Raw genomic sequence first — 50774 nt, forward strand, 5'->3', positions numbered from 1 at the left:
ACGAAGTTGGATGTCGCCCTCGGCAACCGGGACTCCGTCGCGAGCTAGTCCTGGACAGGTCACCCGGGATGGCGGTAATGCGTGCGGGCGATGGTCGGCATCGCCGGTGAAATGTCGGCCGCGGTTCGGCCTTGCTCCGACCGGAGTGCAGACACCGACGAGCCGCTGCGGCTCGATTTGGTCTCCATCGGACGCGAGGCCACGGTATCGACCGTGGCCGTACCAGCAGCGCCATCTAATGGCTACCCCGCAGACGAATTCACCGCCGCGGTCCGCGCTGTCTCGAAAGCGACGCGGGCGCGCGACGGTGAAAGGTTCGTCCGAAACTGGATCAGATCGGACGGAATCCGGCGCCGACGCCGCCGATGGCGTTGACGGCGCCGAGGATCAAGTCGATCGGCGCGAAGAACGCCGGCGAGTGGATCGGGTTGGCCGCGGTGGTGCACGGCACGTCGAAGCCGATGCCCGCCAGACCGGTCAGCCTGCCCTGGTTCATGCCGACCAGGCGGTCGCCGACGGTCACCGGGCCGCCGGAGTCGCCGGGCTTCGAGCATGCCTGGTTCAGGGTGATGGTCTCGTCCAGGTTGCCCCAGACGACGCCGCAGCCGGGGCCGCTGGTGCGGCCGTTGGAGCACACCGTGGTGCCGGGGCCCGGCGTCGGGCCGATCCCGTTTATGGTGGTGGCGCCGACCGTGCGGACCGGCGTGACCTTCGCCGGATCGAACTGCAGCACCGCGAAATCCAGCCCCTCCCCGTTGTCGGAGTAGGCCACCACACCCACCGCGCCAGCGTCCAGCGCGGTCTCCGACGCCAGCCGCGCACCGGCGGGCGCGCAGTGGCCCGCGGTCAGACCCACCAGACGATTGGCGTTGTCGTAGCCGATCGCGGTGAGCGAGCACGCGGAGTTGTTCTCGAAGACGAGGCCGGAGCTGCCACCCAGCACCACATTCCCCGGAGCGGCCTGCGCGGCACCCGCGACAGCTGCGCCCACACCCGCGATGACGGCCGTCGCGGCCGCCATCCACCTGAATCTCACAGCAGTAACTCTCCTTCTCGAAAGACACTGGCCGACACTCGTTTTCGACCGAGGAATCGACCCACCCCACACATCGTGCGGCACCGCACCGACAGAAACGCCGCCGATGCTCGTTCCGGCCTTTCCCCACCGAGGCGGAGCGAACCGAGTACGCAGCCTCGGTCGGCTGTCGGCTACCTCGACGCTGGGGTAGCGGCCGGTGCACGCGATGCGACGTGTGTCGCGCCACAGTACCCGGAGAAGGGCGCCCGGTCGTGGCGAGGGTCGGCAGCCCGGCGGCCGACCGCGGAGCGGCCACGGCGGTCGGGCGAAGCCCCGCTCAGGAGAGGTAGGAGGTGTCGTTGACCAGCCGAACGGAGGAACCGCCGTCCGGGTAGAACTCCGCGATGCACAGCGACGCCAGATCCAGATGCAGGCGGTACAGCAGCGACGGCCCCACCCCGAGCGCGAGCTGCACCAGCGTCTTGATCGGCGTCACGTGGCTGACCACCAGCACGTTCTGGCCCGGATACAGCGCGACAAGGTCGCGGCGCACCGCTTCGATGCGTTCGCGCACCTCGTCGAAGCTCTCGCCGCCCGGCGCGGCCACCGACGGGTCGCCGAGCCAGCGCGCGTGCAACTCCGGATCGCGTTGCGCCGCTTCGAGAAACGTCAGTCCCTCCCAGGCGCCGAAATCGGTCTCGATGAGTCCGTCGTGGGTGCGCACCGGGAGGTTCAGCGCGGCGCCCGCCGCTTCGGCCGTCTCCCGCGCCCGCCCCAGCGGCGAGCTCGAGATGGCGGCGATATCGCCTTTGGCCGCAAGCATTTTCGCGGCACGCGCGGCCTGTTCGCGGCCCAGCCGAGTCAGCGGGGGATTGCCGCGGCCCGAATAGCGCCGCTCCAGCGAGAGCTCGGTCTGGCCGTGGCGCAGCAGCAGCAAGCGGGTCGGGCGGCCCAGCGCACCGGTCCAACCCGGACCGGCGGAGACGGCCTCGGTGTTCGCGGGATCGACCTGGGCGGCGCGCGCCTCATCGATCCAGCTCGGCGCGGCGCTCCGGGTGGACTGCTCTTCGACGGTCGCCGTTTCCGCCTCCCGGGCCGCGCGCACCTCGCCGACCAGCGCGGCATCGTCCATCGCCTCGTTGGCCAGGCGATCGGCGTGCGAATTCTGGGCGCGTGGAATCCAGGTGAAGCTCACCCGGTCGAAGTCGGCGACCAAGCGCCTGGCCCGGTCGGCCAGCGGGATCATCGCCGCGTGCTTGACCTTCCACCGGCCCGACATCTGCTCGATGACCAGCTTGGAGTCCATCCGCACGTCCACCGTGCGCGCGCCGAGCTCGGCGGCGGCCTCGAGGCCCGCGATCAGCCCGCGGTACTCGGCGACATTGTTGGTGGCGATGCCAAGGCTCTCGCGCCGTTCGGCCAGCACCGCGACGTGGCCCGCGTCGAAGACCACCGCGCCGAACCCGGCCGGGCCGGGATTGCCCCGCGAACCGCCGTCCGCTTCGACGATCACATGCTCGTAACTCACCGGACCTCCCCGGCATCCGGCCGATCGAACCCGCAGGTCACAGACCGGATTCCTTGGTGCGCACCAGAACAGCGCCGCATTCCGGGCAGCGCACGACCACGTCGGGCGCCGTCTTCGCGATGCGCGCGATCTCGCCGCGGTCCAGTTCGATGCGGCACGCGCCGCACTTGCGAGCCTGGAGCAGCGCAGCGCCGACGCCGCGCTCGGCGCGCTGCTTGTCGTAGACGCCGAGCAGCTCCGCGGGGAACAACCCGAGCAGCTTGGACCGATCGTCGGCGCAGCGGCCCTGGGCCACATCCAGATCCGCCAACGCCTCGTCGCGCACCCGCTGCGCGTCGGCCAGCTCCTCTTCGGTCTTGCTCAGGCGCGCGCCGGCGTGATCGTGGTCGGCGGCGGACGCCTCGCGGCGCTCCATCACCTCGAGCAATTCGTCCTCCAGCACGCCGCGCCGCCGCTCCAGGCTGCCCAGCTCGTGCTGTATCTCCGAAAGCTGCTTGGCGCCAACGGAACCAGCCGTCAGCATGCCGCGGTCGCGCTCCTCACGCTTGCGGACCGCGTCGATCTCGCCCTCCAGCTTGCGGATGTCGCGATCCAGATCGTCCAGCACGATCTCCACCGCGACCGCGGCGTCCTTGTGCTTGTTGCGCTCCCCCTCCAGCCGCGCCACTTCCTGCTGCTCGGGCAGCACGGTGCGCCGGTGCGCGATCCGCGTCAGTTCGGCGTCGACAGCCGCGAGCTGGAGCAGCTTGGCCTGGATCGATGGTTCGACATTCAACGCGGACAAACTCCTGAACACTGTGGACGACGGGTCGGGGTATCCGCCGGACGGCGAACGCCAGTGTTCAACCGTACCCCGGCTACGAGCCGGTTGGTTCCGAGACCGGGCCGAGGGGCGAGTCGGCCCGGCGGCGGATCAGCTACCGGGTGCGCGGGCCTTGATCGCGTCTCGGGAAATGTAGACGTCGTATTCACCGGGGGTGCCGATGACGGCGTTGCCGTAGGCCGAGCGGACGAAGGGGCTGGTCCACCAGGCGCCATCGCTCATGTCGGCGAAGAAATCGGCGTCGTCGCCGTTCAGGAAGATCTGGTTCTGCGTGGTGGCGACACCATCGAGGCGCTGACCGTACAGGCGGGTGACCTTGTAGCCGGAGTGGAAGCCGAGAGCGTTCACCCACGGCTCCAGTTCGACGATATTGGCCTGCAACACCCACAGATCGCCCTGGACGTGGAACTTCTCGCGGCGCTCGGAGTGGTCGTCGTCCCCGTAGAGCGTGAGGTCGACCTCGAGCTGATGATCGTGGCCCGCGACCTCGCGCACCACCACGTGCGCGGCCTTGATCTCGCCGCTGAGTCCCAGATACGTCTGCATGAGGGTCGCCACCCACAGCAGTAGCACCGCGACGGCGAGCAGCGCGACCCCGCCCGCGCCCCGGCCGAGCAGCACCCGCGGCCCGACCCTGCGCACCTTCACCAGCGCCGAAACGAGCAGCGCGACCGCGATCAGGATCAGCAGGATCAAACCGATCTGCAAGATCCCGAAATCCACCGGGAAACTCATGCGCTAGTTGTACCCGGTTGCGGCCCTTCGATTCCGCCGAACGCCGGGGAACCTCGCCGGACGGCAACCCATTTCGGCGGTGGAAGGTCCGCGTGCCGGTGTCAGTCCACCGCGCCCACGGTCCACGGATCGGTGCGCAGCGTCGAGACGCGGGTCTCCAGTTCGGGCAGCGCCGCGGCGACGATGCCTTCCGCCTGCGCGCACCAAGGGAATTCGGTGGCCCAGTGGGCGGCGTCGATCAGGGCCGGGCCGCCGGTGCGCAGGTGTTCGTCGACGGGATGGTGGCGCAGATCCGAGGTGAGATAGGCGTCGACGCCGAGCCGGGCCGCGGTGGACAGGTAGGAGTCGCCCGCGCCGCCGCACACCGCGACGCGCTCGATCACCCGATCCGGATCGCCTGCGGCACGGACGCCCCACACGGTTGTGGGCAGTGCGGCGGTGACGCGAGCGGTGAAGTCGCGCAAAGGTTCCGGTTCCGGGAGGACGCCGACGCGGCCGATGCCGAGGCCGGAGGGCAGGGCGGCCCGTTCGGTGACGTGATAGGCCGGGTCCTCGTACGGGTGGGCGGCGCGCAGCGCGGCCAGCACGGCGGCGCGGGCCGCGGGCGGCGCGATGACCTCGATGCGATCCTCTTCGACACGCTGCAATTCGCCGATGGCGCCGATCGCCGGATCAGCGCCCGGCATAGGCCGGAACTGGCCGACGCCGGGCACTCGCAGCGCGCACTCGTGGTAGCTGCCGGCGCCGCCGGCACCCGCGGCGAACAGCGCGCCGAGCACGGCGTCGGAGTGAGTGCGCGGCACCTGGACGACCCAGTTGTCCACGGCCGCGGTCGGTTTCGGGTCCAGCGGGCCGGTCACCGTCAGGCCGATGGCCGCGGCGAGCGCGTCGGAGACGCCGGGATCGGCGGAATCGGCGTTGGTGTGGGCGGTGAACAAGGCGCATCCGGAGCGGATGAGGCGATGCAGGAGCGCGCCTTTCGCGGTGTCGGCGGCGACGGTGTCGACGCCGCGCAGCAGCAGCGGATGGTGCACGACCAAGGCCTGGGCGCGCCAGTCGATGGCTTCCTCGACGACGGCGGCGGTCGCGTCCACCGCGAACAACACCCTGGTGACCTCGTCGTCCGGATCACCGCACACCAGCCCGACCGAGTCCCACGACTCCGCCAGCTTCGGCGGATACGCCGCGTCGAGCACCCCGATCAGATCCGCCAGCGTCGTCACCATCCGCCTACCTCGCTCCTCCCGCACTCCCTGTCCCGGCGCATACCGGCCGCCCCATCATCCCGCCCTGACTATTGGCGCCCGACATTGCCCGGTCGAGTAGGGCACAAGACGGCGCCGCCGAGATTGGCGAACGACCCACCGCCGCCATCGGCACCCGACATCACACCCAGTCGAGTCGCTCGACGTTGGTCACAGCGCGTCGATCGGCGCCGTGCGTCAGCCGCGACCGGGCGCGGTGGGGATCGCGGCGCACAAACGGTCCACCGCGTCCTCGTCCCGCACAGCGACACGTAGGTGATCGGGCCCGAGCCCGGGGAACGTGTCCGCACGGCGCACCGCGATACCTTCTTCGGCCAAGTGCTTGCGCAGCAGCTCGCCGCCAGAGACGTGCAGAAGCAGGAAAGGCCCGCTGGCCGGTGTGTGCACGTGCAGACCGAGGGCGGTGAGGCGCTCGATCATCGCGGCGCGGGCCGCGGCGAGCGCGGTCGCGTTGCGCTGGGATTCCGCGACCGCGGCGGGTTCCGCGGTGGCGGCGATCGCCTCGAGCTGGAGCGCGCCTAGCGGCCAGTGCGGGCGGCCGTGGTCGAGGCGGGCGAGCAGGCCGGGTGCGCCGAGGAGGTAGCCGCAGCGCAGACCGGCCAAGGCCCAGGTCTTGGTAAGACTCCGCAGGACGAGGATGTCGGGCGTGGCGACGGTCGCCAAGGATTCCGGTTCGCCGGGGACGGCGTCGGCGAAGGCCTCGTCGACGACTATCACCCGGCCGGGGCGGCGCAGCGCGCGGATCGCGTCGGCGGGGTGCAGGACCGACGTCGGGTTGGTGGGATTGCCGAGGACGACGAGATCGGCCGCGTCGGGCACGGCGGACGGGTCGAGGGCGTAGGGCGGTTCGAGCAGTACCCGGGCGACCGGCACGCCGGCTTGGCGCAGCGCCAGTTCCGGTTCGGTGAACGACGGGTGCAACACCGCCGCGAGGCGCGAGGCGAGCTTCGGCAGCATCGCGAATCCCTCGGCCGCGCCCGCGAGCAGCAGCACCTCGTCCGGGCTGCGGCCGTGCCGTGCGGCGACAGCGGCGCGGGCGGCCAGGTCATCGGCGGCGCTGGGATAGCGGCCGAGGTCGGTGAGCCGGGCGGCCAGGCGTTCGCGCAGCCACGGCGGCGGCGCGCTGCCCTGCACATTGACCGCGAAATCGAGCATGCCCGGGCGCGCGTCGACGTCGCCGTGGTGGCGAAGCAGCGCGTGATCGACTGTGTCCGAGGGCACGGGATCACACCCTACGTGGCGGGCGAGCAGGGCGACCGGCCAGAATGGCTGTCGTGGGTGACCTGCACGTCTCGTTCGTCTGTACCGGCAATATCTGCCGATCGCCGATGGCGGAGAAGATGTTCGCGCACCACTTGCGCCTGGCGGGGCTGGCCGACCGGGTGCGGGTGACCAGCGCGGGCACCGGCTCCTGGCACATCGGCGACGACGCCGACCCGCGCACCACCGAGACGCTGCGCAAGCACGGCTACCCCACGGGGCATGTGGCCGCGGTCGTCGGCGACGACCACCGCGAAGCCGATCTGCTCGTCGCCCTCGATACCGGGCACGAGCGCGCGCTGGCGCGGCTCGGCGTCCCGTCCGATCGCCGCAGGCTGCTGCGCAGTTTCGATCCCGACGCCGACGGCCCGGACGTGCCGGACCCGTACTACGGCGACGACGCGGGCTTCGAACTCGTCCGCGCGCAGATCGAGGCGGCGATCCCCGGCCTGCTCGACTGGGTCCGCGCGGCGCTCGCCGTGTCGCCGATCGCCGACGGACTGCCGTGATGCGCCGCCTGACGTTTCTGCTTCGCCCCAGCTGGCTGATCCTCGCCGCGCTGGTGGCCTCCTTCGCCTACCTGTGCTTCACCGTGCTCGCTCCGTGGCAGCTCGGCAAGAACACCGCCACCGAGCACCGCAACCAGTTGATCGCCGATTCGGTGCGCGCCGACCCGGTGGACGTGGCCACCGTGCTCGACGACACCGCGAGCGGCGACCACAGCGAATGGCGGCGGGTCACCGCCACCGGCAGCTACCTGCCCGATTCGACCGTGCTGGTGCGCCTGCGCCACCTGGACGGCGCGCCCGGCTACGCGGTGCTCGCCGCCTTCCGGCTGACGGACGGACGCACGCTGCTCGTCGATCGCGGTCTCGTCGCGGGCGTCGACGGCACGTCGCGGCCGCCGCAGATCCAGCGAGCACCCGAGGGCGAGCAGCGCCTCGAGGGCCGAATTCGCATGTCGGAGGGCGTGAGTGCGGACAAGACGCCGCTCACCCAGGACGGCTACCGCCAGGTGTATTCGATCGACACCGCGCAGGAATCCGAGGTGCTCGGCCACCCGCTGACCCCGATTCCCGCCGGTGAGCGCGGCGGCTATCTCGAGCTCTCGGAGAATCAGCCGGGCGCGTTCACGCCGAGCCCGCTCCCGCAGCTCGACGCGGGACCGTACCTCTCCTACGGGCTGCAATGGCTGGCCTTCGGTGTCATGGCGCCGTTGGGCCTCGGCTACTTCGTCTACGCCGAACTGCGGGAACGCCGCAAGGAGAAAACCGCCGCTCAGCCCGCGCCGGCGGAGCCGACACCGACCGAACCCGCTGCGCCCCGATCCGCCACGACTCCGCCGACGACCGAGGCCAAGCTCGCCGACCGCTACGGACGCGGACGCTCCTGACCGGCGTTCGCCACGCGAGCGCGGGTCAGCCGGAGACCGGCAGCCTTCGACGCAGCGACGGCAGAGCCAAGGCCGCACTCGCGGCGAGAACCGCCGCCCCGAGCTGAACCGCCTCCGACATCCGCACGGCCCGCCGCAGGTCGGGCACCGTCGGCGCGGGCCCATCGCCGAGTGTGGGACGCAGTTCCGTCCCGTACCGGTACTGCGTCCGGCCGCCAAGCCGAACTCCGAGCGCGCCCGCCATCGACGCCTCGGCGACCCCGGCGTTCGGGCTGGGATGTTTGGCCGCGTCGCGCCGCCAAGCGCGCAAGACCGCAGCGGGTCGCCCACCGACCAGCGGCGCGAAGGCCGCGGTGAGCAGTCCGGTGACGCGGGCGGGCGCCAGATTCGCGACGTCGTCGAGCCGGGCGGCCGCCCAGCCGAAGCGGTGGTAGCGGTCGTTCCGATAACCGACCATCGCGTCGAGAGTGTTGATCGCGCGATAACCGAGCAGACCGGGGACGCCGGCCGCCGCACCCCAGAACAGCGGCGCGACGGTGGCGTCGGAGGTGTTCTCGGCGATGGATTCCAGTGCGGCGCGGGCCAATCCGTCGGCGTCGAGCACCGAGGGATCCCGCCCGCACAGCGAGGGAAGCAGCGCACGGGCCCCGGCCAGATCGCCCGACTCCAGGTGATCGGCCATCGCCCGACCTGCGCGAGCCAGGCTGCGCCCGCCGAGCACGGTCCAGGTGGCCAGCGCCGTGACCGCCATACCGCCGCGGCGCGCCGCGAGGCCGAGACCGAGCACGGCGCCGACCGCGACCGCCTCGTGCACGACTCCAGCCACCCGCCGGTCGGCGTAGGTCAACGACTCGAGCACGCTTGCCGCCGAACCGAATCCGGCCACCGGATGCCACCGGCGCGGATCGCCGAACGCGCGATCCAGCGCGAAACCGAGCAGCAGTCCGCCGCCCGTCGAGATCCCCGTGTGCACCGGGCGAGAGTATCGGGCGCCCGGCCGCCGTGGACGCCCGGATGTCACACTCTGTGGTCCTGGATCGTCATACCGGCGACACCCACTTCGCCCCGTACCGGGGGCCCGCACGACCGAACGGGGTTTCAGTGACATCCGAGAAGTCAGGACACGCGCCGCTGGACGCCGCCGAGCTCGCGCGCCGTTTCGAGGAGCACCGGCCGTACCTGCGCAGGCTCGCCTACAGCACGCTGGGCAGCCTCGCCGACGCGGACGACGTGGTGCAGGAGGCCTGGCTGCGGTTGCAGCGGCAGCACGAGGCGGGCGCCGCGGGCGAGATCGAGAACCTGCGCGCCTGGCTGACCACCGTCACCGGCAGGTTGGCGCTCGACCAGCTCGGCTCGGCCCGCGCCCGCCGCGAACAGTACGTCGGCGACTGGCTACCCGAACCGGAGGTCACAACAGTGGACGATCCAGCCGACCGCATCACTCAGGACGAGCGGGTCACCACCGCGCTGCTGATCGTGCTCGAATCCCTCTCCCCCGCCGAGCGCACCGCGTTCGTGCTGCAAGACGTGTTCGGCATGAGCGGACCCGAAGTCGCCGAGGTGGTCGGACGGACGCCCGCGGCGGTCCGCCAGCTCGCCTCGCGCGCCCGCAAACGGGTCGAGGACGGCACGCCTCGGTTCCCCGCGTCGCCCGCCGAGCAGGAGAAGGTGGTGTCGGCGTTCGCGGTGGCGTGGCGCTCGGGGGATCTCAGCGCGCTGCTCGGCGTGCTCGACGCGAACGTCAGCCTGACCGCCGACGGCGGCGGCAAGGTGCCCGCCATCCGCCAGAGCGTCAGCGGCGCCGAGCTGGTGGCGAAGCTGCTGCTCGGTTGGTACAACGCGCCCTCGTCGCGCGGAGCGTGGGGCCGCTCGGTGCTGGTCAACGGACAGCCGGGCCTGGTCGTCTTCGACGGCAACCACACCGGCGTCTTCTCCTTCACCGTCGACGCGGGCCGCATCGTCGCGATGCACATCGTCCGCAACCCGGACAAGCTGCGCGAGCTGCCGGAAACCGATGCACCGGACTGGTTCCTGAACGAGCCACACCCCGAGGGGTAGTCCGGCCGACGCGTCGGTCCGCACGCTGCGCAGAGACGTCGTCGCTGTGCAGCGTGTGAAACGGCCCACCGCACCGATCAGCCCGCGAGCCCGACCGACTCGGCAAGCGGATAACCGTGAGCGGCGGCGACTTCGGCGGAGAGCAGCCGTCCGCCGTCCGCGGTGAGCCCGTGCGCGAGATCAGGATGCGTGAGGCACGCGTCGCGCCACCCGTGGTCGGCGATGGCGCGCACGTACGGGAGGGTGGCGTTGGTGAGCGCGACGGTGGCGGTGTGCGGTACCGCGCCCGGCATGTTCGCCACGCAGTAGTACAGCGAATTCGCCACGCGGAAGGTCGGATTCGCGTGCGTGGTCGGACGCGAACCGGCGAAACAGCCGCCCTGGTCGATGGCGATGTCGACCAGCACCGAGCCGGGACGCATCGCCGCGACCATCTCCTCGGTGACCAGTTTCGGCGCCCGCGCGCCAGGCACGAGCACCGATCCGATGACCAGGTCGGCCGCGAGCACCGCGCGCTCGACCTCGGCGGCATTGGACGCCACCGTGGTGACGCGCCCCTGGAACAGCGCGTCCAGTTCGCGCAGCCTCGCGAGATTGGTGTCGAGCACGCTGACCCGCGCGCCCATGCCCGCCGCCATGGTCGCGGCATTCGTTCCCGCCACGCCGCCGCCGAGCACCACCACGTCGGCGGGTCGCACGCCGGGCACCCCGCCGAGGAGCACGCCGCACCCGCCGAGCGGCGCCATCAGGTGGTACGCGCCGACCTGCGGGCCGAGCCTGCCCGCGACTTCGCTCATCGGCGCGAGCAACGGCAGCGAACCGTCGGCCGCGCGCACCGTCTCGTAGGCCAGCGCGGTGATGCCGGACTTCAGGACCGCCTCGGTGCACTCCCGCGAGGCGGCCAGGTGCAGGTAGGTGAACAACACCTGGTCGCGGCGCATTCGCGGGTATTCCTGCGCGATCGGCTCTTTCACTTTCAGAATCAGCTCGGCGTCCGCCCACACGCCGTCGGGGCCGTCCACCAGGGTGACCCCCGCGTCGGCGTAGTGACGATCGGCGAAGCCCGACCCGCCGCCCGCGCCCGACTCGACCAGCACCCGGTGCCCTTGCCGCACCAGTTCCCCGGCGCCGGCGGGGGTCAGCGCGACGCGATATTCCTGCTCCTTGACCTCCCGTGGTACTCCGATCCTCATATCGCCATCGTGGACCACCCGCCGACTGTTCGCCACGACGGCGCGCATACCCCGGGCGAACTTCAGACGGCGACGACCTGCCCCGCGGGCGGAATGCGCAGCCGATCGGCCAGCCCCGCGTAGTCGAAAACGCGGACCAGGTGATCCAGCGTCTCGGTGAAGTGCGCCCATCCCTCCGCGTGCACCGGCACGATGATCGCCTCGCCGAGCGACTCGGCGGCCTGCACCGCGGTCCTGGCGTTCAGCGTCACGTCGACGTCCCCGAACCGTCCCACGTTCCCCGCGCCGACGTTCAGCAACGCGATATCGATCCGCTCGAACCGCCCGGCGATCTCACCGACCAGCTCGACCGAGGCGTTGTCACCGGAGACGTACACCGTGGGCTCCCCCGCGGCCTCCAGCACGAAACCCGTGACCGCACCGCTGAACGGCTCGCATCCCTCCGGCCCGTGCAGCGCGGGCACCGCGGTGACGGTGACCGCGCCGACCTGAACGCGCTCCCACGCGGGCAGCCCCCGCACGCCGCTCAACCGCTCGGCGGCCTCGGGCGTGGACAACACCGTGTCGACGGTGGCGAGCAGGGCGCGGCCCTTGGTGTCCAGGTTGTCGGCGTGCTGATCGTGCGAGAGCAGCACCACGTCGATCGCGCCGATCTCCTCGACCGGCACCGCGGGGCCGGTCAGCTTGTGCAGGGTGATCGGGCCCGGGTAATCGCCGGGTTCGTCGAAGGTGGGATCGGTCAGCCAGGTGCTGCCGCCGTAACGGAAGCGGACGGTGGGGCCGCCGATGTGCAGGACTTCCAGGGCGGTGCGTTCGATCATTTCGCTCATGACGTCGATCGTCGCCGTTGCGCGACCGTGCGAATAGTGGCCCGAGAGCCGCGTATCGCTAATATCGGGCCATGCATACGGTGACAGTGCTCGCCTACGACGGGATCAGCCCGTTCCACCTCTCCGTCCCCGGCCTGGTCTTCGGCCGTGTCGGCGCGGGCGGGAACGCGCCGTACAGGGTGCGGGTCTGCGCGGAACATCCCGGAACCCTGCGCACCCCAGCCGGTTTCGACATTCACGTCGCCGACGATCTCGCCTCCTTCGACAGCGCCGACACCGTCGTGGTGCCCAGCTGGACGCGCGGCGCCGGGATCTCCGACGACCTGCGCGACGCGCTCAGACACGCGCACGCGCGCGGCGCGCGGATCGTCGGCCTGTGCCTGGGCGCCTGGGCCATCGCGGCCAGCGGTCTCGTCGACGGCAGGGAGATCACCACGCACTGGTCGACGGCCGACGACCTGGCCCGCGCCTATCCGTCGGTGCGGGTGCGCGCCGACACGCTGTGGTCCGATCTCGGCGACGTCATCACCTCCGCGGGCGTCGCCGCGGCGCTGGACTGCTGCCTGCACCTGTTCCGTGAGGACCACGGCAGCCGCGCGGCGACCGAACTGGCCAGGGCGCTGGTCACCGCCCCGCACCGCAGCGGGTCGCAGGCGCAGTACATCCCGGTGGCCGTGCCCGACCACGCCGAGGACGATCCGATCGAGCGCGCGATGGTCTGGGCGCGTACGCATCTCGGCGATCCGATCGACCTGGACGCGTGGGCCGCGGTCGCGCTGATGGCGAGGCGGACGTTCACCCGCCGCTTCCGGGAGCGCACCGGAAGCAGTCCGCAGCAGTGGTTGCTGCACCAGCGCGCCGACCGGGCCCGGCTGCTGCTCGAGTCCACCGGCGACACCGTGGACCGGATTGCCGCCGAGACCGGTTTCGGCACCGCGGTGAGCCTGCGCCACCACTTCCGGCGGCTGCTCGGCACCAGTCCCGCCGCGCACCGCGCGCTCTTCCGCGCGGTGAGCTGACGCCCCCGCGCGCGCCGACCGGCGCAACGCCGCTACGTTGCCATCATGAGGATTGAGGTCGGCGGGTTCGCGCCGGAGATCGATGAGAGTGCGTGGCTCGCCCCGAACGCGACGGTGATCGGACGCGTGACGCTGAGCGCCGAGGTGAGCGTGTGGTACAGCGCGGTGCTGCGCGGCGACCTGGAACAGATCACCGTCGGCGCGCGCACCAACATCCAGGACGGCTGCGTGCTGCACGCCGACCCCGGTTTCCCGCTGACCGTCGGCAGCGGAGTGTCGGTGGGACACAACGCGATTCTGCACGGATGCAGCATCGGCGACGACGTGCTCGTCGGCATGGGCGCCACGGTGCTCAACGGCGCGGTGATCGGCGCGGGCAGCCTGATCGCGGCCAACGCCCTGATTCCCGAGGGCGCGCAGATCCCGCCCGGCTCATTGGTGGCCGGGGTCCCGGGCAAGGTCCGACGCGAATTGAGCGAGGCCGAGCAGGACGGCATCCGGCTCAACGGCGCGGTCTACTTACACAACATGGCCAATCACCGCAGCGCGAAAGTGGTGTGATCCGTAGCACACTGATCAAAGGTCCAGCACTAACCGCTGATAGCATTTTGCCTGCATGACCGGCGTCCGGCGGCTCGGAAAGAGCATCAGGGCGGCGAGCATGATGCGTCACAGGCAGGAGGTATCACGGTGTCGTACCGGGATTCGAGTATGCACCGGCCCAAGCGGCGGGTCAGCGTGGCCGACATCGCGGCCCAACCGGGCGGGATCGAGGCGCTCCAGCGTCGCGTTCACGAATTGCGCTCCCGCGGGGTCGATTTCGCCGCGAACGCGATCGAAAAGGAAATGGCGGATCTGGACCTGCCCCGGCAGTGATCGCGGCGCGTGATCGGTCTCAGCGCATGACGAGGTCGAGCACGCGTTCGTGATACGACCCGGCGTACCGGGTCACCAGATCGACCAGCAGCGCATCGAGTCCGACGAGCACCTTCGCGTCTCCGCGCGCCGCACCGCGCAGGATGGTGCGCGCCGCGGCCTCGGGGCTGGTGCGCGCGACCTGGTCCTCGAATCGCCTGGCCACCGCCGCGCCATCGATGCCGGGCGCGAACTGCGCCGTGCGCGCGATGGTGGTGAGAACGCCGCCGGGATAGACGCCGGTCACCCGAACCCGGCCGCCCGCGGCGCGCATGTCCTGACGCAGCGATTCGGTGAAGCCGCGCACCGCGAACTTGGCCGAGTTGTACGGTCCGTGCCCGGCCACCGCGACCAAGCCGAACGCCGAGGACACATTGACCACGTTGGCGCGCTCGGCCGCCCGCAGGTGCGGCAGAAAGGCTTTGGTGCCGTTGACGACTCCCCAGAAGTCGACGTCCATGACCTGCTCGAAGTGCTCGAACGGGGATTCCGCGACCCCGCCGACGTGCAGGATCCCCGCGTTGTTGAACAGCGCCTCCACCCGCCCGTAGCGCGCGGCGGTCCGTTCGGCATAGGCAAGCACCGCGTCCCGATCGGTGACGTCGAGGACGGTCACCGTCGGCGTGAAGCCGACCGCGGCACAGAGCTTTCCCGTCGTCGCCACGGCGTGGTCGGATTTGTCCGAGAGCGCGAGCCGCGCGCCGCGATGGGCCAGCGCCAGCGCCAGTTCTCGCCCGATCCCCGAACCAGCTCCGGTGACGACCACCACCCGATCGGCGAAATACCCCACGGTCCAACCCCTTTCACCCCAACGCCCGAGTCGGGCACCTGACCAGGTTAGCCACGACGGCGCCGCCCCGGAAAGATCGGTTACCGGTTCCGCTCCGCCCGCCGCACCTCGTCATCCGAGCCGGACCGCACCGCACGAGCGTGCCGACAGAGTGAGAGCTTTCATGCGGCGCTATCCCACAGCTTCCGAGATCTCCGACCGAATGCCCGCGCGCAGGTGAGATAATGAACGCCCATCACCCGCACCGTCGCGGTGCCGCTGCGCACCGGCTTCCGCGCCAACGACTGGAGATCCGATGCCCACCGTCCCGTCCATGCTCCAGCGCATTCTCGACAAGCCCGTCTCCGACGGCGAGAAACTCCTGGAGAGCGCCCTCTCGGCGTTCCTGGACTTCGGGATCAAGCGCACCAGCATGGGCGAGATCGCGCGGCGGGCAGGCATCAGTCCCGCGACGCTCTACCGGCGCTACGAATCCAAGAACGACCTGGTCGAGGCCGTGAGCGTGCGGGAGGCGCAGCGCTTCGTCGCCGAGATCGACAAGCGGGTGCAGACCGTCGATGGCACCGAGAACCAGCTGGTGGAGATCTTCGTCGCCTTCATCACGGCCATCGCGGGCAACGAACTGCTGCGCAGGCTGCTGCGCACCGAGCCCGATCTGATCCTGCCCCGGCTCACCACCGAGGGCGGTCCGGTCCTCGCGGTCGGCCGCGGCTACCTGGCGGACAAGCTGCGTGAACTACGAGCCGGGGACGCCGACTTCGACGCCGATCTGGTCGCCGAGATCATGGCCCGGCTCGCGCTCTCCCTCGCGCTCACCCCCGACGGGCTCATCCCGCTCGGCGACGCCGAGGCCGGTCGCGCGTTCGCCCGGCGCACCCTGCTGCCGATGGTCGGTGTCCGCGCTTCCGCGTGAGCCGAGCCCGAACGCCGCGTCCACCAGTTCGTCGAGCCGGTGCCGCGCGGCGTCGTCGGGCGCGCGGTCACCGTCGACCAGGTCGGCCACCAGCGCCGCGATCGCCGCGGAGGCCGGGCGATCCGGATCGGGCAGCGGCAGCCGGGACACGTACTGGGTGATCCACCGCCGCCGGCCCGAGTACAGGCGGTTGCCGCACACCGCGTCGTAATAGCGCAGACCGAGCGACGAATTGGCCACGCCCATCAGAAGATTCGCCAGCAGCGGCGCCCGCTCGGCGCCGCCGAGATCGTCCAGCGAGATCCAGTAGCAGTCGCCGTTCACCACCGCACCCGATCGGTCCAGCGCGAAACGCGGCCGTTCGCTGATATCGGGGAACACCAGTTTCGGCACCCGCCACAGATTCGGCCGCTGCGGCACCCAGATCTCGAACCACTCGCGTCCGCTCTCGGTGAGGTACTTACGCCCGGCGAGCGTCGTCCGGTGGCGGCGCAAATACGCTGCGGCGCGGGGGAATTCGCGCAGGTCCACCGGAACCCGGCGAGGCTCGGCGGTGTCGTAGGGGTAGAGCACCCTGGTGTCGGCGGCCCGCTCGATCCGCCACGGCGCCAGATCGTGGTGGGTGATCAGCTCCAACAGCAACTCCGGCTCCGGACGCGGGCGCACCTGGGCCCAGCGATCGGAGATGAACACCCGATCGGCGGTCGTCTTGATGCCCACCCTGATGCGAGCCACCTCACCGAAACTCCGCCAGGTCCTCGCGCCGACGCGATCGAGCCAGGCGTCCAGGCTCGGTCGCGACATCCGCCACGCGGGGTGCATACCCGCGCCAGCGCTCCGGTTGTGCGCGGGGCTGTCGTCGGGCTCCGCCGGGCTGTGTCGAGTCGAGGCACTGTCTGCCTCACTCCCGCCCTGCGCGTGGCCGTCGCTGGACTCCGCCGGGCTGTGTCCACTCGACGTACCGCCTGCCTCCCTCCCGCCACGCGCGTGGCCGTCGTCGGACTCTGCCGGGCTGTGTCCACTCCACGTACTGCCTGCCTCCCTCCCGCCACGCGCGTGGCCGTCGCTGGACTCCGCCCGACTGCGCTCACTCCAGGTACCGCCTGCCTCGCCCCCGCCAAGCTCATGGTCACCGCCCGACTCCGCTCGACCGCGCCCACTCGACAGACCGCCAACCTCGCTTCCGCCACGCGCGCGGCCGTCCCCGGACCCCACCGGGCTGCGCCCACTCGACGGACCAACAACCCCACTCCCGCCCTGCCCGTGACCGCCGACGGACTCCGCCCGGGTGCGCCCATCCGACGTACCACTAAGCCCGCTCCCGCCGTGCGTGTGACCGTCCACGGACTCCGCCCGGCTACGCCCAGTCGACGTACCGCCAGACTCACTTTCTCCAAGCTCATGGTCGCCGCCCGACTCCACTCCGCTGCGCCCACCCGACGTACCACCAACCCCGCTTTCGACGTGCGCGCGGCCGTCCCCGGACTCCGCCGGGCGGCGCCAACTCGACGTACCCCGCCCGCCATATCTGTGCCCGTCGCTGGAGTCGGCTCGGGTACGCCCACTCGACGTACCGCCGGTCTCGCTCCGGTCGGGGGCGGGCTCGGCGGCGCTCGCGGGCGGGCGGTTGGGGCTCGGCGGCACGCCCGTCGAGAGGGTGCCGACCTCGACGGCGAAGATCCGCCCGTTGTGCCGGACGAGGGAACCGGAATCCGCTAACAGCGCGTCGAAAAGATGTTCGGAGCAAGGTGATTCATCGATCCGCACCTCGTAGACCGAGACGTGGCGGCATCCCGCGCCGTGACCGCCTCGGGTGGCGATGGTGACCGCGGGCAGTACCGCGGCCGCGAACAGCTTGGTGTCGCCGAGGTCGTACAGCTCGACCGGAGTCAGTTCGCCGACCAGGATGGCGCGAATGTTCGCACCCGCCTTGGTCGTCAGGAAGCGGTTGGCGCACAACAGGCCGAGCGCGCCGCCCGGCGTCAGCAACCGCGGCGCCACCGCGACGAACGGGTGGGTGAGATCGATGCGGCCGCGCAGCCCGTACTGCCTGCTGAGCAGCCGTGCTGTGTCGCCGCCGAGCTGCTGGGTGCGCACGTAGGGCGGGTTGGTGATGATCGCGTCGAAGGAGCCGTCCTCGAGGTCCGCGGCGTCGGCGAGAAAGTCGCCCGCACGCCATTCGACGTCGACGTGCTCGGCCGCCGCCCGCCTCCGCGCCGCGGCGAGCCCGCACTCGTCGAGGTCGTACCCGGTCAGCCGGAGGCGAACGCCGGGCAGGAGGGCCGTGGCTTCCCGGTGCAGAGCGAGCAGAAGTTCTCCGTCGCCGCACGCGGGGTCGAGCACGCGCAGCTCACCGTTCGGCCCGGGACGCGGGGCGTGCGCGAGCAACCGTTGCGCGAGGAACCGTGCCAGCGCGGGCGGGGTGTAGTGCCGCCCATGGCGTTTGCGGTCCCCTGGGTGCGAGCCCATGAGTGGGATTGTGCCTCGTCAGGACGGCGCGGGCGTGCCGATGACGGGAACCGGTGCGCGCGTCGCCAGCGATCGTTCGCCCGCGTGTCGCCCAGCGAACCTGCGCATCAGCGGCGCGTCGACCCAGTGGTAGATGGCCGCTGCGGCCGCGGTCGAGAGCACCAGACACAGTGCGGCGAAGCCGAGCCAGCCGACCGGCCCGAACCGGTGTCCGCCGATGAGCAGCCTCGTCACCAGCACCATCACCGGGAACTGGATGAGATAGAAGGCGAAGGAGATATTGCCGAACCACACCATCCGCGGCGAGGCGTTGAGGCCGGGGATTCCGGCCAGATCCCGCGCGGCGAGCGTCGCCACCACCGCGGTCATCGGCGCCAGCAACAGCGCCGACATCTTGTAGTTCACCGGCACGATCCAGGTGGCCGCGTAGGCCACCGCGAGCGCGAGCAGCGGCGGCGTCAGCCGGGTATTACGCCACCGGCCCTCGAGCACCAACCGCGCCGCCAGCACACCGAGGAAGAATTCGGGCAGCCGCGAGAGCGGGAAGATGTAGCTGAGCCAATACGACTGTGCCACCGGGATATCCGGCTGCGCGAACCACGCGGGCGAGGCGTGCAACTCGAAGAAAGGGGACGCGTCGCCGGGCACCAGTCGCGGAGCGAACGCGTTCTCGATGCCTTTCGGGCCGGGCACGCAGAGGAAGTAGGCGGTGTGCAGCGCGACGATCGCCAGCAGCAGTCCGGCGATCACCCAGAGCACCCGCTCCGGACGCACCCGCCGCACCAGCGGCAACGCCAAGGGGAAGCACAGATAGAACAGCATTTCCGCGCCGAGCGACCAGGACGGCACGTTCAGTCCGCCCACCGTCGACCACTTGGGCACCCAGGTGTGCACCAGCGCCAGATTCGGGGCCCACACCACCGGCCGCGTCAGCGGCACGCCGGCCACCAGAACGAACGCGACCGCGGCCACCAAGTGCGTGGGATAGATCTTCAGCACCCGCCGCCAATAGAACCGGCGCACCGAGCTCCCTGGCCGGAACGACCAGTAGATGATGAACCCGGACAGCACGAAGAAGAAGGTCACGCCCGCCGCGCCGAGCTGCATGGGCATCACCTGATGCAGATGTCGGAACAGCTCCGATTTCTGGAACGGGTACACCGGCAGGAATACCAGGGCGTGCAGCAGGAACACCGCGAACGCCGCCCACCAGCGCGCGCCGGTCAGCGAGGGCAGGGCGGGGCGGGTGTGCGCCGCGTCGGCACCGCCCGAAATACCTGGGCGAGTGCGATTCCCGGCGGTATCGACCAGCGACTCCGGGCTCGAGGTCATCGGCCGAACCGTTCGTACAACGCGCGCGCGACCATCGCGTCACCGTGCGCCGACGGATGGAACGGCAATCCGATCGGATCGGCGCGCGGGTCGAGCGCACCGTTCACCCACGGATCGGCCGAGCACAGCCCGTGACCGGCGGTCAGCGCCCTGGTATCGAAGAATTCGATGCCCAGCAGCCCGGCCGCTTCGCGCTGCGCTGCGTCGAGGCGATCGAGGTATTCGACCACCGCCCGGCCCCGAGGCTGCACGTACTGGCCGATGCCGAGCACGTTCACGCACGCCGTGTCCTGGCCCGCGGGGAACAACTCCGGATAGCCGACCAGCACGACGCGCGCCCCCGGGGCGAAGTAGCGCAGATACTCGATCACCGCCCGCATCCGTTCGGCGTAGCGCGCAGCGGACACACCCCGGTAGTCGGTGATTCTGCCCTGCTCGGCGGCCTCCAACCCGCAGCCGTCGGCGAGGTTGAACACGCAGGGCAACAGCGAGGTCCACATGGTGGTCTCGGACGCACCCCACTCGTCGTTGAGCCCGAATTGCAGTGCGATCAACTCGGTCTCGGGCCCGAAAGCGCCCAGCTGGTCCGCCGCGATCGCCTCGTGCGAGAGCGTGTATCCAGGCCCGGTATCGATCGAAGCACCGGAACAGGAAACATCGAGGAACTCCCCTGTCCCCGCCACCCCCATCAGCCCGCTCAACTGAGTCGGCCACGCATTCGGCCCGCGCAGACACTCCTCGGATTTGGCGTCCCAGCGAAACCCGTTGGCGGTGAAGGAATCACCGAGAACCACCAGCGACTTGCCCGCGGTGTGGTCCCCGGCGACGGGATCGGCCACCATGCGAGCGGTTCCGGCGGACTCGACCACATCGGGAACCACCCCGCCAGGCGCACCTGCGCTGGTTCCGATCGAAGCCGTCCCTACGGAGCCTGGCGCAGCGGGTGCGGTCCCACCGCGCATCGCTGCGGCACCATCCAGTGCTGCGACACCACCGCTCCCGGCTGTGGTCTCACCATATGCGGTGGCGGATGACGCGACCGCGACCACAAGTGCGAGCAAGGTTGCGCCGAACAATCCACGGCGAAGGCCGTTTCGAGAAGTTGTCATCGGGGCCGCCGTCAGTAACCCGCCCGGGGTTCGAAGCCGGGCGCGGTGAGGGTCGGGGCGGATTGCGGCACGGGGGCGGGTTGCTGCACGGGGGCAGGCGCGAGGACCGGAGCCTGCTGCGGGAAGTGCGGAGCGGGCGCGGGTTCCGCGGCGGGCGCGGGTTCCGGTGCGGGGGCCTGCGTTTCGGGAGCAGGCGCTGCCGTCGGCGCGGGGGCCGGGGCGCTCTGCTGAACGGTGCTGGTCGCCGCCGGGGTGGTGGTCGCCGGGGCCTGGTCGACATGCGTCTCCGTCTCGCCGCCGCAGCCGGCCGCACCGAGTAGCACCACACCGCCGGCGAGGGCGGCAGCGAGACAACGCTTCATGGTCTTTTCCGTTCTCAAATCAGGAGCATGCATATTTCACTTCAGCCGGGAGACTACAAGTTCGCATGGACGAAACCGCCTGTTTCGGGCAAACTCTCGAGCCTCGGCCGCCCCCAATTTCGAGGTCTCGCCAACTCCAGGAACCTCGCCCGCACGGGTTTACCGGTTCCAAAACGAGACCGTAGCGGCTAGCATTCAGTCTCGAAATGGAACCAAATGAAGGAGGCCGGTCCATGAGCCCGACCGCTGCGCCCACCGAAGCGTTCGCGACCCTGACCCGAATCCTCGACGAGCGGTGGACCTGCAGGCAGTTCCGCTCCGACCAGGTGCCGCGACCGACCATCGAGGCGCTGCTGCGCGCGGCTCAGCGCACCCCCTCCTGGTGCAACACCCAACCGTGGCAGGTCGCCATCACCGAGGGGGCGGCCACCGATCGGTTCCGCAAGGAACTCCTCGAACACGTTCAAAGCGCGGCTCCCGCACCGGATTTCGAATTCCCCGCGCAGTACACCGGGGTCTACCGGGACCGCAGGCGCGAGTGCGGGCTGCAACTCTACGACAGCGTCGGCATCGTGAAGGGCGACCAGGCGGGCACCATGCGCCAAGCGCTGCGCAATTTCGAGCTCTTCGACGCACCGCACGTCGCGATCATCAGCACCGAGGCCGATCTCGGCGTCTACGGCGCCGTCGACTGCGGCCTCTACATCGGCGCGTTCCTGCTCGCCGCCCAGAGCCTCGGTCTCGGCGCAGCTCCGCAGGCGGCCCTCGCCTCCTACGCGCCTTTCCTGCGCGAATATTTCGGGCTCACCGAGAACCGCCGCGTGGTGGCGGCCATCTCCTTCGGCTACCCCGACACCGACCACCCGGTGAACGGCTTCCGCACCAGCCGCGAACAGACCGACCAGGTCGCCGCCTGGTTCACCGACTGATCACCGGAATCCGCGCGGCGACAACACTTCTCACGAACGAATCAGCCGACCTGACGGTCGATCCCTGTCAGCCCTCGACCCGGTTCGGGGCTGACATCGCGGGCGGTCAACTCGCTTCCACAGACGTCGCATTCGAGCCGGACGTGCGCCTCGCCGGTGCATTCGCGATGACGGTAGTGCACCGGCGGCCCGTCCGGCGCCATATACGCATCGCCCCAATCCCGGATCGCCATCAGGATCGGGTAGATGTCGTGCCCCTTCTGGGTGAGCCGATACTCCTCGTGCGCGCCGACCGCCGCCGGTCGCTTCACCAAGATGCCGTGCTCGATCAACCGGTCCAGCCGGTCCTGCAGCCTGCTGCGCGAAATGCCGAGCGCGCTCTGGAAGCCGTTGAACCGGCGAATCCCGGAGAACGCGTATTTGAGGATGACCAGCGTCCACCGGTCACCGAGAACCACCAGCGGCCGCGTGATGGAACACGGCTCGTCGGCAAGATCCTCGTAACGCACCCCTCGATGCTACTCAGCACCGCAATCCGCTCTCACCCGTCTTCGCGCCGATGGATGACGTACTCGAACTGCCCGTCCTCCGGATCGGCGCGCAACGGCCACGGCTCCGCCTCGACCACACGACGCCACTCCAGTGTCCGACGCGCGTCCTGTTCGGCGAGCGACCGCGCGTCAGCAACCTCGGCGCAGGAGCCGAGCATCTGCTCCTCGGTGCCGCAGAACTCGCAGCTGTGCACCTTGCTGACCTCGTAGCGTTGCGGCACGGCGGATCTCCTTCGGACGGAAATAGCATGGGCCCCGGGATGATTCCCGGGGCCCATGCGGAGTCCTCACATCACAGCGGGATGTTCTTGTGGTGACTCTTGCGCGCCGGCGCGGCGGCCAGCGCGGCGGCGATGATGCTGCGGGTCTTGGCCGGGTCGATGACCTCGTCCACCACGCCGATCGCGATGGCGCGCTCGACGCCGCCCGCGATCTTCTCGTGCTCGGCGGTGAGCCGCTCGTGCAGCGCCTCGCGCTCCTCCTCGGGCGCGGCGGCGAGTGCCTTCTTGTGCAGGATGCCGACCGCGGCCTTGGCGCCCATCACGGCCACCTCGGAACCCGGCCAGGCGTACACCGCGGTCGCGCCCAGCGAGCGGGCGTTCATGGCGATGTAGGCGCCGCCGTAGATCTTGCGGGTGACCAAGGTGACGCGCGGGACGCGGGCCTCGGCGAAGGCGTGCAGCAGCTTCGCGCCACGGCGCACAACGCCCTCCCACTCCTGGCCGACACCGGGCAGGTAGCCGGGCACGTCGGTGACGACGATCAGCGGAATGCCGAACGCGTCGCACAGCCGAACGAACCGGGCCGCCTTCTCGGCGCTCTCGGAGTTCAGGCAGCCACCGAGGCGCAGCGGGTTGTTGGCCAGCACACCGACGGTGCGTCCGCCGAGACGGCCGAGACCGACCACCATGCTGCGCGCGTAACCGGCCTGCAGTTCCTCGAACGAGGATTCGCCGTCGACGTTGTCGAGCAGTTCGTGCACGATCGGCTTGACGTCGTAGGCCCGCTTGGCCGACTCCGGCAGCATCGCCTTCAGGTCGACGTCGCCGTGCGCGGCGGCGCCGAGGTCGAACTCGCCCTGCTCGGCGAACATCGACACCAGGCGGCGGGCGCGGTGCATGGCATCGGCCTCGTCGTCGGCGACGATGTGGCACACGCCGGACTTCTTGCCGTGGGTCTCCGGGCCGCCGAGGGTGGCCATGTCGACCTGCTCGCCGGTCACGCTGCGCACCACGTCGGGGCCGGTGACGAAGACCCGGCCCTCGGGGGCCATGATCACGATGTCGGTGAGGGCGGGACCGTAGGCGGCGCCACCGGCGGCGAAGCCGAGCACCACCGAAATCTGCGGGACCAGGCCGGACGCGCGGACCATGGCCTCGAAGACCAGACCGACCGCGTGCAGCGCCTCGACGCCCTCGGCGAGCCGGGCGCCGCCGGAGTGCCAGAGGCCGACGACGGGAACACCGGAGTCGATGGCCGTGTCGATCGCGTCGACGATGTGCTTGCAGCCCTCGACGCCCATCGCGCCGCCCATGACGGTGGCGTCGGAGCAGTAGGCCACGGTGCGGACGCCGTCCACCTCGCCGATGGCGGCGAGAACTCCGGACTTGTCACGCGGATGTAGCGGAAGAACGGTGCCGGGATCGAAGAAACGCTGGAGCCGGCCCAGCGGGTCACGCGGATCGGTCGCAGTTTCTGGTTGAAACGCGGGTGCCATGATTGTCATCGCGTTTTCTCCTCAATCAAGAGAGTGCCGCTACCGCGGCTGCGTATGTCGAACTCCGGTGGGGTCGAGCCAGTTCACTGGCCCGACCCCACCGGGGCTCGTTGTTGCAGTCAGTCGTGCGGCTATGCGCGACCGAAGGCGAGCGCGACATTGTGCCCACCGAAACCGAACGAGTTGTTGATCGCGTACTCGATCTCCTGGCGGCGGGCTTCGCCCCGCACCACGTCCAGGTCGATCTCGGGGTCCTGGTTCTCCAGGTTCAGCGTCGGCGGGACGATGCCGTCCCGGATGCTGAGCACGGTCAGCACGGACTCGAGCGCGCCGACGGCGCCGATCGAGTGACCGAGCGCCGACTTGGGCGCGTACACCGACGGGTGGTTGCCGACGGCCTTGTTGATCGCGTTCGCTTCCGCGGTGTCGCCGATCGGCGTCGCGGTGGCGTGGGCGTTGATGTGGGTGATGTCCTGCTTGGACAGGCCAGCGGTCTGCATCGCGCGGGTCATCGCGCGGGCGGCGCCGGTGCCCTCGGGGTCGGGGGCGACCAGGTGGAAGCCGTCCGAGGTGATGCCTGCGCCGAGCAGGCGGGCGTGAATGGTGGCACCGCGCGCTTTGGCGTGCTCCTCGGTCTCGAGGGTCAGCAGCGCACCGGCCTCGCCGAAGACGAAGCCATCGCGGTCCTTGTCGAACGGACGCGACGCACCCTTGGGGTCGTCGTTGCGCGTGCTCATCGCACGCATCATGGAGAACGCCGCGATCGGCACCGAGTCGATGAAACCCTCGACGCCGCCGGTGACGACCATGTCGGCGTCACCCATCACGATCATCCGCCACGCGTTGGCGATGGCTTCCGAACCGGACGAGCACGCCGAGACCGGAGTGACCACTCCTGCCCGGGCCTTCAGCTCGAGTCCGACGCAGGCCGACGGGCCGTTCGGCATGACCATCTGAACAGCGAGCGGCGAAATCTTGCGATAGCCGCCGTTCTTCAGCTTGTCGACCGAGTCGATGAGCGCGTCGCCGCCACCGAGACCGGTGCCGATCGCCACACCCAGACGGTCGGGATCGACCTCCGGGCTGCCCGCGTTCTTCCACACCTCGCGACCGAGGACGGTCGCGAGGCGCTCGACATAAGCCATGCGACGGATCTCGACCCTGCTCAGCAGGGTGTCGGGGTTGACCTTCAGGTGGCCGCCGATGCGGACCGGGAGGTCGTATTCCTCGATGAAGGAATCCTCGAGAACGTCGATGCCGCTCTCGCCGTTGAGGAGTCCCTTCCACGTCGCATCGACGTCGCCAGCGATCGACGTGGTCGCCGCAAGGCTCGTTACGACGACGTTGGGGAAGTTCCCGTTCAAGGTGGAAGGAGTGGTCACTTTTTCGGCCCTACTCGGCGTCGAACTTGGCCTTGAGCTCCGCGGCCGCGTCAGCGTTCTCGGCCTCGAGCTTCTGGATGTAGGCGACAGCGTCGCCGACCGTCTTCAAGCTGGCCAGATCCTCGTCCGGGATCTTCACACCGTACTTGTCCTCGGTCTGCACAGCGATTTCGACCATGGACAGCGAGTCGATGTCCAGGTCATCGACGAAGGACTTCTCGATCGTCACCTCGGAGGGCTCGATACCCGTAACCTCTTCGATGATCTTGCCGAGTTCCTCGACGATTTGTTCCTGGGTCAGAGCGGCCACTTGGTGGCTCCCTTCTTCTACTTTGTAGGGCTTGTTCTTTTTGTTTTTCGGGCCGAGCACGCCGGTAGTTACCGTCGGTTCGGTCACGACCTCGCATTATTTCGATGCACGGTCGCGGAGAAAGCTAGCCGGAGGTCGTCAGTTCGGCCAACGCGGGGAGGTCTTCGGGCGTTTTCAGCGCCAGTGTCGGCGTGCCCTTCAGTTCTCGTTTCGCGATGCCGACCAACGTTCCGGCCGGTGGCAACTCCGCCACCGCCGAGACACCCGCCTGCCGGACGGTCTCGGTGCACAGATCCCAGCGCACGGGTCGGGTGACCTGCGCGGCGAGCTTGTCGATCGCGTCCTGACCCGAGGCCACCGGCTGCCCGTCGAAGTTCGACAGCAGCACCCGGGCCGGATCGTTCGGCGTGATCTTGGCGATGGCCTCCGCGACCGCGTCCTGGGCCGGAGCCATGAACGCGGTGTGGAAGGCGCCCGCCACGGGCAGCGCCCGAACCCGCGCCTTTTCCGGCGGGTTCGCGGCGAGCTCCGCGAGGGCGTCCAGCTTGCCCGCGGCCACGATCTGGCCCACCGCGTTGCGGTTGGCCGGAACGAGGTCCAGTTCCGCGAGTCGCTCGAGGACGGCGGCTTCGTCGCCGCCGAGTACCGCGGACATTCCGGTCGGCTCCAGCGCGCACGCCTTGGCCATCTCCGCACCGCGGATAGCGGCCAGGCTCACGGCCTCGTCCGGGCTGATCACGCCGGCCACAGCGGCTGCGGCGAACTCGCCGACCGAGTGTCCGGCGATGATCGTAGCGGCCGGCAGCGAATCCTCGTCGATTTCGGCATAGGCCAGCAGCGCTGCCGCGACCACCAGCGGTTGGGTCACCGCGGTGTCGACGATCTCCTCGGCCGTCGCGGTGGTGCCGAGACGAACCAAGTCCAGGCCGGAGGCCTTGGACCACTGGGCGAGGCGATCATTCGCGCCGGGAAGGTCGAGCCAAGGCGCGAGCATGCCGGGTGTCTGGGACCCCTGTCCAGGGGCGAACAACGCGATCACGTCTCTAAGAAAACACTGTGAGCCCCGCCGCACGAGATGTCGGCGCGAATGAAGCTTTCCGACGCCTTTTGTGGGGGTCCCACAAAATCCCACGTGGGCCGACCCGATCGACCGACTGCCCTCCGGCGTTACAGCCCTTCGTGACCGATCGGAATCGGAGTTGCCTCTGGGGTCGGTGTTGACGATTCGTTACGTGTTCGTGTCAAACGACCCACCGTTGCTGCGATACGAAGCACGTAAGCGTCCCTCGGATTCATGGGATCACGCCCGGTGACTTCAGCGATCCGTTTGAGTCGGTAGCGAACCGTATTTGGATGGACGTACAGCTGACGGGCACACGTCTCGACCGCTCCCCCGCAATCCAGATAGGCGTCGAGGGTGTCGGCAAGCGCCGATCCAGCGGCGGCCAACGGGAGGACAAGATACTCGTTCAGCGCGTCGATCGCACCTCGATCACCCAACAACGCGCGTTCGGGTAACAACTCGGCCGCGTGCACCGGCCGCGGCGCCCCCCGCCAGCCCACCACGGCCTCCATGCCCGCCAGCGCCTCGACGGCGCTCGCGTGCGCGGCGCCGAGCGTGCGGGTGGTCGGCCCGATGACCACGGGACCGTCGGAGAACACCTCGGCGAGCAGGTCGGCCAGGAATGGCGAGACGTACCCGGCGTCGCCGAGATGCCCGCTCACCACCATGACCAACCGGGTGCCCTGCACGACCGCGAGCGCCGCCCGCCCGTGCCGCGCCGCGATGGCGTGCACCGAACCGACGGACGAGACGCCCTGCTCCCCCGGCGGCGTGCCGACCAGGACGGTGGCGGGCGCGGTGGCGTCCCAGTTCAACGTGGCGGCCCTGGACAGCATGTCCGGGCCGGTATCGCCGCGCACCACCGCGTCCACCACGAGCGCCTCGAGGCGGGTGTCCCACGCGCCGCGCGATTCCGCGGCGCTGGCGTACACCGAGGCGGCCGCGAAACCGAGCTCGCGCCCGTATCGCAGCACCGCCTCGGTGAGCGCGACCAGCTGCCGGTCGTTGCGGGCGAGCGCGGGCAGCCACTGTTCGAAGAACTCCATGGCCACGCGGACCATGTCGACGGTCTGGCGCAGCGTCAGCCGCCGCGCCAGATCCTGCGGGATCACCTGGAAGGCGTCCAGGCTGAACCGGATGTCGCTGTCCGGATCCTGCAGCCATTCCAGGAAGTTCACCACCGCGGTCTGCACCAGCATCTGGACGCCCGCGCGCTGCGCGGCGTCCAGATCGGCGAAGAACGGCAACCGATCCTGCATCGACCCGACCGCCTCGGTGGACAGTCGTCCCGAGAACTGCTTCACCCGTTTGAGCAGTGTGTCCGGGAGCGGGTCGCGATTCTGCCGGTTCGGAGAGAGCGCGCCGGTAGGCAGATACACCTCGTGCTCGGAGGAGCCTTCGGAGATCCGACGGGGCCGCGGCGGTTTACGTTCCACGATCCAATATTCCGCTATGCCAGGTCTTCGTCCGAACCCACCGCCGCCTTCGGCGCGGCGTCCACGTCATCGATCCGATACTTCGCGGCGGCCTCGACCGCCTTGGCCGGGTCGATCTTGCCGGTTCGGCCGAGACCGGCCAGTGCCGCGACCGCGATCGACTGCGCGTCGACATTGAAGACACGCCGCGCGGCGGGGCGGGTGTCGGAGAAGCCGAACCCGTCCGTGCCGAGCGTGGTGAAATCGCCGGGCACCCACTTGCGCACCTGATCGGGCACGGCGCGCATCCAGTCCGTCGCGGCGACGTACGGGCCTTCGGCCCGCGACAGCGCCTCGGTGACGTACGGGACGCCCGGGTCCTCGCCCGGCTTGCGCAGCGCAGCGATCTCCTTGACCAGCGCCTCCTTGCGGAGCTCACCCCACGAGGTCACCGACCAGACATCAGCCTGCACACCCCACTCCTCGGCGAGCAGCGCCTGCGCGCGCAGGCCGTCGGGCACCGTGACACCGGAGACCAGGATCTGGGCGCGCACGTCGCCCTCGCCGCCGCGCCGGTACAGGTACAGACCCTTGAGCAGGCCCGCGACGTCCAGGTCGTCCGGCTCGGCCGGCTGCTGGTACGGCTCGTTGTAGAGGGTGATGTAGTAGAAGATGTCCTCGCCGCCGAAGGTGTCGGTGTCCGGCCGCTCCATGGGCTCGGTGCCCGGCAGCGCGGCCTGATGCGGCGGTGTGACGCCGCCGCCGTACATCCGGCGCAGACCGTCGCGCACGATGTGAGCGATCTCGAAGGCGAAGGCCGGATCGTAGGTCACCACAGCGGGATTGGTCGATGCGAGCAGCAACGAGTGGCCGTCGTTGTGCTGCAGGCCCTCACCGGTCAGCGTGGTTCGCCCGGCGGTTGCTCCGAGCACGAACCCGCGCGCGAGCTGATCCGAGGCCGCCCACAGTCCGTCGCCGGTGCGCTGGAAACCGAACATCGAGTAGAAGATGTACAGCGGGATCATCGGCTCGCCGTGCGTCGCGTAGGACGTGCCCGCCGCGGTGAACGACGCCGTCGAACCGGCCTCGTTGATGCCCTCGTGCAGGATCTGCCCGATCGTGCTCTCTTTGTAAGCAAGCATCAATTCGGCGTCGACCGATGTGTACAACTGGCCGTTGCGGTTGTAGATCTTCAACGAAGGGAACCACGAGTCCATACCGAACGTACGGGCCTCGTCGGGAATGATCGGCACAATTCGCTTGCCGATCTCCTTGTCCCGCAACAGTTCCTTCATCAGGCGCACCAGCGCCATCGTGGTGGCAACGTTCTGCTTGCCCGAGCCCTTGCGCACCGAGCGGTATGCCTCGTCGCCCGGGAGTTGCAGCGGCTTAGCCATGCTGCGCCGCTCGGGCAGGAAACCGCCGAGCGCCTGGCGTCGGTCGAGCATGTACTGGATCTCGCGTGCCTCCATGCCGGGGTGGTAGTACGGCGGCAGGTACGGATCCTTCTCCAGCTCGGCGTCGGAGATCGGGATGCGCTGCAGATCGCGGAAGTCCTTGAGGTCCTGCAACGTCAGCTTCTTCATCTGGTGCGTGGCGTTGCGGCCCTCGAAGTGCTTGCCGAGGGTGTAGCCCTTGATGGTCTTGGCCAGGATCACCGTCGGCTGACCCTTGTGCGCCATCGCGGCGGCGTAGGCGGCATACACCTTGCGGTAGTCGTGGCCGCCGCGCTTGAGATTCCAGATGTCCTGATCGGACATGTTCTGCACGAGCGCCTTTGTGCGGGGGTCGCGGCCGAAGAAGTGGTCGCGAACATACGCGCCGTCGTTGGCCTTATAGGTCTGGTAATCACCGTCGGGCGTGGTGTTCATCAAGTTCACCAGCGCGCCGTCGCGATCGGCGCCGAGCAGCGCGTCCCACTCGCGGCCCCAGATCACCTTGATGACGTTCCAGCCCGCGCCGCGGAAGAACGACTCCAGCTCCTGGATGATCTTGCCGTTTCCGCGCACCGGACCGTCGAGGCGCTGCAGGTTGCAGTTCACCACGAAGGTCAGGTTGTCCAGGCCCTCCATGGCGGCCACGTGCGCCAGGCCGCGCGACTCCGGCTCGTCCATCTCGCCGTCGCCGAGGAACGCCCAGACGTGCTGGTCCGAGGTGTCCTTGATGCCGCGGTCGTTCAGGTAGTGGTTGAACCGCGCCTGGTAGATGGCGTTCATCGGGCCGAGACCCATGGACACGGTCGGGAATTCCCAGAAGTTGTTCAGCAGCCGCGGGTGCGGGTAGGAGGGCAGCCCGTGGCCGAGGCCGCCGTGGCTGTACTCCTGCCGGAAGCCGTCCATCTGGTCGGTGCTGAGCCTGCCTTCCAGGAAGGCGCGCGCGTAGATGCCGGGCGAGGCGTGACCCTGGATGAAGATCTGATCGCCGCCGCCGGCATGGTTCTTGCCGCGGAAGAAGTGGTTGAAGCCCACCTCGTAGAGCGCCGCGGAGGAGGCGTAGGTCGAGATGTGGCCGCCGACGCCGATGCCGGGGCGCTGCGCGCGGTGCACCATGATCGCCGCGTTCCAGCGAATCCAGGCCCGGTAGCGCCGCTCCACCTCCTCGTCGCCGGGGAACCACGGCTCGTTCTCGGTGGGGATCGTGTTGACATAGTCGGTGGAAGTCAGCGACGGGATGGCAATCCGGCGTTCACCGGCCCGCTCGAGCAGGCGCAACATCAGATAGCGGGCCCGGCCCGGGCCCTCGCGATCGAGCATCTCGTCGAAGGACTCGAGCCACTCGCTCGTCTCCTCCGGATCGATGTCAGGCAGGTAGGACGCCACCCCTTCGCGGATCACCCGCACACGTCCACCCGACTGCGGCTGCGAACCATTGGATTCGCGTCCGGCTTCGGGAGCGGGGGCGGCGGTGTTTTCAGCGGATTTCGCTGAAATGGAAGAGTCGATCAGGTCGGTCAAATCTGCTCCTCGTACAGGGGTGGACATGCTGTGGCGTCTGTTTCCCCGGGCGGGCGCGCTGTGGTGGGCGGACCACCCGTTACGTAAGGTTCGGGCGCACCCTCCATCCTTGCCGAGGATGCGTCCCAGGTCATCATGTCAGCAGGAAATCCAGTACCGTTTGCAGGAAACTGGTTACTCCCCAGTTGCCCCGGCAAGCGCCGGGAATCGGGCGTCGCTCAGCCGCCTGAGCACCTGTTTTTCGATGACCGCCGATGGACGACTGAGAGCGGGGAGGACGATGAAGCTGCTGAACCCACGCGGGTTCGGATTGGTGTGCGCGACCGCTGCCGTCGCAGCCGGATTGACGGTCTCGGGCTGCGCCGATCGGGTAGCGGGAAACGCCTATCCGAACACGTCGGAGCTGGCCGCGTACAAAACCGAGGCGGCGGCATCGTCGGCCGCGGCCACCTCCTCACGGCGGGCGGCGGCGCAAACCCAGGCGATCACCGACAACTGCGCGCAGTTCCCCACCGTCACCGGCGCGGGCGTGGTGAGCTACAACGCCTTCGTCGACGCGCACGACGCCAACGCGCCCGACTACGCCGCGAAGCGCGACGCCGCCGCGCAAACACTCGAGGACGCCGCGACGAAGGTGGAAACCGGAGTGAACACCGCCGCGGAGCCGCTGCCGCCGGAGCTGGTCGCGAAATTCAACGAATACGTCGCCGCCGCACGCGCGTTGGCCGCGGAGACCCGCACCATGACCTACACCGCGCCCGTCGGCGCGCTCAACGAGGCGAGCAAGCGGGTGAACGACGCGCGCAACGCGGTCCGCGACGCGTGCCCGAAACGCTGACGACACGGCGTCCGACGCGACATTCGGTGATCATTTCGGCCGATCGGCTTGCGCTCGAGCCGATAACCATGTTCGCTTGCAACTATCTACTGTCGGGAGTTGAGGAGGACACCACCGTGGTCGCCGCGGCGGACGCGCAGAACTACGCTCAGAAGCTTGGCATTACACACGGCTTGGTTGTCCAGGAGCTGGGCTGGGACGAGGATACCGACGACGACCTGAGGGCCGATGTCGAGGACGCCAGCGGTAGTGAGATGGTCGACGAGGACTCCGACGAGGTCGTCGACGCTGTACTGCTGTGGTGGCGAGACGGGGACGGCGATCTGGCCGACGAGCTGATGGAGGTCATCAGCCCACTGGCCGACGACGGGTTCATCTGGGTCCTCACACCCAAGACCGGCCAGCCTGGTCATGTCGACCCGAGCGAGATCGCCGAAGCAGCGCCGACCGCCGGTCTCACCCAGACTTCGGCGATCAGCCTCGGCGCCTGGATCGGCAGCAGACTGGTACAGCCGAAGGCTCCGTCGAAGCAGCGCTGAGCCTTTCGCTATGGTTTCGCCGGGCGGTGTTACCGCCGCCCGGTGGAGACCCGAACCGATGGAGGATTCGCGTATGCCGCTCGAGGTGGGCACCCTCGCGCCGGATTTCACGCTGCGGGACCAGAACAACCAGGACGTGACGCTGTCGGAGTACCGCGGCAAGAAGAACGTGCTGATCGTGTTCTATCCGCTCGCGTTCACCGGCATCTGCCAGGGCGAGCTGTGCAAGGTGCGCGACGAGCTGCCCAAGTTCCAGAACGACAACGCCGAGATCCTCGCCATCTCCGTCGGCCCGCCGCCCACCCACAAGATCTGGGCCGCCGAGCAGGGCTACACCTTCCCCCTGCTCTCCGACTTCTGGCCGCACGGCGCCATCGCCCAGGCCTACGGCGTCTTCAACGAGAAGTCCGGCTACCCCAACCGCGGCACCTTCGTCGTCGACCGCGACGGATACATCCGTTTCTCCGAGATGAACGGCCCCGGAGAGCCCCGTGACCAGGCGGCTTGGGAGAAAGCGCTCGCCGCGCTAGATTCATAGACCGTTGCCGCCGGAACCCGGCGGCAGACGGGCGTATAGCTCAGCGGTAGAGCACTGGTTTTACACACCAGCGGTCGGGGGTTCGATCCCCTCTGCGCCCACCTCACTCGATGCGAGGCCCATGCCCACGGAGGGCGTGGGCCTTGTCTCGTTTCGTCGTGTTTGTGGGGGCGGAGCCCCCACGCCCCACCCGGCGGGCTTCGCCGCCGGACAGCGCGAGGCCGGCGGCCTCGGGCTCACCGACGTCTTTCTCGTGATACTGGTTGCCGAGGCGGCCGCACCCCGCCAAGGATCGCGATCCGAAGGTGAGGGATGAGGCCTGTCGCGTGCCCCTCTCGCGCGCTAGCGGGGTGAGATCAACCACTGTTAGGTCGTCGCAAACTTGTAATTTAGGTATGCCGAACTTTACCATTCGGGCTGTGAAGGTTTGGCCCCGCCCGTTGTTCCGCACCCCCGCTCGCGCGCTAGTCGCCATGCTCGGCACGGTCGCGATGGCCGCCGCGCTCACCGCCTGTGGTGAGTCCGGGAGTCGGAACGAGAAGCCGGTGGTGCTGACCACGTTCACCGTGCTGGCCGATATCGCTCGGCAGGTCGCGGGCGAGCATCTGACCGTCGAATCGATTACGAAGGTGGGCGCGGAGATTCACGGCTACGAGCCGACTCCGGGCGACGTGCGGCGGGCGTCGACCGCCGATCTGATCCTCGACAACGGCATGAACCTCGAGGCTTGGTTCGCGCAGTTCGTCGAGGATATCGACGTCGAACACGTGGTCGTCAGCGACGGCGTGACGCCGATGTCGATCACCGAGGACGCGTATCAGGGCAAGCCGAACCCGCACGCGTGGATGTCGCCGCTGAACGTGAAGATCTACGTGGCCAATATGATTCGCGCGTTCAGCGAACTCGATCCGGAACATTCCGCCGAGTTCGAAGCCGCGGGCGCCGCTTACCAGGCCGAACTGCAGAAGATCCACGACGAACTGGTATCCACCCTCGCCACGCTGCCGCCCAACGAGCGCGCGCTGGTGAGCTGCGAGGGCGCGTTCTCCTACCTGGCCCGCGACGCCGGGCTCACCGAGAAGTACATCTGGGCCGTCAATGCCGAACAGCAGGCGACACCGCAGCAGATCACCTCGGCCATCGACTTCGTCCGCGCCAACCGGGTGCCCGCCGTGTTCTGCGAGTCGACGGTCTCGGACGCGCCCATGCAACGCGTGGTCGAGGCGACCGGTGCGCGGTTCGGCGGCGTGCTCTACGTGGACTCGCTGTCGGAGGCGAACGGCCCGGTGCCCACCTACCTGGATCTGATCAGGCACGACGCCAAGACCATCACCACGGCGTTGACGGGAGCGCGGCCATGACACCGGGTATCGAAATACGCGATGTCACAGTTCATTACGGCGAAGTGCTCGCGCTCGACGGTGTCGAACTGACTTTGCAGCCGGGACGCGTGTGCGGACTCGTCGGCATGAACGGCTCCGGCAAGTCGACGCTGTTCAAAACGATCATGGGCCTGGTGCGTCCCGATCGGGGAACGGTGCGCATCGACGGAGCCGACCCGGCGGCCGCGCGGCGCGGTGGAAAACTCGGGTATGTGCCGCAGAGCGAGGCCGTCGACTGGAGCTTTCCGCTGTCGGTGCGCGATGTGGTGATGACCGGACGCTACGGCCAGATGGGTTTCACCCGCCGCCCCCGTCGCGCGGACCGCGAGGCCGTGGCACACGCCCTCGAACGCGTGGAACTCACCGACCTGGCCGACCGCCAGATCGGCCAACTGTCCGGCGGACAGCGCAAGCGCGCCTTCGTGGCGCGCGGAATCGCCCAGGGCGCAACGATTCTCCTGCTCGACGAACCGTTCGCCGGAGTCGACAAGCGTTCCGAAGCCACCATCACCACGCTGCTGCGTGAACTCGCCGCCGACGGCGCCACCATCCTGGTGTCCACCCACGACCTGCACGCCCTGCCGGAGCTCGCCGACGAATCGGTATTGCTCATGCGAAAGGTGCTCGCGCACGGCGACACCGACGAGATTCTCCGCCCGGAGAAACTGGCCCTGGCCTTCGGACTCGATGTGCTGGAACGCGATTCACTCCCGAAGGCGGGTTGAGATATGTCCCTCGTCGAGTTCTTCGTGGATCCGCTGCGCTACGAGTTCATGGTCCGGGCGCTGGCGACCACCCTCGTCACCGCCGTGGTGTGCGCGACACTGTCATGCTGGCTGGTGCTGATCGGCTGGTCGCTGATGGGCGATGCGGTGTCGCACGCGGTGCTGCCCGGTGTAGTCCTCGCGTATATCGTCGGTGCGCCCTTCGCCGTGGGCGCGGTCGTCTTCGGCTTCCTCGCCGTCGGATTGATCGGTGTCGTCCGCGATACCAGCCGGGTCAAGGAAGACGCGGCGATCGGCATCGTCTTCACCACCCTGTTCGCCTTCGGCCTGGTCTTGGTCTCGGTGACGCCGAGCCAAACCGACTTGAACCACATCATCTTCGGCAACCTGCTCGGCGTGAGCCGGGACGAGCTCGTCCAGATCGCCATCCTCGCCGTCATCGTCCTCACCGCCCTCGTCCTGAAGCGACGCGACTTCACCCTCTACGCCTTCGACGCCACCCACGCCCACGCCATCGGCCTGCGCCCCCGGCTCCTGGGCACCGCGCTCCTCGCCCTGCTCGCCCTGACCGCGGTCCTCGCTCTCCAAGCGGTCGGGGTCATCCTGGTGGTGGCCATGCTGATCATTCCCGGAGCAACGGCGTACCTGCTCACCGATCGCTTCGGCCGCATGCTGCTGATCGCCCCCGCGGTGTCCGCGCTCTGCTCGGTGATCGGCCTGTACATCAGCTACCACCTCGACACCGCGCCGGGCGGGATGGTGGTGATGGTCCAGGGCGTCGCCTTCACGCTGGTGTATCTGTTCGCCCCGCGGCAAGGCGTCATCGGCCGCCGCATCACCGCGGCGCGCCGCCGGACCGCGGCCGCGGCCTGAGCCTGGCGGGGCCCGCCGACCCGCGCGATCGGCACCGAATCCCTGCTGAACACAGACCAACCAGTCGGCGGCGTCAAGCGCTGGTCGAGGACTCGCCCCGCGACGCGTCCACGAAATCCACGCCTCGCCGCCACTAAACTGAGCAGGTGGACGCACCCACGGCGCAGCGGGAGTTCTCCGCATACGGGCTGTCGCACTGGATCGTGCTGGCTCTGTTCGTGGTGGGCGCGGCGCTGGTCGTCGTGATCGGGCGAACGCACCGAAACGACGCCACCGCACGCCGTTTCAGCCGGACGTTCGGGGCGGTGACGCTGGGGATCTATCTGACGATCTATATCTCCACCCTCTTTCCCCCGACCCTAGGCCGCTCGGTGCCGCTGCGCCTGACCGATCTCGCGACGATCGTCGCCGGCTACGCGCTGCTGACACACCAGCGCTGGGCATACGCGCTGACCTACTACTGGTGCCTCACGCTGAGTACACAGGCGCTCATATCACCGGCGCTGGAGAGCCCCGACTTCCCGAACAAGGTGTTCCTGGCCTTCTGGTCGATCCATCTGGCCGTGGTCTGGGCCGCGATCTACTTGACCTGGGGCATCGGCATGCACCCGACCTGGCGCAGCTACTGGTTCGCCGTGGCGGTCACCGTGGCGTGGGTCGCGGTCACGTTCGTCTTCAACTCCCTCGCCGACACCAACTACGGCTTCGTCAACCGCAAGCCCTCGACGCTGTCGCTGCTCGACGTGCTCGGCCCATGGCCTTGGTACCTGGGCACCGTGGCTGTCATATTGCTCGTCGTGTGGGCCTTGATGACCTGGCCGTGGATCCGATCCGCGTCGACGTCGAAGCTGCCCGCACCGACCGAGCCGACGAGCGCGTCACGCACCGAAGACAGCTGATTCGCCGGGCGATTCACGGCTGGGACCTCACCCGCCGGAAATCATGGGGTTGGCGTTCCTACCCAGGTACGGACACACCGCAATGCCGGTCGACCCAGCGCCGATCGGACATTGCTCTGTTCAGAGGATCCGCATCTTCCACCGCTTGCGAAACGCGGCCTGCTCCTGAGCGGTACCGACTTTCGAGATAGGCGCCGGCGCGAAGACGTACCGGAGTAAACCTCTTCGGGAAAAGACGTCGGCGAGGTCGTGGATGAGCCGCTGCAGGGCCGAGTTGTAGTGCACATAGACCTGCAACCCGCCATCCATCTGACTGCGCATGCCCGATGGCCAGCAGTCCGGTCTCGCCCCTACGACCAGGAAACGGAACCCCCGCGACTCAGGCTCACTGCGCGCGACCGCGAATGCGTCGAATACATCGTGACCGTCGCCTTCCCACTCCCCGTCGCCGCTATCGCTCAGTCGCACACGCCAATCACCGTGGCCGTTCATGCTCACCTGCAAAGACCATGCCTGTACGGCACCGTCAGGAGCGCGTACCGAAATCTCTTCGCCGAACATATCTCTGTATTGCTCGAGGTTCATGTGCATCGCCCCACTGACTACCTACTGACACGGATGCAGGGCACTGTAGCTGCTTGTCCACTCGGGTACCGCCGCCTCAGGGCCGAAGCCGATGGATTCGCAATCGCAGCCGGGAAACTACCCCACGTCCCGCCGCAACCACGTCACCTCCGCACCGGCGCCACACTCCCCGGAGCGGAAGATCTCCAGATCCTCGTCCCACGCCGTCCCCAGCGCTCGATCGATCTCGGAGGCCAGATCGTAGGCCGAGTACTTGCCGAGTTCCCGTGCAGCTTGGAGCATCGCACGCAACCGCATCTCCCCGAGCGTGACATCACCATTGGCACTGGTCGACCCGTGCCACAACCCGAGCCCGGGCACGAAGCTGTAGCGCTCCCCGTCCACCCCGTCGCTCGGATCCTCGGTGATCTCGAATCGAAGCACCGGCCAAGAGCGCAACGACTGGGCGATCTTGGCGGCGGTGCCGACGGGCCCGATCCAGTCGCTGGTGGCGCGGAGTTGACCGTCGGCGGGTTGGGTGGTCCAGCGCAGTTTCGCGGGGGAACCGAGTGCCGAGGTGAGTGCCCACTCGACGTGTGGGCACAACGCGGCGGGCGACGAGTGGATCCACACCACACCCGCCGTCGCGTCCGCGAACTGACTCGATGCGCGCACCACTACCTCCAGCTCAGACGAGGGACGTCTTCCCCAACGACCCGTCCAGCTGGCGTTGCTCGAGTGTACTGGAGTGTCCGAAGTTACGTATGTTACTTCGCGAGCGTGTTGCCCCCGATTCTCGCTTCGTCGATCACCGCGTCACTCAGGACCGGCCACACCTCCCGTGCCCAGTCGCCGAAATTCTCGTCCGCCAACGCGACACACGCCACCCCAATTGCCGGATCGATCCATAGGAAGGTGCCCGACTGGCCGAAATGGCCGTAGGTGCGCGGGGAGTTCGCGCCGCCGGTCCAATGCGGGGATTTCCAGTCGCGGATTTCGAATCCGAGACCCCAGTCGTTGGGCCGCTTCGAGCCGTAGCCGGGCAGGATGCCGTTCACGCCCGGGAATTGCACCGTGGTCGCCTCGGCGTGGGTCTGCGGGGAGACCAGCCGCGGAGTCAGCAGTTCGGCGGCGAACAGCAACAGGTCCGCGACGGTGGACCGGCAGGCGTGCCCGGCGGATCCGGACAGCACCGAGGATTTCATACCGAGCGGCTCGAACACCGCGTCCCGCAAATACTCGTCGAACGCGATACCGGTTTGCTCGGTGACGAATTCGGCGAGCACCTCGAAACCGGAGCTGGAGTAGATGCGCCGGGCGCCGGGTTCGGCGAGCACGTCGGTGGTGTCGAAGGCGAGGCCGGAGGTGTGCGCGAGCAGATGACGGACGGTCGCCCCCGGCGGACCGGCGGGTTGGTCGAGCTCGATCGCGCCCTCCTCCACCGCGACGAGCACGCCGTAGGCGACCAGCGGCTTGGTGACCGAGGCCAGCGGGAAGACGCGCTCCGCGTCGCCCTGCGAGACCGCGCCCGCGCCGGTGACCACACCGGCGGCCGCGTGTCGAACTGGCCAGTCCTTGATCTGCTCGAGTGCACGCACGAAACGAGCCTAACGAGGCCGCGCCCGCGCCGTGGCACCGCGACCGGAATTCGGTCCGATGCGAACGGGCCAGCGAAAGATCTCGGTACCGCCGGTACCATCGACTCACCATGAGTGCACCCACGATCCACGGCGAGGTGGCCCCCGGCTTCGGTCCGGTCGCCGACGCGTTCCGTCGCAATTTCTCCCGGCACGGCGAAATCGGCGCGGCCGTAGCCGTTTTCGCGGGCGACCAGCCCGTGGTCGACCTGTGGGCCGGGCACCGCGACCGGCGCCGCACGCAGCCGTGGGAGCGGGACACGATCGTGCCGGTCTTCTCCTCGACGAAGGGCATGGCCGCGTTCGTGGTCGCGTCCGCCGTGTCGAAGGGCGTCCTCGACTACGAGAAGCCGGTCGCCGATTACTGGCCGGAGTTCGCCGCGCACGGCAAGGGCGCGATCACGGTGCGCCAGCTCGTCGATCACCAGGCCGGGCTCTCCGGACTCGACACCATCGTGAAGCTATCGCAGATCGCCGATCTGGACGGTCTCGCGAAGATCCTCGCCGCGCAGAAACCCGCGTGGCAGCCCGGCACCCGGCACGGCTATCACGCGATCACCCTCGGGCTCTACCAGGGCGAGCTGGTGCGTCGCGTCGATCCGCACGGCCGGACGCTCGGACGCGTCTTCGCCGAAGACATCGCGAAGCCGCTCGGCGCGGACTTCTTCATCGGTCTGCCCGCCGACGAGCCGATCGAGCGCGTCGCCGTGCTCTCGGCCACCAAGGGCCTGGACATCCTGCGCTACGAGCGCGACATACCGTTGCGCATCGGCGTCGAGGTCTTCCTGGAGCGCGGGCATTCCCATGCGGCACTGACCAATCCGCGCTGCGGAGCGCCCGCCCGCGCGGCACGCCGCGAGTTCCTCGGCGTGGAGCTGCCCGGCCACGGCGGCGTCGGCAACGCCCGCTCGCTGGCCAAGATCTACGGTGCGGCCGCGGCGCGCACCGGAGCGCTACCCATCGCCGACGATCTGCTCGGCCTGCTCGCCGCGGCCGACACCGCCGAAGACGTGCCCGCCGAGGATCTGGTGCTGCACACCAAGAGCCGCTACCACCTCGGCTTCCGGAAGTCGCGCGGCTCGTTCCGATTCGGCTCCGACAAACGCGCCTACGGCACCACCGGCCTCGGAGGCTCCTTCGGCTTCGCCGACCCGAGCACCGGTCTCGGCTTCGGCTACACCATGAATCGCCTCGGCATGGCCGTCCTCGACGACGTGCGCAGCCGCAACCTCCGCGAAGCGTTGTTGCGCTGCAAAGTCTGAACCGCCGAGCGCGGGTGCCCGCCCGCACCGCCCAGTCTGCGTAGACTGGCCGCACAGCGCCGGACTCATCCATCGATCGCCGATCGGAGGACCTCGTGGCAGGGCATCCCGCGACCATCGACGCCTACGTCTCTGGCTTTCCCGAAGGCGTGCGCGCCGCCCTGACCGAACTGCGCAAGACGATCCACACCGCCCTGCCCGGCGCGGTCGAGTCGATCAGCTACGACATCCCGACCTTCAAGCTGCACGGCCGCAACGTCGTGCACTTCGCGGGATGGAAGGAGCACGTCAGCCTCTACCCGATCCCGGAGGGCGACATGGCTTTCGAGCGCGCGATCGAGCCCTACCGGGCGGGCAAGGGGACGTTGCGGTTCCCGCTCGGCGCGCCGATCCCGCACGATCTGGTCGCCCAGGTCGTGGTCCGGCTCGCCGAACGGGTCGGCGGCTGATCTACCAGTCGGCTTCGGTGTAGCGGATGATGCCGCGAATGTTCTTGCCGTCCAACATGTCCTGGTAGCCCTGGTTGATCTCCTCCAGGCTGTAGCTGCGGGTCACCATGTCGTCCAGGTTGAGCTGACCGGACTTGTACAGCGACAGCAGGCGCGGCGCGTCCTGGCGGGCGTTGCCGCCGCCGAAGATGCAGCCCTTCACCGTCTTCTGGAGCATGGACAGCAGGAAGCTGTTCATCTTGACCTCGCCCGCGTCCATGCGGCCCATGGAGGTGACCACGAGGGTGCCCGCCTTGGCGGTGAGGATCAGGCCCTCTTCGATGTAGTCGCCGTGCATCTCGCCCATGGTCAGGATGACCTTCTCGGCCATCCGTCCCTCGGTGGCGTCCATCAACGGCATGATGGCCTCGGCCATGCTGGCGTAGGTGTGGGTGGCGCCGAACTTCTGCGCCTGCTCCCGCTTCCACGGGTTCGGGTCGATCGCGACGACCTTCGACGCGCCGGAGAGCACCGCGCCTTGCAGCGCGCTCATGCCGACGCCGCCGATGCCCGCGATCACCACGGTCTCGCCGGGCATCACGTTGGCCACGTGGGTCGAGGAGCCGAAGCCGGTCGGCACGCCGCACCCGACCAGGCAGGCGACCTCGAACGGGATGGTCGGGTCGATCTTGACCACCGAGGTGTGGTGCACCGTCATGTACGGCGCGAAGGTGCCGAGCAGGCACATCGGGATGACGTTCTGGCCGCGCGCCTGGATGCGGTAGGTGCCGTCGCTGATCGCCTGGCCGAGCAGCAGACCCGCGCCGAGATCGCACAGCGCCATGTTGCCCGAAACGCAAGCGGGACAGCGGCCGCAGGCGGGGATGAACGACAGGATGACGTGGTCACCGACCTGGAGATCGCCCGGCACGTTCGGCCCGAGCTTGGTGATCACGCCCGCGCCTTCGTGGCCGCCCATCACGGGGAACGCCGGCATCGGTGTCGCACCGGTGACGATGTGGTGATCCGAGTGGCACATACCGGCGGTTTCCATCCGGATCTGCACCTCGCCGGCGACCGGATCGCCGATCTCGATCTCTTCCACCGACCACGGCTCGTCGATCCCCCACAGGATCGCGCCCTTCGTCTTCATTCCTGTCGACCTCTCGCGTGCACAGTGTTTCAATGTGACTGCACCCACACTACGAGAAAAGTGGAACGCGTTCTAGTACCGGCCCCGAAATTCATCGGTGCGACACGACGGGATGCCCGAACGCGTTCTAGAATTTGCGCGCTCAGCCGCGCACGTCGTGCACGTGATGGACGAGGTCGTGCGCGAAGTACTTCGCCAGCGAGTCGACGGTGAAGAACGACCCGTCGCCGCGCCGCACCCGCAAATCGCGATCCGCGACCGGCACCGCTTCGAACGCCCGCGCCGCCGCCTCGGCCGCGAGCGCCAGCTCACCCGAGACCGCCACAGGCTCCTGCATGTCGTAGCGGTCGGCGATCGCGGTCGCGTCCTGATCCCAATTCGAAAACACCGGAAGGCCGTCCGGAGTCTCGTCCGCGGTGAGCCCCCGAGCGTCGAAGGCGGGCACCCGCGGATCCACCGCGGCGGTCCGCGTGGCCACCGCCGTCCGGTAGGCGAAGATCCGGCACACGTCGCGCACGTGGGCCGCGTATTCCAGTGGCGACCAGGTCGACTCGTCCGGCCGACGCCGGGCATCGGGTCGTTCGAGCACCGCGCGCAACCGGTCGGCGCTGTCCCGCGCCAACGCGGGCACCACCTCGTAAGCGGTGGCGGCGGCGTCGAATCCGCATTCGGGACAGACGCGCTCCAGCACCCAGGTCCAGTTCTTCACGTCGGGAACGATCGGCATGCGTCGAAAATAGAGCTGGCCGTATATGAATCTCCATCCATATACGGCCAGACTTCGTCGAGATACGGTCCGTCACTCCATCAGACGATGCGCCCGCTCGAACAGCTCCAGGGTGATGGCGTGCAGGAAGTCGCCGACCTGCTTGGGCGCCTTGCCCGCGAAGGCGCGCGCGTGCGTGCCCTCCAGCACGATGCCCAGCTTGAAGCAGGCCAGCACGGTATACCAGGTGACGTGGCTCAGATCGCGCTCGGAGAAACGGCCGTAGTGCTCGACCATCTCCTCCGGCGTCGGCAGGCCGCCGACCGCGCCCAGCTTGCCCACCAGCGCAGCGCCGCTGGTGCCCGGCTCGGGCCTGGTCGCGATCTGCCAGCCCAGATCGAGCAGCGGATCCCCGATGGTGGACATCTCCCAGTCCACCATCGCCGCGACCTCCGGCCCCTCGTAGGAGAACATCATGTTGGCCAGGTGACAGTCGCCGTGCAGGATGCCCGGCGTCCAGTTCGCCGGCCGGTTGCGGTCGAGCCACTCCCCGACCCGCTGCACACCGGGAATCTCCGGACCGGGATAACCCTCGTTGGCCGAATACGATTCGAGCTCGCCGAGCCAGCGCGGCACCTGACGTTCCAGGAATCCCTCCGGCTTGCCATAGTCCTCCAGGCCGAGCGCGCGGTAGTCGAGCGCGCCCAGCCGGGCGATCGCCTCGACCGCGGACAGGCCCATCCGCCGCCGGATCTCGGGGTCGTTCGCGTGCAGCTCGGGCAGCTCGTTCTGCGGGTTGAAGCCGGCGATCGGCTCCATCAGGTAGAAGACCGCCCCGATGACCGACTCGTCGGTGCAGGCCGCGACGACCTCGGGCGCGCGAACGCCGGCCCCGCTGAGCGCGCCGAGCAGTCGGGCCTCGCGACGGATGACCTCGTTGCTCTTGGCCCGCAGATGCTTCGGCCCGCGCCGCAGCACGTAGTCCCGGCCGCCGCGCTGGAACCGCAGCATGATGTTCTGCGTGCCGCCGCCCAGCGAGGTCACCCCCTCGAACGCGCCACCGGGCAGGCCCTGCTCTTCCATCCATTTCCCGACGATCGCGAAATCGACGACCTCGCGATCCACTTCGACCGGTTGCGCAACAGACATGCCCCACATTCTGCACCACCCGGCCACGGCAACTGAAGGCATGTGACAACAGTTCGCTCCGCGGGGTCAGGCGTAGGGTTTGGCACACCATGCACACGCTGTTGATCGACAACTACGACTCGTTCACCTACAACCTGTATCAGCTGATCAGCGAGGTGAACGGCGTCGAGCCGACGGTCGTGCGCAACGACGAGGCCGACGACCCGGCCCGGCTGGGTCTGCATCGCTTCGCCAATGTGGTCGTCTCGCCCGGTCCAGGACGTCCGGACGTCGCCCGTGACGTGGGCATCTCGGCCGCCGTCATAGCCACGACCGAGCTCCCGTTGCTCGGGGTATGCCTCGGCCACCAGGGGATCGTCGTGGCGGCGGGCGGTCTCGTCGCGCCTGCCCCGATCGCGCGGCACGGCTACCTCGACCAGGTCCGTCACGACAACAGCGACCTGTTCGCCGGTCTGCCACAGAACTTCACCGCCGTCCGGTACCACTCGCTGTGCGCGATCCGGCCGTTGCCCGACGACCTGGAGATCACGGCGAGCACTCCGGACGGCGTGATCATGGGCATACGCCATCGCGTCCGACCCCAGTGGGGCGTGCAGTTCCATCCCGAGTCCATCGCCAGCGAGCACGGCGCCGCGCTGCTCCGCAATTTCGCCGAACTCACCGCGGCGCATCACGAACGATCGAGCGCGGGCGCGCGACTCAGCCCCGTCGGCGTGACGGCAGGCCGAACGGCGACGGCCGAACTCCAGCGACCAGCCGAAGCGGCGAACATCACCGCGGCACCACTTCCGGCGGCGTCCCTTTCGGCCGCGTCGACCCGCCATCGACCAGCCCGCGCGACCGATGCGCCCGCTTGGCCGGCCTCCGGCTTCACCACCGAGCGCACGGTGATCGACCTCGGCCCAGGCGCGGTCAAGACGCCGCCGCCGATGTCGCCGGAGCCCGAGAACGAAAGCCCTTATCGCAGTGGCGAACCCGAGCGGCCTTGGCAGCTGCGCCACGAGGTCATCGACCGTGCCGTCGACACCGAGGCCGCGTTCCTTCGCCTCTACCGCGATTCGCCGACCGCCTTCTGGCTGGACAGCGAGCACGTCGAACCCGGTCTTGACCGCTTCTCCTTCCTCGGCGATGCGAGCGGGCCGCTGGCCGAGGTGGTCCGGTATCGCGTCGGCGACGGTTCCGTCGTCGTGGAGACCGCCGATGGCGAGCGCCGCACCGTCGCGGGCGACGTGCTCGATTACCTTGCCGCCGAATTGCGCTGGCGCACCGCCGAAATCCCCGGCCTGCCATTCGATTTCGCGTGCGGATACGTCGGCTATCTCGGCTACGAGGTGAAGGCCGACTGCGGCGCGCACGCGGCGCACCGCGCCCCGACGCCCGACGCGCAGTGGATCTTCGCCGACCGGCTCGTCGTGGTCGACCACGTCGCCGGACGCACCCATCTGCTGGCCCTCACCGATCTCGCGGGCGATACCGCGCGTGCCGCCGCGGACTGGCTGCGCGACACGGCCGAGGCGCTCGCCGCCCTGCCGAACTGGTCCAATCCCCTTGCGCTCGAGGTCGATTCGGATATCGCGGCGGTCGAAGGGCTGCTCACCCGTGGCCGCTCGCGGTATCTGGCCGACATCGATGTCTGTCTGGACCGGCTGCACGCGGGCGAGTCCTATGAGATCTGCCTGACCGACAACCTCACCGTCGCCGCCGACACCGCCGGCCTCGACTTCTACCGCACCCTGCGCCGCTGCAACCCGGCGCCGTACGCGGCGTTCCTGCGCTTCGACGACCTGGAGATCGCCTGCTCCTCGCCGGAACGCTTCCTCAAGGTGGACCGGGCGCGCACCGTGGAGAGCAAGCCGATCAAGGGCACCGCGCCGCGTGGCGCGAACCCGGCCGAGGACGAGCGCCTGCGCCGCGAACTCGCCGACAGCCCCAAGACCAGGGCCGAGAACCTGATGATCGTCGACCTGTTGCGCAACGATCTCGGCCGCGTCTGCCAGATCGGCAGCGTGCACGTGCCGAAGCTGATGGCCACCGAGACGTATACGACGCTGCACCAACTCGTTTCGACGGTGCGCGGAACGCTGCGCCCCGACGTGGACGTGGTCGACTGCCTGCGCGCCTGCTTTCCCGGCGGTTCCATGACCGGCGCGCCGAAGCTGCGCACCATGGAGATCATCGACGAACTGGAGACCGAGGCGCGCGGCGTCTATTCCGGCACCATCGGGTTCCTCGGTCTCGGCGGCACGGCGGACCTGAACATCGTCATCCGCACCGCGGTGCGGCACGGCGGCGAATGGCGCATCGGCGCGGGCGGCGCGATCGTCCTGGACTCCGATCCGGAGGAGGAGTACCGCGAGGTGCTGCTGAAGGCGGCGGCCACCTATCGCGCCGCGGCCGGCTGAATCCGGTCAGCGCCGCCGTTTCGGCGGGTCGGGCGGCGGTTCCTCCTCGCCGGGCCGCCTGCCGCTCAATCCCGTCACCTTGCCGAGCATAGAAATGCCGGGCAGCCTGGCGAGTTTGCCGAGCACGTCCTCGCCGAGGGCGATCATCGCCTCCAACCGCGGCAGCAGCCGGTCGTAGGCCGCGAAGGCCGGATCAGCCAGCGCCAGCGTCCGGTCGAGCCGGTCGATGGTCGCGTTGAGCCGGTCGATGGCCATCGAGAGATTCTCGATCAGACCGGGCAGCTGCGCGGCCAGCTGGGCCGAGGCCGGTGGCAGCCGGACCGCGGCGTCGAAGGCGTGTTCTGCGGTCAGCTGCGCCGATTCCAGCGCCTGACCCGCCACTGACTGGGCCGCCTCGACCGCCGACTGCGCGGCCGCCAGGATCTCCGCGGGGCCGGGGACGCGCGGTCCCGCTGATTTCGGGGTCTGCTTCTTGCGGCTGCGGCCCGACCCCTTCGGGGTAGTCATGGCACTACTGTGCCCGACCGGACGCCCGAACACCGGTAAATCCCCGACCGCCCGGTCTGTGTCGCCCTCGGCGCGCCCGCGTGCGGACCCCGACGAATTCGGCGTGTCGGAGGGGCGTGGCAATATTCGAGCACGATGAAACTGAGCAAGGGCGCGCACGCGCCGGTACCGACATCCCTTCTAGCCGTGGTCGTTTCATGGCGGTCGGAGCATGTCGTCGACGCGAACGCGCTGTTGCTGGACGACACGGGCACGGTACGCACCGACCGGGATCTGGTGTTCTACAACGCGCCTCGGCACGTGTCGCAGGCGGTGACCCTCGACCAGGAGCCCGCGCCGGGGACCGCGCGGCTGAGCGTCTCGCTGCCGCGCACCGAGAGCGACGTACACCGGATCGTGGTCAGCGGCTCGCTCGACCACGGAACATTCGGCGACATAGCGGGTTTGACGGTGACCGTCTTCGCCGCCGACGGCCCGGTCGCCCGCTTCGACATCGAGGACGCCGACGCGGTGGCCGCGATGATGTTCGGCGAGTTCTACCGCAGGGAGGGGCGCTGGCGGTTTCGCGCCATCGGTCAGGGCTGGAGCAGCGGCCTGGCCGGGCTGATCACCGAGTTCGGCGTCGCGGTGGACGATTCGCCGCGCCGGGCCCGCACGCCGCGCACCGCGGATCCGTTCGCCCGGCCGCACCCGGCCGCCGAGCAAGACGCGCGGAACGAGCGAGGACGCGCCGCCGCTGAACAAGACTCCGGGAACGAGCGAAGACGCCCCGGCGCGCACGATGCTGTTCCGGCGCGAACTCCACGACCGACGGCGGAGCCGTCCTCGCCGCAGGACCGGCATCTGCTTTCGGGAGCCCCCTACCCGCCCCGCTCGGTCCCGGAAAGCGCACCGCTCGGGGCGGACGTCGCAGGGCCCTCCGCGCACCGCGGTGGTGCCGCACTCCCCCGGCCCGACTTCCCGGCGGCTTCGCCAGGGTCTGCCGGAGCCGCTCCCTCGGTGAACTCCACGCCATCCGAACCTTCCGCGGGCGGACCGCCGCGCATGCCGCGGCACGTCGATCTGACGCGGCGGATCAGCCAACCGGCCCCGCCACCGCCACCGCCGAATCCCGGACGCGCCGACTGGCATCCGGATCCCGAGGACCCGTCGCGCCTGCGCTGGTGGGACGGAGCCGAATGGACTTCGGCGACCTTCCGCCGCACTCCGCTCGGCCCGCGCGCCTGCGCACGCTGTGGAAACGCGCTGCGACGCAAGCTGTTCGGCGGCACAGCGCCCTGCGAGGTCTGCGAGGCCGAGATCGAGGAGTTCCTCACCCACTGGCACACCAGAGCCTGGCGGGTGCTGATCGCGTCGGGACCGCAGGGCGAGCCGTGGGAAGCGCTGTGGGCGTCGCTGCGCTATCAGCGCATCGACGAGAACATCGGCCGCACGGCGTTGCGCGAGGTCGGGCTCAGCTACGTCGAGCGGCTGGTCACCTTCGCCTTCGCGGACGGCGCGATCCAGCAGGACGAATACGACACCTTCGAACGCGCGGTCGGCGAGCTGGCGCTGACCGGCCCGCTCGTCGAGGATCTGCGCAGGCGGATGCATCGCGGGCGCACGCTGTGCAGGCTGCGCGAAGGCGATCTGCCGGTGGTCCGCACGCCCGGCCTGCACCTGGACTCGGAAGAGAAGGTGCATCTCGACCTGGTCGCCACTCACGTGCGCCAGCTGGCCCGCGGGCCGAAGCTCACCGAGGGCAGGCTGATCGCGAGCAACAAGAAACTCCGCTTCGTCGGCAGCGGCGCGGGCGTCGAGATGCCGTGGTCGCGGGTCGTCTCGGTGCACGTCGAGGCGGGCGTCGTGGCGATCGCGGCGACCTCGGCGCGCGGCGGCGCGAGCTTCGAAGTCGCCGACCCCGATTACGTCGCGGCCGCGCTGGAAGGCGCGCTGCGGGTCGCGAAGCGCCTGGTACTCACGCCGGGGCAGCGCGACACGCGCAGCATCGCGCAGGAGGTGAAAGCCGAAGTGTGGCAGCGCGACGGCGGCAAGTGCGTCGAGTGCGGGAGCGGTCACTACCTCGAGTTCGACCACGTCATTCCGCTCAGCCGCGGCGGCGCGACCAGCGCGAGCAATTTGCAGATCCTGTGCCGCGCCTGCAATCGCGCCAAGGGCGCGCGGATCTGAGGGTCGCGACGTCGGCCCGGAACGTCCGAGGGCGGCGATGGCCGAGGGCGGCGATGGCCTCGGTGTGCACGCAGAACCGGGATCAGCCGACGGCCGGATCGATGGGGCGACCGCGCCGCAGCGGGACAGCGATATCGGGAATCACTCTGAGAACCCTACGATTTCGGATCCTCTCTTGGCGAAACCGGGCGCATTCCCCTGCGCGCGGGCCTCTAATGGGTGGCACAACCGTACGAATGGAGGTCACCCATGACGAGCATGTACGAGCACGCGGGAGGCGAGGAGGCGCTGCGCCGAGTGGAGTCCGCCTTCTACGACAAGGTGCTCGCCGATCCGGTGCTGAAGTCGCTGTTCCCCGAGCGTCGCCCGACCCATGTCGACCACCTCACCTGGTTCACCTCGGAATCGTTCGGCGGCCCGGATCGCTTCAGTCGCGACGTGGGGTTCGACTACCTCATCGCGGTGCACCGGCACCTGAACATCACCGACGAACAGCGCGAGCGCTTCGCCGAGTTGTATATGGCGTCGTTCGAGGAGGCGGGCCTGCTGGAGTCGGAGGCGTTCCGCGACGCGGTCCGCTCGCACGTGGAGTTCGGCGCCCAAGTGGCGCAGCAGAACTCGCATGCGAGCACCGACGAGGAATTGCATCCGATCCGCGCGGTGCCGCTCTGGACCTGGGAGGGCTGAGCGGCCCGTCGCCCGCCAGAACGCACGCGAGCGCGCACCAGTGCCGGCGGCAGCCGGTCTCGTCTCAGCTGCCGACGACGGCGTTCATGATGGTGCCCGCGCTGGTCGCCACGACACCGCCGATCATCGCGCCCGCCACCATCTTCGGCGACTGCAATCCCGCGCCCGACCATTTCTCCCAGGCGAATCGGCCGCCCGCGTAGATGATGCTCGTGATGCCGGAGAGCATCGCGAACCAGGTCCCGTAGCGGACGAACTGCATCAGCTTGTCCGACAACGGCGGCGCCTCGGGAGTCGGGTTACCGATCTGCGCCAGGATGGAATACGTGTCCCCGACCGACATCAAGATCATGCTCACTGTTGGTTACCTCGGGATTCACCGGTTTCGTGGCGGCCGGGTCGACCACCACGTCCCACCCATGATCCGGACGGACCCGGTCCATCGCAAGACGCTGGGGGACAGCGGCGTCTGCGCCACCGGCCCGCGGCCTCCGCGCCACGAGACGAGGTTTCTGCGCCACGCCCAAGAACCGGATACCATCCATTCAGCGATTCTCCTTGTCCCGAACCCGGAATGAGCAGCACGATGATCCTGGCCATCGCACACGACACCCTGGCGCAGATCGGCAATCCGACGCCCGAGGCGCCGCCGGTGTCCGACAAGATCCTCCAGCTCGTCCGCTACCTGACCTGGTTCGTTCTGCTGTCGGGTGTCTGCGGCATCATCTACGCGGGCGGCCGGTTCGCCTGGGAGAAGTGGACGGGCGGCGGCCTCGAGTCACCGAAGATGGTGGCGGGCGCGATGATCGGCGGCGTGGTCGCCACCAGCGCGGGCACCATCATGAACGCCGTCATCGGCTGAACTCGGACGATCGGCTCGGCTCCGTCGATCGGCTCGGCTCCGAGAGACGCGTGTCAGCTCGTGACGCCCGCGGCCCGCGCGGCGCGCAACCACTGCGGGAACTCGCCCAGCAACCTCGTGT

Annotated in this window: 51 protein-coding genes, 1 tRNA gene and 1 pseudogene (1 of these 53 only partly in view); 23 read left to right on the forward strand and 30 right to left on the reverse strand. The window is 69.1% G+C overall.

The window, feature by feature from the left end; translation table 11 throughout:
* Positions 1 to 48, forward strand: the 3' portion of a protein-coding gene (locus NX1_RS11015) for an NUDIX hydrolase (RefSeq protein ID WP_068057314.1). Its footprint begins 534 nt before the window's first position; only the last 48 of its 582 coding nucleotides appear in the window; its start codon lies beyond the left edge, outside the window; its stop codon occupies positions 46 to 48.
* A gap of 283 nt (positions 49 to 331) precedes the next feature.
* Here the strand turns inward: NX1_RS11015 and NX1_RS11020 are convergent, their stop codons facing one another.
* The 6 genes from NX1_RS11020 to cobC form a co-directional block, all read right to left on the reverse strand.
* Complete coding sequence (locus tag NX1_RS11020) at positions 332 to 1036, reverse strand: chymotrypsin family serine protease (protein ID WP_245668432.1); 705 nt, start codon at positions 1034 to 1036, stop codon at positions 332 to 334.
* Between the two features lie 319 nt (positions 1037 to 1355).
* The gene (locus NX1_RS11025; RefSeq protein WP_068057319.1) at positions 1356 to 2546 is read right to left on the reverse strand and encodes a bifunctional RNase H/acid phosphatase; all 1191 of its coding nucleotides are present in this window, start codon (positions 2544 to 2546) and stop codon (positions 1356 to 1358) included.
* 37 nt (positions 2547 to 2583) lie between these two features.
* Complete coding sequence (locus NX1_RS11030; protein WP_068057424.1) at positions 2584 to 3321, reverse strand: zinc ribbon domain-containing protein; 738 nt, start codon at positions 3319 to 3321, stop codon at positions 2584 to 2586.
* A gap of 138 nt (positions 3322 to 3459) precedes the next feature.
* Positions 3460 to 4104: a hypothetical protein gene (locus tag NX1_RS11035; protein WP_068057321.1), complete on the reverse strand. Its 645-nt coding sequence runs from the start codon at positions 4102 to 4104 to the stop codon at positions 3460 to 3462.
* Between the two features lie 101 nt (positions 4105 to 4205).
* A complete protein-coding gene (locus tag NX1_RS11040) occupies positions 4206 to 5330 on the reverse strand; it encodes a Nif3-like dinuclear metal center hexameric protein (RefSeq protein WP_068057323.1) in 1125 nt (374 codons plus the stop codon).
* Positions 5331 to 5546: 216 nt separating this feature from the next.
* Positions 5547 to 6590, reverse strand: a complete 1044-nt coding sequence (cobC, locus tag NX1_RS11045) for an Rv2231c family histidinol phosphate aminotransferase CobC (protein ID WP_068057325.1) — start codon at positions 6588 to 6590, stop codon at positions 5547 to 5549.
* Positions 6591 to 6634: 44 nt separating this feature from the next.
* Here cobC and NX1_RS11050 point away from each other — a divergent pair, with 44 nt between their 5' ends.
* Together NX1_RS11050 and NX1_RS11055 are read left to right on the forward strand one after the other, a co-directional pair.
* Positions 6635 to 7138 (forward strand): low molecular weight protein-tyrosine-phosphatase, encoded by a 504-nt coding sequence (locus tag NX1_RS11050; protein WP_068057327.1) that lies wholly within the window; start codon positions 6635 to 6637, stop codon positions 7136 to 7138.
* Positions 7138 to 8022, forward strand: a complete 885-nt coding sequence (locus tag NX1_RS11055) for an SURF1 family cytochrome oxidase biogenesis protein (RefSeq protein WP_068057329.1) — start codon at positions 7138 to 7140, stop codon at positions 8020 to 8022. The genes NX1_RS11050 and NX1_RS11055 overlap by 1 nt, the downstream gene beginning before the upstream one ends.
* Before the next feature lie 25 nt (positions 8023 to 8047).
* Here the strand turns inward: NX1_RS11055 and NX1_RS11060 are convergent, their stop codons facing one another.
* The gene (locus NX1_RS11060) at positions 8048 to 8995 is read right to left on the reverse strand and encodes a cobalamin biosynthesis protein (RefSeq protein WP_068057332.1); all 948 of its coding nucleotides are present in this window, start codon (positions 8993 to 8995) and stop codon (positions 8048 to 8050) included.
* A gap of 128 nt (positions 8996 to 9123) precedes the next feature.
* Between NX1_RS11060 and sigJ the strand changes: the two genes are divergently transcribed.
* Positions 9124 to 10080, forward strand: coding sequence for an RNA polymerase sigma factor SigJ (gene sigJ, locus NX1_RS11065; RefSeq protein WP_245668433.1), 957 nt, complete (start codon positions 9124 to 9126; stop codon positions 10078 to 10080).
* Positions 10081 to 10157: 77 nt separating this feature from the next.
* Here the strand turns inward: sigJ and ald are convergent, their stop codons facing one another.
* Together ald and NX1_RS11075 are read right to left on the reverse strand one after the other, a co-directional pair.
* Entirely contained in the window at positions 10158 to 11273 is a 1116-nt protein-coding gene (gene ald, locus NX1_RS11070) for an alanine dehydrogenase (RefSeq protein ID WP_068057428.1), read from the reverse strand.
* 62 nt (positions 11274 to 11335) lie between these two features.
* Positions 11336 to 12103, reverse strand: coding sequence for an MBL fold metallo-hydrolase (locus NX1_RS11075; protein ID WP_084501324.1), 768 nt, complete (start codon positions 12101 to 12103; stop codon positions 11336 to 11338).
* A gap of 71 nt (positions 12104 to 12174) precedes the next feature.
* Between NX1_RS11075 and NX1_RS11080 the strand changes: the two genes are divergently transcribed.
* The 3 genes from NX1_RS11080 to NX1_RS11090 all read left to right on the forward strand — a co-directional run bounded on the left by NX1_RS11080 (position 12175) and on the right by NX1_RS11090 (position 13998).
* Positions 12175 to 13122: a GlxA family transcriptional regulator gene (locus NX1_RS11080; RefSeq protein ID WP_068057334.1), complete on the forward strand. Its 948-nt coding sequence runs from the start codon at positions 12175 to 12177 to the stop codon at positions 13120 to 13122.
* 45 nt (positions 13123 to 13167) lie between these two features.
* Positions 13168 to 13683, forward strand: a complete 516-nt coding sequence (locus tag NX1_RS11085; protein ID WP_068057335.1) for a gamma carbonic anhydrase family protein — start codon at positions 13168 to 13170, stop codon at positions 13681 to 13683.
* 177 nt (positions 13684 to 13860) lie between these two features.
* The gene (locus NX1_RS11090) at positions 13861 to 13998 is read left to right on the forward strand and encodes a hypothetical protein (protein ID WP_245668434.1); all 138 of its coding nucleotides are present in this window, start codon (positions 13861 to 13863) and stop codon (positions 13996 to 13998) included.
* Between the two features lie 19 nt (positions 13999 to 14017).
* Here NX1_RS11090 and NX1_RS11095 read toward each other — a convergent pair whose 3' ends face one another.
* The gene (locus tag NX1_RS11095) at positions 14018 to 14827 is read right to left on the reverse strand and encodes an SDR family NAD(P)-dependent oxidoreductase (protein ID WP_068057338.1); all 810 of its coding nucleotides are present in this window, start codon (positions 14825 to 14827) and stop codon (positions 14018 to 14020) included.
* A 295-nt stretch (positions 14828 to 15122) separates the two neighbouring features.
* On the opposite strand from NX1_RS11095, the gene NX1_RS38685 reads away from it, so the two are divergent.
* Positions 15123 to 15740 (forward strand): TetR/AcrR family transcriptional regulator, encoded by a 618-nt coding sequence (locus NX1_RS38685; RefSeq protein ID WP_068057340.1) that lies wholly within the window; start codon positions 15123 to 15125, stop codon positions 15738 to 15740.
* 1908 nt (positions 15741 to 17648) lie between these two features.
* Here the strand turns inward: NX1_RS38685 and NX1_RS38690 are convergent.
* The 4 genes and pseudogenes from NX1_RS38690 to NX1_RS11120 form a co-directional block, all read right to left on the reverse strand.
* A pseudogene (locus NX1_RS38690) lies at positions 17649 to 18209 on the reverse strand (Eco57I restriction-modification methylase domain-containing protein); the annotation flags it as partial.
* Between the two features lie 18 nt (positions 18210 to 18227).
* Positions 18228 to 19541: an acyltransferase family protein gene (locus NX1_RS11110; protein WP_084501325.1), complete on the reverse strand. Its 1314-nt coding sequence runs from the start codon at positions 19539 to 19541 to the stop codon at positions 18228 to 18230.
* Entirely contained in the window at positions 19538 to 20410 is an 873-nt protein-coding gene (locus NX1_RS11115; protein WP_169812217.1) for an SGNH/GDSL hydrolase family protein, read from the reverse strand. The genes NX1_RS11110 and NX1_RS11115 overlap by 4 nt, the downstream gene beginning before the upstream one ends.
* Before the next feature lie 251 nt (positions 20411 to 20661).
* Complete coding sequence (locus tag NX1_RS11120; protein ID WP_068057344.1) at positions 20662 to 21012, reverse strand: hypothetical protein; 351 nt, start codon at positions 21010 to 21012, stop codon at positions 20662 to 20664.
* Positions 21013 to 21245: 233 nt separating this feature from the next.
* Between NX1_RS11120 and NX1_RS11125 the strand changes: the two genes are divergently transcribed.
* Positions 21246 to 21941: a nitroreductase gene (locus NX1_RS11125; RefSeq protein ID WP_068057346.1), complete on the forward strand. Its 696-nt coding sequence runs from the start codon at positions 21246 to 21248 to the stop codon at positions 21939 to 21941.
* A 41-nt stretch (positions 21942 to 21982) separates the two neighbouring features.
* Here the strand turns inward: NX1_RS11125 and NX1_RS11130 are convergent, their stop codons facing one another.
* The 8 genes from NX1_RS11130 to aceE all read right to left on the reverse strand — a co-directional run bounded on the left by NX1_RS11130 (position 21983) and on the right by aceE (position 31333).
* Positions 21983 to 22450: a winged helix-turn-helix transcriptional regulator gene (locus NX1_RS11130; RefSeq protein WP_068057348.1), complete on the reverse strand. Its 468-nt coding sequence runs from the start codon at positions 22448 to 22450 to the stop codon at positions 21983 to 21985.
* 32 nt (positions 22451 to 22482) lie between these two features.
* Complete coding sequence (locus tag NX1_RS11135; protein ID WP_068057350.1) at positions 22483 to 22713, reverse strand: hypothetical protein; 231 nt, start codon at positions 22711 to 22713, stop codon at positions 22483 to 22485.
* Between the two features lie 71 nt (positions 22714 to 22784).
* Positions 22785 to 24218 carry an acyl-CoA carboxylase subunit beta gene (locus tag NX1_RS11140; protein WP_068057352.1) on the reverse strand — a complete coding sequence of 478 codons (1434 nt, stop codon included), beginning with the start codon at positions 24216 to 24218 and terminating at the stop codon, positions 22785 to 22787.
* 122 nt (positions 24219 to 24340) lie between these two features.
* Positions 24341 to 25591, reverse strand: a complete 1251-nt coding sequence (locus NX1_RS11145; protein ID WP_068057354.1) for a KasA/KasB family beta-ketoacyl-ACP synthase — start codon at positions 25589 to 25591, stop codon at positions 24341 to 24343.
* A 10-nt stretch (positions 25592 to 25601) separates the two neighbouring features.
* Entirely contained in the window at positions 25602 to 25901 is a 300-nt protein-coding gene (gene acpM, locus NX1_RS11150; RefSeq protein ID WP_014982996.1) for a meromycolate extension acyl carrier protein AcpM, read from the reverse strand.
* A gap of 124 nt (positions 25902 to 26025) precedes the next feature.
* Positions 26026 to 26940: an ACP S-malonyltransferase gene (locus NX1_RS11155; RefSeq protein WP_068057357.1), complete on the reverse strand. Its 915-nt coding sequence runs from the start codon at positions 26938 to 26940 to the stop codon at positions 26026 to 26028.
* A gap of 128 nt (positions 26941 to 27068) precedes the next feature.
* On the reverse strand, positions 27069 to 28370 hold the full coding sequence (locus NX1_RS11160; protein ID WP_373864875.1) for a PucR family transcriptional regulator: 1302 nt from the start codon (positions 28368 to 28370) through the stop codon (positions 27069 to 27071).
* Between the two features lie 44 nt (positions 28371 to 28414).
* Positions 28415 to 31333, reverse strand: a complete 2919-nt coding sequence (gene aceE / locus NX1_RS11165) for a pyruvate dehydrogenase (acetyl-transferring), homodimeric type (RefSeq protein WP_068057362.1) — start codon at positions 31331 to 31333, stop codon at positions 28415 to 28417.
* 280 nt (positions 31334 to 31613) lie between these two features.
* Here aceE and NX1_RS11170 point away from each other — a divergent pair, with 280 nt between their 5' ends.
* The 8 genes from NX1_RS11170 (at position 31614) to NX1_RS11205 (ending at position 37127) form a co-directional block, all read left to right on the forward strand.
* On the forward strand, positions 31614 to 32171 hold the full coding sequence (locus NX1_RS11170) for an Rv2240c family protein (protein ID WP_068057364.1): 558 nt from the start codon (positions 31614 to 31616) through the stop codon (positions 32169 to 32171).
* 116 nt (positions 32172 to 32287) lie between these two features.
* A complete protein-coding gene (locus tag NX1_RS11175) occupies positions 32288 to 32710 on the forward strand; it encodes a DUF3052 domain-containing protein (protein WP_068057435.1) in 423 nt (140 codons plus the stop codon).
* A gap of 73 nt (positions 32711 to 32783) precedes the next feature.
* Positions 32784 to 33248 carry a peroxiredoxin gene (locus NX1_RS11180; protein WP_068057366.1) on the forward strand — a complete coding sequence of 155 codons (465 nt, stop codon included), beginning with the start codon at positions 32784 to 32786 and terminating at the stop codon, positions 33246 to 33248.
* Positions 33249 to 33277: 29 nt separating this feature from the next.
* Positions 33278 to 33349: transfer RNA gene (locus NX1_RS11185), tRNA-Val, on the forward strand.
* 390 nt (positions 33350 to 33739) lie between these two features.
* Complete coding sequence (locus NX1_RS11190; protein ID WP_305778610.1) at positions 33740 to 34609, forward strand: metal ABC transporter substrate-binding protein; 870 nt, start codon at positions 33740 to 33742, stop codon at positions 34607 to 34609.
* Entirely contained in the window at positions 34606 to 35355 is a 750-nt protein-coding gene (locus NX1_RS11195; protein ID WP_068057370.1) for a metal ABC transporter ATP-binding protein, read from the forward strand. Before NX1_RS11190 ends, NX1_RS11195 begins: the two co-directional genes overlap by 4 nt.
* 3 nt (positions 35356 to 35358) lie before the next feature.
* Positions 35359 to 36228, forward strand: a complete 870-nt coding sequence (locus NX1_RS11200) for a metal ABC transporter permease (protein ID WP_068057372.1) — start codon at positions 35359 to 35361, stop codon at positions 36226 to 36228.
* A gap of 146 nt (positions 36229 to 36374) precedes the next feature.
* A complete protein-coding gene (locus tag NX1_RS11205) occupies positions 36375 to 37127 on the forward strand; it encodes a YwaF family protein (protein ID WP_068057374.1) in 753 nt (250 codons plus the stop codon).
* 120 nt (positions 37128 to 37247) lie between these two features.
* Here the strand turns inward: NX1_RS11205 and NX1_RS11210 are convergent, their stop codons facing one another.
* From NX1_RS11210 to NX1_RS11220, 3 genes are all read right to left on the reverse strand, one after another.
* Entirely contained in the window at positions 37248 to 37712 is a 465-nt protein-coding gene (locus NX1_RS11210) for a hypothetical protein (protein ID WP_157119673.1), read from the reverse strand.
* A 117-nt stretch (positions 37713 to 37829) separates the two neighbouring features.
* Positions 37830 to 38366 (reverse strand): DUF3145 domain-containing protein, encoded by a 537-nt coding sequence (locus tag NX1_RS11215; protein WP_068057439.1) that lies wholly within the window; start codon positions 38364 to 38366, stop codon positions 37830 to 37832.
* A gap of 92 nt (positions 38367 to 38458) precedes the next feature.
* Complete coding sequence (locus NX1_RS11220) at positions 38459 to 39289, reverse strand: serine hydrolase domain-containing protein (protein WP_068057378.1); 831 nt, start codon at positions 39287 to 39289, stop codon at positions 38459 to 38461.
* A gap of 110 nt (positions 39290 to 39399) precedes the next feature.
* Here NX1_RS11220 and NX1_RS11225 point away from each other — a divergent pair, with 110 nt between their 5' ends.
* Both NX1_RS11225 and NX1_RS11230 read left to right on the forward strand, forming a co-directional pair.
* On the forward strand, positions 39400 to 40590 hold the full coding sequence (locus NX1_RS11225; RefSeq protein ID WP_068057380.1) for a serine hydrolase domain-containing protein: 1191 nt from the start codon (positions 39400 to 39402) through the stop codon (positions 40588 to 40590).
* 95 nt (positions 40591 to 40685) lie between these two features.
* Positions 40686 to 41039, forward strand: coding sequence for an iron chaperone (locus NX1_RS11230; protein WP_068057381.1), 354 nt, complete (start codon positions 40686 to 40688; stop codon positions 41037 to 41039).
* Position 41040: 1 nt separating this feature from the next.
* Here NX1_RS11230 and NX1_RS11235 read toward each other — a convergent pair whose 3' ends face one another.
* From NX1_RS11235 to NX1_RS11245, 3 genes are all read right to left on the reverse strand, one after another.
* On the reverse strand, positions 41041 to 42171 hold the full coding sequence (locus NX1_RS11235; protein ID WP_068057382.1) for an NDMA-dependent alcohol dehydrogenase: 1131 nt from the start codon (positions 42169 to 42171) through the stop codon (positions 41041 to 41043).
* Between the two features lie 142 nt (positions 42172 to 42313).
* The gene (locus tag NX1_RS11240; RefSeq protein ID WP_068057383.1) at positions 42314 to 42898 is read right to left on the reverse strand and encodes a DinB family protein; all 585 of its coding nucleotides are present in this window, start codon (positions 42896 to 42898) and stop codon (positions 42314 to 42316) included.
* 72 nt (positions 42899 to 42970) lie between these two features.
* Positions 42971 to 44026, reverse strand: coding sequence for a phosphotransferase family protein (locus NX1_RS11245; protein ID WP_068057385.1), 1056 nt, complete (start codon positions 44024 to 44026; stop codon positions 42971 to 42973).
* 89 nt (positions 44027 to 44115) lie between these two features.
* On the opposite strand from NX1_RS11245, the gene pabB reads away from it, so the two are divergent.
* Positions 44116 to 46428 (forward strand): aminodeoxychorismate synthase component I, encoded by a 2313-nt coding sequence (pabB, locus tag NX1_RS11250; RefSeq protein ID WP_068057387.1) that lies wholly within the window; start codon positions 44116 to 44118, stop codon positions 46426 to 46428.
* A 6-nt stretch (positions 46429 to 46434) separates the two neighbouring features.
* Here pabB and NX1_RS11255 read toward each other — a convergent pair whose 3' ends face one another.
* Entirely contained in the window at positions 46435 to 46935 is a 501-nt protein-coding gene (locus NX1_RS11255) for a hypothetical protein (RefSeq protein ID WP_084501328.1), read from the reverse strand.
* 135 nt (positions 46936 to 47070) lie between these two features.
* On the opposite strand from NX1_RS11255, the gene NX1_RS11260 reads away from it, so the two are divergent.
* Entirely contained in the window at positions 47071 to 49104 is a 2034-nt protein-coding gene (locus NX1_RS11260; protein WP_084501329.1) for a TerD family protein, read from the forward strand.
* 249 nt (positions 49105 to 49353) lie between these two features.
* Positions 49354 to 49791: a globin domain-containing protein gene (locus NX1_RS11265; protein WP_068057393.1), complete on the forward strand. Its 438-nt coding sequence runs from the start codon at positions 49354 to 49356 to the stop codon at positions 49789 to 49791.
* Positions 49792 to 49855: 64 nt separating this feature from the next.
* Here NX1_RS11265 and NX1_RS11270 read toward each other — a convergent pair whose 3' ends face one another.
* Positions 49856 to 50149 carry a hypothetical protein gene (locus NX1_RS11270; protein ID WP_068057395.1) on the reverse strand — a complete coding sequence of 98 codons (294 nt, stop codon included), beginning with the start codon at positions 50147 to 50149 and terminating at the stop codon, positions 49856 to 49858.
* Positions 50150 to 50377: 228 nt separating this feature from the next.
* Between NX1_RS11270 and NX1_RS11275 the strand changes: the two genes are divergently transcribed.
* Complete coding sequence (locus NX1_RS11275; RefSeq protein ID WP_068057443.1) at positions 50378 to 50653, forward strand: hypothetical protein; 276 nt, start codon at positions 50378 to 50380, stop codon at positions 50651 to 50653.
* The last annotated feature ends 121 nt before the right edge of the window (positions 50654 to 50774 follow it).

Source organism: Nocardia xishanensis NBRC 101358 (genome assembly GCF_001613365.1).
GTDB classification, from domain to species: domain Bacteria; phylum Actinomycetota; class Actinomycetes; order Mycobacteriales; family Mycobacteriaceae; genus Nocardia; species Nocardia xishanensis.

Excerpts from the sequence above, each read along its gene's own strand:
- NX1_RS11140 (WP_068057352.1), bottom strand. The coding sequence starts at position 24,218 with ATGACAATCATGGCACCCGCGTTTCAACCAGAAACTGCGACCGATCCG.
- NX1_RS11240 (WP_068057383.1), bottom strand. The coding sequence starts at position 42,898 with ATGCCGATCGTTCCCGACGTGAAGAACTGGACCTGGGTGCTGGAGCGC.
- NX1_RS11260 (WP_084501329.1), top strand. The coding sequence starts at position 47,071 with ATGAAACTGAGCAAGGGCGCGCACGCGCCGGTACCGACATCCCTTCTA.
- ald (WP_068057428.1), bottom strand. The coding sequence starts at position 11,273 with ATGAGGATCGGAGTACCACGGGAGGTCAAGGAGCAGGAATATCGCGTC.
- NX1_RS11110 (WP_084501325.1), bottom strand. The coding sequence starts at position 19,541 with ATGACCTCGAGCCCGGAGTCGCTGGTCGATACCGCCGGGAATCGCACT.
- NX1_RS11170 (WP_068057364.1), top strand. The coding sequence starts at position 31,614 with ATGAAGCTGCTGAACCCACGCGGGTTCGGATTGGTGTGCGCGACCGCT.
- NX1_RS11125 (WP_068057346.1), top strand. The coding sequence starts at position 21,246 with ATGAGCCCGACCGCTGCGCCCACCGAAGCGTTCGCGACCCTGACCCGA.
- NX1_RS11210 (WP_157119673.1), bottom strand. The coding sequence starts at position 37,712 with ATGAACCTCGAGCAATACAGAGATATGTTCGGCGAAGAGATTTCGGTA.
- NX1_RS11180 (WP_068057366.1), top strand. The coding sequence starts at position 32,784 with ATGCCGCTCGAGGTGGGCACCCTCGCGCCGGATTTCACGCTGCGGGAC.
- NX1_RS11235 (WP_068057382.1), bottom strand. The coding sequence starts at position 42,171 with ATGAAGACGAAGGGCGCGATCCTGTGGGGGATCGACGAGCCGTGGTCG.
- NX1_RS11225 (WP_068057380.1), top strand. The coding sequence starts at position 39,400 with ATGAGTGCACCCACGATCCACGGCGAGGTGGCCCCCGGCTTCGGTCCG.
- NX1_RS11255 (WP_084501328.1), bottom strand. The coding sequence starts at position 46,935 with ATGACTACCCCGAAGGGGTCGGGCCGCAGCCGCAAGAAGCAGACCCCG.
- NX1_RS11120 (WP_068057344.1), bottom strand. The coding sequence starts at position 21,012 with ATGAAGCGTTGTCTCGCTGCCGCCCTCGCCGGCGGTGTGGTGCTACTC.
- NX1_RS11190 (WP_305778610.1), top strand. The coding sequence starts at position 33,740 with ATGGCCGCCGCGCTCACCGCCTGTGGTGAGTCCGGGAGTCGGAACGAG.
- NX1_RS11050 (WP_068057327.1), top strand. The coding sequence starts at position 6,635 with ATGGCTGTCGTGGGTGACCTGCACGTCTCGTTCGTCTGTACCGGCAAT.
- NX1_RS11085 (WP_068057335.1), top strand. The coding sequence starts at position 13,168 with ATGAGGATTGAGGTCGGCGGGTTCGCGCCGGAGATCGATGAGAGTGCG.
- NX1_RS11055 (WP_068057329.1), top strand. The coding sequence starts at position 7,138 with ATGCGCCGCCTGACGTTTCTGCTTCGCCCCAGCTGGCTGATCCTCGCC.
- NX1_RS11040 (WP_068057323.1), bottom strand. The coding sequence starts at position 5,330 with ATGGTGACGACGCTGGCGGATCTGATCGGGGTGCTCGACGCGGCGTAT.
- NX1_RS11195 (WP_068057370.1), top strand. The coding sequence starts at position 34,606 with ATGACACCGGGTATCGAAATACGCGATGTCACAGTTCATTACGGCGAA.
- NX1_RS11245 (WP_068057385.1), bottom strand. The coding sequence starts at position 44,026 with ATGTCTGTTGCGCAACCGGTCGAAGTGGATCGCGAGGTCGTCGATTTC.
- NX1_RS11200 (WP_068057372.1), top strand. The coding sequence starts at position 35,359 with ATGTCCCTCGTCGAGTTCTTCGTGGATCCGCTGCGCTACGAGTTCATG.
- NX1_RS11075 (WP_084501324.1), bottom strand. The coding sequence starts at position 12,103 with ATGAGCGAAATGATCGAACGCACCGCCCTGGAAGTCCTGCACATCGGC.
- NX1_RS11275 (WP_068057443.1), top strand. The coding sequence starts at position 50,378 with ATGATCCTGGCCATCGCACACGACACCCTGGCGCAGATCGGCAATCCG.
- NX1_RS11035 (WP_068057321.1), bottom strand. The coding sequence starts at position 4,104 with ATGAGTTTCCCGGTGGATTTCGGGATCTTGCAGATCGGTTTGATCCTG.
- NX1_RS38685 (WP_068057340.1), top strand. The coding sequence starts at position 15,123 with ATGCCCACCGTCCCGTCCATGCTCCAGCGCATTCTCGACAAGCCCGTC.
- pabB (WP_068057387.1), top strand. The coding sequence starts at position 44,116 with ATGCACACGCTGTTGATCGACAACTACGACTCGTTCACCTACAACCTG.
- NX1_RS11265 (WP_068057393.1), top strand. The coding sequence starts at position 49,354 with ATGACGAGCATGTACGAGCACGCGGGAGGCGAGGAGGCGCTGCGCCGA.
- NX1_RS11080 (WP_068057334.1), top strand. The coding sequence starts at position 12,175 with ATGCATACGGTGACAGTGCTCGCCTACGACGGGATCAGCCCGTTCCAC.